Genomic DNA, 57,671 nt, shown 5'->3' with positions numbered 1-57,671 from the left:
ATCCCGGTATCCGTAAGCCCATGCTCCGTATCCGGCGCCATCCTGAAGGTACCGTCCGCCTCTTCAATCCTGGCATTGGGAAATGCCAGCTCGTTGGGAAAGTTCCAGGTCAGGGTCATCATGCGCACTCCCAGCCGGTACAAATCCCGCAGGAACGCTGTTTTTCCCTGGCAGGTCCCGCCCTCCTCCACCGTGAGAAGGGCCGACATCCTGCCCTGCTCCCAGTTTCTGCGGATATCGTCGTAGGTTCTGACGATTCCTATGATATCCTCATGGGCCTCCATCTCCTGATAAAAGGTGTCCAGAAGTTCCATACAGAATTCAAAGGGTCTTCCCTTGGCCTGTTCCAGATTGACATACAGGGCAAAATTCTGCAGTCCGTAATCCCCTGCCTGCATCTTCCTCAAATCCAGCATCAGCCGGTTCTCAAGGATGGACTGCCTGCCTCCCCTCTCATGGTCCTTAAAAATTTCCGCAATGGTATCACAGTGCATATCCACAACCTTCATATCCCTGTCCTCTTTCCTGTTCTCTGGTATTCCCAATTTATTCCCGGATAACCGAAATTATTCTGTCACTCAGTACTATGTTCCAGTCTATACTGATTGCCTGTTTCTGTCAATCGACAGGATTTGCCCCGGAGAGAATTTCTCCTGCACGGCAGATTGCGTCGTCGATGCGGGGCGCTATGTTTTCCCTGCCTATCTCCTTGTCAAATCCTGCCTTCTCCATCACAGAAAGGGGCTGTTCGTTTACATGGGAAAGAATCATGGTGATGCGGGCCTTGCGGCACCTTGCGTTCAGCTTCTTAAGGCTGTTGAGGGCGGTTGCGTCCATGGCGGGAACGCTTCTCATCCGCAGAATCAGCACCTTCTTGTCCGAATCCAGGGGAATCTGTCCAATCTTGTCCGCCGCGCCAAAGAACATGGGACCGTTCACCTCAAACACCATGACCTGCCTGGGCACTGGTTTTAAGTCAATGCGCTCCCCGTCCGTGCTCTCCTCGTAATCCTCTGCATATTTCCATCCGTAAATATCAGACACATCCGCCATGCGCTTCATGAACAGCAGACAGGCCAGGGCCAGTCCCACGCCGATTGCCATGACCAGGTCGAACACAACTGTGAGGAAAAAGGTCAGCACCAGCACTGCCGTGTCGCTTTTGGGCGCTGTCCTCACCACATCCGCAAAGGACCGCCACTCACTCATATTATAAGCTACCATAAACAGGATGGCGGCTATGGCGGGCATGGGAATCAGGGCGGCATACGGCATGAGGAATACCAGGATCAGAAGAAGCACCGCTGCATGGACCATACCTGCCACCGGGCTGCGCCCGCCGTTCTTTATGTTGGCAGCCGTCCTTGCGATGGCGCCTGTGGCCGGAATGCCTCCGAAAAGCGCTGATGCCGCGTTTCCCACTCCCTGGGCCACCAGCTCCATGTTGGAGTTGTGCTTTCCGCCTATCATGCCGTCAGCCACCACACAGGAAAGCAGGGACTCAATGGCAGCCAGCACGGCTATGGTAATGGCGTCCGGCATCACCCTCTGCACCATGCTGAAGCTGATGGACGGCAGGCGGAATGCGGGAAGGCCGGAGGATATGGTATACAAATCCCCTATGGTATTGACCTTCAGATCCAGAGCCTTTACCAGCACCGCTGCCGCCACAACGGCAATTAAAGACGGGGGCACCTTTTTAAAGAATCCGGGCCACAGAATTAGAATGGCCAGTGACACGGCTCCCACCGCCAAGGCCTGAAGATTCAGGGTATTTATGCAGGAGATAACCTGCCCCAGCTTCTCCATGGTTTCCACCGGCGCTTCCATGAAGGTGAGCCCCAGGAAATCCTTAATCTGGCCGATGAAAATAGTCACCGCGATACCGGTTGTAAAGCCGGTTGTAATGGTATAGGGAATGAACCGGATCAGGCTGCCCAGGCGCAGAAAGCCCATGATGACAAGAATGAGGCCGGCCAGGACGGTGGCTGTGGCCAGTCCCTCCATTCCGTTCTTTATGACGATTCCCGCCACAATGGTGGCAAAGGCTGCAGTGGGGCCTGCTATCTGCACCTTGCTGCCGCCTAAGAAGGAAATGACGAACCCGGCTATGATGGCCGTATAAAGTCCCTGTTCCGGTGTGACCCCGGAGGCCAGGGCCAGGGCTATGGACAGGGGCAGGGCTATGATGGCCACAATGATTCCCGATACCACGTCCTTTGTGAATTGTTCCTTTGTGTACTGTTTCATGGACAGAAACAGCTGGGGTATAAGCGTTTTCATCTCAACTTTATCCTTTTCGTGTTTATAAAATGTTAATACTTTTTTACTATAGCGAAAGGATGGCTTCATATCAATTGTTTTCCGCCATGTTTCCAATATAATACAAAAAAACAGCCGCCCGTGTCAGATCCGGCGGTTGTCTGTTCAGGTATAGGGCCTTTCCGGCATGATGTCCGGCCGGCACGTATCACTCGCTTCTCAGGGCGTCTATGGGATTTAAGTTGGCCGCCCGGCTGGCCGGCATATATCCGAACAGCAATCCGATTCCAACGGACACGCTGAAGGATATGATGACGGCCGACAGGGCGGGGGTGGCAGACACGCCCACCGCGGCCCCCGCCACAGTGGCGGCAACACACCCCGCCAGGATTCCGATGACGCCGCCCATGGAACTGGTCACCGCGGCCTCAATGACAAACTGCCGCATGATGGTTCTCTTATCCGCTCCCAGGGACTTCCTTATTCCTATTTCCCTTGTTCTCTCCGTCACAGATACCAGCATGATATTCATGACACTCACACCGGCCACCAGCAGGGAGATTCCTGCTATTCCTCCCAGCATGCCGCTCATCATGGCAATCTGTTCGTTCAGGGAATCCAGCATCTCGCTCATGGCCGTCACACGGTATAAATCCTCATCCTTAAATGTTTCGTACAGGAAATTCTTGATGACTGTGGTGCACTCGTCCGCCTTGCTGGTATCCAGGGCCGTGAAGGTGTAGTTGTTGATGTTGGCGTTTCTGGACATTTTCACGGCTACGCTGTAAGGAATCCACACAAAGTCATCGGTTCCCCCGTCCTCCATGTTATCCTCGTCCTGGGCCTTAGCCACACCTATTATTTTGAAGGCATAGCCGTCTATCTTAAGGGTCTGCTCTATGGCGTTTTGGGCGCTTCCGTAAAGCTCATTGGCCACGTAGGCGCCTATGACGCACACCTTCTGGCGTGAGACAATATCCGAATACGCGATGTTCCTTCCCGTTTCCAGTTCATAAGACTTGATTTCCAGATACTGTTCACTGCGCCCTGCCACTGAGGTGGATGTCATGGAGTCATCCCCGTATTTGATGGTGGAGGACAATGCCACATTGGGGCTCAGTTCTCCGAACAGGTCTGTATGTTCCTCATAAAACGCGTACATCTGGTCCACATCCAGGGAACGGGAGGCCAGGTTGGTCACATTTACATTGATCTGGTTCACCCCCATGCTGGCGAAGCTCTCCACCACGCTGCCCATGTACCCGTTGACCAGGCTAACCAGTATGATGACTGCGGCAACGCCGATAATAATTCCCAGCATGGTCAGAAATGAACGCATCTTGTTGCCCCAAATGCTTTTCAGGGCCAGCTTAAATGATTGCAGCATAGTCTTTTACATCTCCGTCAAAATTAATCTGCCCGTCCTTTATCCTGACCACACGCCTGGCTTCCATGGCAATGGTGTTGTCATGGGTAATCATCACGATGGTGTTTCCCTCCCCGTTGAGCTGTTTGAGAAATCCCAGCACATCCCGGCTGGTCTTGGAATCCAGGGCTCCTGTAGGTTCGTCTGCCAATATCAGCGAGGGACTTCCGGCCAGGGCCCTGGCAATGGATACCCTCTGCTGCTGTCCGCCGGAGAGCTGGTTTGGCATGTTCCTCCATTTTTCCGACAGGCCTACCTTTTCCAGGGAAGCCACGGCCCGTTCCCGGCGCTCTGCATTTCCTACCCCGGCGTACAGAAGGGGCAGTTCCACATTTTCCAGTATGTTAAGCTTGGGCAGCAAATTGTACTGCTGGAAAATGAAACCAATCATTTTATTGCGGATGCGGGCCAGCTGTTTGTCATCCATGACTCCCACATCCTCTCCTCCCAGGAGATATTCGCCGTCCGTGGGCACATCCAGGGCTCCTATGATGTTCATGAGGGTGGATTTGCCGCTTCCCGACTTGCCTACGATGGCCACAAACTCCCCCCTGTCTATCTTCAGGTTGATGTCGTCGTTGGCCCGCACTTCTTCCCCTCCCAGATAGTATATCTTGTGGATATGTCTCAGCTCAATAAGAGCTTCCCTCTGACTGGTATTGTCCATGTGTTCCTGATTCCTCTCTGTCTTACTTCTGGTTCCTTCAGGTCATTCTTTAGCGGTTTTGCCGGCCGCCTTCGGACCCGCCGCGGTTTCCGCCTCCCATGTTTCCGCCTCCTCCTGGAGGACCGCCCATGCCGCCGTCCATCATCATGACGCTGCTGCTGTTTTTGCTGGATTCAGCCACGTAAACCACGTCTCCCTCCGACAGGCCGCTTTTGATTTCCACGAATGTGTCGCTTGTCAGCCCGGTCTCCACCTTCACGGCCCGGAATCCGGCGGGCACCGGTCCCTGCTGCTCCGTCACTGTGTCATCCTTCACATAGACCTGGTTTCCTCTCATCAGGGCGTCCGCCGGGATGGCCAGCACATCATTCGCTTCCTCCAGCGTAATGACTCCGTCCACATTCATGCCGGGCAGCAAATCACCCATATCATCCAGGGTAACGGTCACCGGATAGGTGCTGACCCCGTTGGAGTATGTGCTCTCCAGGCTGACGTTGGTCACTGTTCCTGAGAATGTCTGTCCCTCAAAGGCGTCGGCTGAGACCTCCACCTTCTGTCCCACCTTTACTTTCTTAATATCCAGCTCGTCGATGGACATCTCAAATGTCAGGCTGGACAAATCGTATATGGTGGCCAGAACCGTGGTGCTGGAGCTGTTTTTGGTGATATTGTCTCCCACCTTGAAATTCTTTGTGATGACCTGACCGGAAATCGGCGCCTTTATGGTGTAATTATCGTAGCTGTCCTGGGTGCTGTCCAGCTTGTTCTGGGCTGATTCCACGCTTTCCTCCGCCTTGTCCAGGGCATCCTTATAGCTCTGAACCAGCTTATCCGCTGATTTGTCTGTCATCTTAAAAACAGGGGTTCCTTTTGTAACATAATCTCCTACATTTACCAGCAGGGATTCCACCTCCACACTGGTGGACAGGTCCGCATTCATGGCGGTATCCACCGATGCCTCGAACACTCCGTCCTCACTGCCTATGAATTCCCCGATCTGAACCGTGGCCTTTAAGGATGTGGTCAGGCCGCCGGGGTTGGGCACCTGTATGGTGACTACCCGCACCAGCCGTCCGCCCGTGAGGACGGTTTCCTGGTTTGCCACTGCCTTGACCGTTCCTGCCACCTGCTCTCCTGTATCCGTCAGGGTGACTGCCGCCGGCATGCCGGCTCCTATGACGGCTGCCTCCCCGGACAAAAAGGGAATTCTTATTTCCATAATATCATCGCTGTACACATCGGCCAGCTTGGTATTTCCGCTCACCTTATCCCCGACGCTGATATACAGTTCCTTTATATATCCTGTATCGGTGGCTTTATATGTGTTTCCGCTGTAGTCGCTCAGGGCGTCATTATAGTCTTCCAGGGCGTCCTCATAGGAGGACTGGGACCTGGTCAGGGAATTCACTGAGCTGGTCAGCTGGGACTCCATGCCGGACTTATCAATTTCATAGAGCACCTGGTCCTTCTCCACCTGGTCCCCCTCCTCAAAGCCCGCTGACAATACCTCTCCCTCCACCATGGAGGTGATGCTGTAGGTGTCCTTTGCCTTAAGGGTGCCTGATGAGGACAGCTCCGAGGAAATGTCCCTGCGCTCCGCCGATGCCGTATTATGGGACTGTGCCCGGGCAGCGGCTGCCTTTGCCTTCATCCCCCTCCAGGTCATGGCCACGGCTGCGGCTGCTCCTATAATCAGCAGGAATACCACGGGTTTTACCCATTTCTTCCCTCCGTTTCTGCCTTTTCCTGCCTGTGCCGGGGCGCCGGGTGCTGTTTCCCTCTTATGTTTGCCAGGGAAGGGCATTAAAAAGCGCAGGGCATCTTTCTTTTTTTCTTCCATACCGCACCTCACCCTTAATATTCTATGGCGTCAACTGCCGTATAGCTGCTGCCGCTCTTATTGCATACCATTACCACCTCGTCCCCTACCTCTATGCCGCCATAGATGGAAAACAGGTATTGAAGCTCCGAAGAATTCAGGCTGATGGTGAGATATCCGTCCTCGTCAATTCCATCCTCTCCAAAATCGCCATCCGAATTATCGTCATCAATCTCCAGACGGATGGAAGTGGGCGTCATAACGTCCGTGGATTTATAGTAGATGTTCTTGACCTCGCCCTTTAACAGCACATAGGCGTTGTTGCCCTCCAGATCATCGTCGTCCCATCCCCTGGTGGTGTAAGCCCAGATGGTTTTGGACTTCACATTATAGTAGACAACGGCAAAGCCCGCATCCTGCTGGGATGCCTTCACTGCTTCCAGTGTGCTGGCTGTTCCGTTTAAAAACACATTGGCATTTTCCGAGCCAAAGGGCACGGACTGGATTACGCTGAAGCCCTTGCGCACCAGTATTGGGCCCTTGCGCTCGTCATCCAGAATGGTGATGGGATTGATTTCCCCGTCGGAGTTAAGCTCACAGTCCAGAACAGCTCCATATATCTCGCTGCTGTCCTTTTTCTTTGTCTTTAACAGATTGTAGAATATGTTCATACAGTCTGTCTGGTTCAGCACCTCCTCCGGCTGGCGGTTCACTTCCTCATTCAGCTCCAGATAATTGAACTTTGAAATGCGTGAGGACGCCAGATCCCCGGTAAAGTCCTCATCCGAATAGCCCAACATGGCCAGCGCCGCCTTCACCGCGTCCTTATATGTTATGTACTCCTCAGGTTTAAACAGTCCTCCAAGAAAACCGGTCATCCACCCCTGGGATGCCGCTATGCGGATATAGATGGCATCCGGATGGGTGCTTGGCACATCCGCGAACACGGATACGCTGGATGTGGGCAGGTTTTCCCTGTAACTGGAGGCATTCACCAGCATTCTGGCAAAATCCCCTCTGGTCACCTGTCCTGTGTAATCCGACACATTCAGGATTCCGGTCAGGTTCACCACCTGTCTCCTCATATCAAAGTTTGCGGATAATGTATTGGCCATAACGGTCATAGGCAAAGCCGAGGTCACTGCAGTAACGGCTGCCAGGGAACCGCATACATAACGGCAGGCTGCACATGGTCTTTTCATTGCTTTTGCTCCTCTCAAATCAATGGGTATTATCCTTTATTTTTTTACCTTATCACAGTAATGTGTTCATTTTGTGATAAGCACGCAAAATAAGCGCAAAAAAATGCCTGTGAATACAGGAATGTGTTCCGGATTTTCACAGGCATATTTTTTTCATTTTCCATTACATCAAAGGAGCAATGAGGCGCATGAGACGTCCCAGCTTTTTTCCCATCCAGCTGTAATTTTTACAGTCCTCCATAGTGATAAGACTGCATTTCTTAAGAGTTTCCTCAAAATCATGCTCCACGTCATAGACCACCGAATTGCGGTAAATGTAGGCCGCGCATTCAAAATGCAGGTACAGGCTTCGGAAATCCAGATTAATGGTTCCCACCACAGCCTTTTCGTCGTCGCTGACAAATACCTTGGCATGGACAAAGCCCGGCGTGTATTCGTAGATTTTCACGCCTGCCCTTGTCAGCTCCGGATAAAAGGTTCTGGCCAGCATGTAGGCATATTTTTTGTCCGGAATGTGCGGCATGATAAGCTTAACATCAATCCCGCGCTTGGCGGCATAACTCAGGGCATTGACCATCTCGTCGTCCAGAATCAGATAGGGCGTCATTATATGGACGTAGTTTCTGGCCTGGTTCAGTATATCCAGATATACACGCTCCCCCACCTGCTCCCTGTCCATAGGGCTGTCACCATAGGGCAGGATGAAACCGGAATAGTCCGCGGCCAGGGGATGCTCATAGTCTTTGGGGACCGCGTACTTCCCATAGTCCTCCGGCTGCCTCTCCGTCACATTCCACATTTGCAGAAACATCATGGTAAAGCTCTGTACCGCGTCTCCCTTCAGCATAATGGCCGTATCCTTCCAGTGGCCAAAGCGCACCTTGCGGTTGATATACTCGTCCGCCAGGTTCACACCTCCGGTAAAGGCCGTATGGCCGTCAATGACCACAATCTTCCTGTGGTCCCTGTTATTCTGATAGGTGGACAGGGTGGGCCTGACAGGCGAAAACATCTTACAGCGAATTCCTTTTTTTCCCAACACTCTGGGATAATGGTACGGAAGAAGCATGAGACAGCACATGCCGTCATACATAACCCTGACTTCCACGCCCTCCTTCACCTTCTCCTCCAGCACCTTCAGGATACTGTCCCACATATATCCCCGCTCCACGATAAAATATTCCATGAAAATGAAATGCCGGGCCGCCTTAAGCTCTCTCATGAGAGCCTCAAACTTGTCCTCCCCCAGCGGGAAATATTCCACATGGGTGTTGCCGTAGGCCGGATAACCCGCATGGTCCTTCATGTAATCTATCAGGTGGCTGCTTCTCCTGCTGGCTTCCCTGATTCGCTCCTGTACCTCCTCGTCCTGCTTGAGATAGGGGGCCGTGTCGCCTATGTTTTTCTTCAGACGCCGGGCCAGAAGCTTTGTCTGGAACTGCATCTGCACAAATATGTACAAGAGGACGCCGAACACCGGAATCACCAGGACCGGCACAATCCAGGCCATCTTAAAGCTGGAATTTATGGGTTCATTGAAAATATAAATGATGACAACCGCGCTCAAAAGGATAGATATGGCGTATACAATGTGCATGTACTCTTCCAGCCACCGGAAGGCGCCAAACAGGATTCCCACCTGTATGGCCATGAACAGCACCACAAAGGCCGTCCTTCCAAATATAATCCGAAATAATCCCCTCATTTTCTTCATCCTGTCCCTTGTCTCCTCTCATGTGACGCATCATGCAGCTCAAAAATCCCTGGTGAAAAACCGTCATCCGCCGACCTGATTCACCAGGGTTTATTCTCTGTCTTTATGTGGCTGTTACAGTCTTTGGGGTGCCAGTGAAGATTTTGCTGTCCAAATCCGCAATGGTCACTTTCTCTAAATACGCCTGGCAGCACTGGTTCAGCTCTCCGTAGAGCTCGTCCATGATTCCCGCCATGCCTGACGATATGAGACAGGCCATGTGCGGGTTGCCGCTCTTCCATGAGGCGGCCACAAAGGGGGTATCCAGAGCCTCAGCCACCATGGACAGGTTCACGTCCCTGCTGTCACGGTGGAACAGATAACCGCCGTCCACACCTTCCTTTGTTTTCACAAGATCCGCCTTTTTAAGCTTTGCCATGACCTTCCGTATCCTGGCGGCATTGGTACAGACATTCGCTGCAAGACCTTCGCTGGAAAACACAGCTCCCTTGTGATTCAAAAAAACCAGCGCATGCACCGCAATGGTAAATTCACTTGTCACTTTTTCGATTCCCCTTTCCTACCTGTAACAGCCTGCTGCTGTCTTTCATTAAATCATACCATTTTTTCCTGAAAAATGCACTTATTTTTTAATATCATAATCTTTCATAATCCAAATCATGAATCAAACGGCATAATGACCTCCCCTGCTGCCCCGTAGTCTTGCCGCCGCCGTTTCCCGGCTCTTTGCTTCCCTGGACGGATGACTGGGTCTGAACCTTTACCGTGTATTTTACCACATTGCCATGGGTCTTAAAGAATTCCAGCAGGCTGGTGGTGAAAAGTCCCACCGCGAGGAACGGCAGTACAAATCCCAGGGTATAGACCCCAATCAGACCAAAGGCCAATGCCTTTGTGCTGGCAGACGCTGCCATGAGCAGGACACTGGCAAGAGCCGGTCCCACACAGGGCGTCCAGGGAGCACGGAACGGAGGCGGCAAATATGCTGTTCACAGAATTCAATATGGAAGATGCATTGGAAGTGCGTTATGAGGAAGGAAAAACAGAGACCCGCTAAGCAGGCCCTGATTCATGCCGCATTGAATCATTTGTAAATAATACAAAAGGAGCCGGTCCGCTTACATCAATCTTTATCGTAAGCGGGAGGCTCCTTTTTTCAATCTCTTAATCTTCTAACGCCTGGCGTATATCCTCAATAATGTCACCGGCAGACTCCAGTCCTACGCTGAAACGAACCATGGACGGGTCCACGCCTGCCTCCACCAGCTGTTCGTCCGTGAGCTGACGGTGGGTATGGCTGGCCGGATGAAGTACGGCTGTCCTGGAATCAGCCACATGGGTTTCAATGGAGCACAGTTTCAGCTTATCCATGAACACGGAAGCAGCCTGACGCCCGCCCTTTAAACCAAAGGAAATAACGCCGCAGGTACCCTTCGGCATGTATTTTTGAGCCAGCTCATAATACGTATCCCCTGGAAGTCCCGGATATTTCACCCAGGCCACATCCTCCCTGGACTGAAGGTAGGAGGCCACCTTAAAGGCACTCTCACAGTGTCTCGGCACCCTTAAATGAAGGGTCTCCAGGCCAATATTAATCAGGAACGCATTCTGGGGGGACTGGATGGAGCCTAAATCCCTCATAAGCTGGGCCGTGGCCTTCTGGATATAAGCCAGCTTACCAAACTTCTGGGTATACACAATGCCGTGATATGACTCATCAGGCTCTGTCAGACCCTTAAATTTGTCATGCTGGGCCTCCCAGTCAAAGTTTCCGCTGTCCACGATACATCCGCCTACCGTGGCCGCGTGGCCGTCCATATACTTTGTAGTACTGTGTGTCACAATATCTGCGCCCCACTCAAAGGGACGGCAGTTAATGGGGGTGGCAAAGGTATTATCCACAATCAGAGGAACACCGTGGCCGTGGGCCAGGCGGGCAAACTTCTCAAAATCCAGCACTGTCAGGGCAGGATTGGCAATGCTCTCCGCAAATACCGCTTTGGTATTTGGCCTGAATGCCTTTGCCAGTTCCTCCTCGTCCGCATCCGGATTCACCAGCGTGCACTCCACTCCCATCTTGGGAAAGGTAACGGTAAACAGATTGGTGGAACCGCCGTATATGGTGGAGGAACTGATTACATGATCTCCTGCCTGGCAGATATTCAAAACAGCATAAAAGGTAGCCGCCTGTCCGGAGGAGGTGAGCATGGCCCCCACGCCGCCCTCCAGCTGGCAGATCTTTGATGCCACTGCGTCATTGGTCGGGTTCGCCAGCCTGGTATAAAAATAACCGCTCTCCTCCAGGTCAAAAAGCCGTCCCATCTGCTCACTGGAAGTGTATTTAAAGGTAGTGCTCTGATATATGGGCAGCTGTCTGGGCTCGCCGTTCTTCGGCTCCCATCCTCCCTGTATGCAGATTGTGTCTAATGATTGTTTGCTCATGTTTCCCGTGTCCTCCTTATGGTCAGGTTCTAAATGGTGATGAGATTATATTCCTTGTTGCCAAGGCCCAGCTTCACAGCATGGTCAATACAGGTCTCCCAGTTGGTATCCGGATGTGTATTGATGAAATGGTCATGGCTGTGATGCTCCTGCTCTGACAGAAAGCTTCCGGCAAGCACGGGCTGGCGGTTTACCGCATCCACGCAGGCCATGTCCAGGGCTACCGGGTCAAATGAGGCAAACATACCCACGTTAGGCACAATGGGGGCGTCATTCTCCGAATGGCAGTCACAGTTGGGGGACACGTCCACCACAAGGCTCACATGGAAATTAGGACGATCCTTCAGCACTGCCAGGGTATACTCGGCAATCTTCCGATTCAGGATATCATTGGCCTCGTCGTACATGGAGTCCACCGCATCCACGGGACAGGCACCGATACAGCGGCCGCATCCCACACACTTGTTTGTATCAATAGAGGCTTTCCGTTCAAGAACCGTGATGGCGCCGTGGGCGCAGTTTCTCTGACAGGCGCCGCAACCAACACACTTATCCGTATGTACAAACGGCTTGCCGGCATTGTGCATCTCCATCTTGCCGGCCCTGGAGCCGCTGCCCATGCCCAGGTTCTTAAGGGCACCGCCAAAACCGGTTGCCTCGTGTCCCTTAAAGTGAGTCAGGGAAATGATGATGTCCGCATCCATAATGGCCCGGCCAATCTTTGCCTCCTTCACATACTCTCCGTCAATAGGCACCAGGGCTTCATCCGTTCCCTTAAGGCCATCGGCAATCATGATATGGCATCCCGTGGTAAAGGGATTATAGCCATTCTCGTAAGCAGCGTCCAGATGGTCCAACGCATTTTTCCTCCGCCCCACATAGAGGGTATTGCAGTCGGTCAGGAATACCTTACCGCCTTGGGTCCGGATTAAATCCACCAGGACCTTGGAGTAGTTGGCGCGCAGATAAGCCAGGTTTCCGGGTTCGCCAAAGTGAATCTTGATTGCAGTGTATTTGTTGTTAAAGTCAATATCCATCATGCCGGCCTTTTTTACCAGCCTCTCCAGCTTCTGCAGGAGATTTTCCGTAAGTGTAGTCCTCATGTTGGTGTAGTATACGTTTGATACTGCCATGATGTCCTCCTTCTAATTTTTATCCTGTTTATTATACTTCAAACCCTGCATTTATTCAATCCTGTATGTGCGGACAACGGCACCAAATTTTTTTTCGGGAGATTTTACCGCAGAATTTTTAGTACAGATTTCACCACGGCGTCATAAATCATCCCCACAACAGAAAAAGACCCTGCTGTAAAGCCAGGCCTTCTGTATAATTTTATGGTGCCGTATCATGGAACCGGTTAAATTCCTTTCAGCTTCTTTCGGTAAATCAGATAGGAATACACACTTGGAATCAGGACCATTGCCATAAAAACCAGGAAGAACAGGGATGCCAGATGAAAAAATCCCATAATCAGCATCAGTATGCCCCCTGCTGTCCATACATAGCCGGCCATACGGTGAGTCCTGTTCCAGTTATCCTCATCTGCCAGGGTCCACGGAAGCTTGATTCCCATGGTGTAGTTCTGTCTCCATTTGGGCAGGTAATTGCCTGCCGCCACGAACATCAGTGCAATGGGAATGCTTACCATGCTTCCCACGTTGATATCCATACCGATTCCGGACAGGACAATCACAAACTGGACCATAACCGCCAGAAGGACCACGAACCACCGTGTAATCTCCTTCAATTCCCTGGAACGGCTGATGTTTTCTCGTTTGGGGTCAATCCGGTAAATCACATTTACCATCACTGCCATGAGAAACATAAAGGCAGGTATGCCAAATGCCGCCATGTTACGGCTTGAATAACCATTTACCACATTGTCCGATCCCCAGTGGGTGGGTACCTGTTCCGGCAGGCGGTTATAGAAACATACGGAAACGATAAATGGCACAAAAGCCAGAATCCAGTACAATACATCCCATTTGGAAATCTTCCTGTTATTTTTTTTCATGCTTTTTGTCTTCCTCCATTAATGATTGCAGCCAGGAAAGAACTTCCTGGAATACAGTGGTATTCAGCTCATAATAAATATATTTGCCTGATTTCCGGTCCTCTATAAGCCCCGCCTGCCTGAGTATGTTCAGGTGATGGGAAATGGTTGCTCCCGTTGTGTCAAAATGCTCCACAATCTGTCCCGCGGTCATGCTTCTCCGCTTTAACAGGTTGAGTATCTCGCGGCGGGTGGGGTCGGACAGGGCTTTAAATGTATCACCGAAGGACATGGACGGAATACCTCCTTTCACTTTGCCTGATTTTATGTGCTTTTTATAGTGGACGGTGCAAACCAGCCATGTAAACTAACTGTATGATCCAACTGCGAATCCAGTGCTCCTTTTATTTAGATGTTTATCTAGATATCTAAATGTATTTTCCAAAGCTCCCGGCATATGTCAAGAGGTAGGAATACATGATGCCTTACGGGCAAATATCCCGGGCATATGTCTTTCCTCCCACATAATCCGCAGCCGCCCGGCATCCTGCAGATGCTGCTCTCTCCACACTGCTTCTCCACTGTTTCACCGCTTATTTTTCCATTTCAACCGCCAGCTTCAGATTGGCCTTCTCATATTCATTAAACACGCCTGAGTCAAAGGCATCCGCGGGATACTCGCCTGAATACCAGGTAAATGTACTGAAAAAGTCATTCCAGAAATCATTCTTGAAAATGTATCCGTGGCGGGCATAAATCTCATTGCGGAATACGGCTGTCAGGTCCGGCCTCCAGCTAATCTGCTGCATTTCCTCTATGGAATAATATCTGGCATCGGAATCAAAGACAGGAGCGTCATAGTCACCAGGGACTTCTCCCGCAGGGTATATGCCTGTGCCGCCTTCCTCAACCTCCTTTTTGTAAGCCGATATGATGTAATGCAGAGCCTCTGCCGTGGGGGACTTGGCATTCTCCTTATAGACGCCAAGATAATCCCATATGATTTCATTGGACAGAAACTGATACCCTGAGGATACCTTTTTCAGGGTTACAATGCTTTCCAGATTAAACTGGCTGTATCCGTCTGAAAGACACCGTATCCTGTATATCCCTCCATCCACCTCGCCGCCGGGGCAGAAGAAGCTTCTCATGTTGGTATCACCGTGTTCAGAATAATACCGGTCAAAGGGGGCCAGATATATCCATTCAAGCCCTGACTTCATCCGGTCAAGGGACAGCCCTGTTTTCTCTGTGAGGAACCCATCCATCTGCTCTGTACTCAGCCTCACCAAATCTGTGTAGAGTTCCGGCTGTCCAACGGTTTTCAGGTACATATCCCTTTCCTCCTCCGTCATCGGGGACTGTTCCAATCCCGCGCCGGAATAAAACACTTCATTCAGATTTATATATTCCGGGCTTTGGTAGTCAGACATAAGAAATCCATAGTTGTCGGTCCTGTTCAGATATTCCTCAAAGCCGCGCAGTTCATCTTCCGTCAATTGCCGCTTTGGTTCATTTTCCGCTGGCCGGCCCGCGATATTATCCGGTGTGGTGGAGCTTTCCGGTGCGAAGGAGCTTTCCGGACTGACGTAATCTTCCTGTGTGCCGGAGCTGTCCAATGCGCCGGAGTTACTACCTGTATCTGCGCCGCATGCCGCCAGCCCCAGCATAGCGGACAGGAGCATCACAGCCAGCACGCCTCTGTGCCATCTGGGGGTAATTCGCCGCTTATTAATCAATTTCATAAGACATCGACCTCCTCACTGCCTGATTCTGCACATCAATCCCGTTCATCAGACAAAGCTTCTTTCTCGTTTTGGTCCAGAATTTGGCCTACCTGCCAGAACATTTCCCGGGCGCTGGTATACATTTCATTTTGCGGCACCCTCCTTTTCTTTGAATGATGGGATGTGGATTGTGCTCTGAATGGTGCTTTAAATTATAGGATAGCATATTTTGGGCGGGGGGGACAATGGGGTGGGGTGGAATTTGGGGGGAATTTTGGGGGAATTTTGGGGGGAATTTAATAAAATGGGTGGGCTGCCTGGCCGGAGGCCAGGGACGCTTGGGGGTGGGGGGCTGGGTACAGGAGGGAGCGGGTCCGCCGGGCGGCAGCCCTGGGAACGCCGAGGCGTTCCCAGGGCTGTGGGGCGTTCGCCCCATAAAAATATAGCCGGAAAGCCCCGGGAAAGAGAGCGAGCTCTCTTTCCCGGGGCTTTCCGGCTATATTTTTGCCCGGCTCATTGCTATAACATTTTTTTCATCTCATCCGCTACAAACTGTACCTTGGTTCCTACTATTACCTGTACAGATGTCTTGCTTGGCCTCATGACTCCGGCCACGCCTGCGGATTTTATCTTTTTCTCGTCTACTAATGTGTAATCTTTTATCTCTAATCTCAGTCTTGTAATGCAGTTGTCTAATGATACTACGTTTCCTTTGCCGCCTAATCCTTCTAAGACAATGGCAGCTACCTTGGTGAAATCGTCGTTTGCTAATACGGCTGCCATTTCTGCGTCTAAGTCTTCTTTCTCACGTCCTGGTGTGGGAAGGTCGAATTTGGTGATGACGGCGCGGAATACTACGTAGTAGATAATTGCGAATACAACGCCCTGTACTAACAGCATGAACGGCTGGTTGGCCATTGGCAGCCTGCAGCTGAAAATGAAGTCCGTGACACCCGCGCTGAAGCAGAAGCCTGCGGTCCAGTGGAATGCGGCTGCTACCGCTACGGAGATACCGGTCAGAACGGCGTGTACAAGGTACAGTCCGGGAGCCAGGAACATGAAGGAGAACTCCAGAGGCTCGGTAACGCCGGATACGAAGGATGCCACTGCTCCTGCAATCAGGATACCTGCCGCATACTGCTTCTTCTCCGGCTTTGCTGTCTGGTACATCGCAAATGCTGCAGCCGGAAGGCCGAACATCATTACCGGGAAGAAACCTGCCTGGTACATACCGGTAACACCCTTGATTCCGCCTTCTGCGAAGCCCCAGAATTTGTTGATATCGGCAATTCCTGCAATGTCAAACCAGAATACCGCGTTCAGCGCGTGATGCAGTCCGGTTGGAATCAGAAGACGGTTTGCAAATGCATAGAGACCCGCGCCTACAGGACCCAGTCCCATGATCTGCTCGCCAACCCATACAAGGGCATTGAACAGCATCGGCCATACAAAGTACAGGATGGCGGACTCTGCAACCATAACGAAAGATGTAACGATGGGCACACAGCGCTTTCCTGAGAAGAAAGCAAGTGCGGTTGGCAGCTGTGCGCTGCTGAACCTGTTGTAACAAATGGACGCTGTGATACCGGAAATGATACCGATAAACGCGTTGTCAATCTTGGAGAAAGCCAGAGGAGCTTCCTCTACATTCATCATAGTGGCAACAACTCCGCTGTTAAGTACGGTGGTAACAGTCAGGAATGCAACCAGACCTGCAAGGCCTGCCGCACCGTGCTGGTCCTTTGATAAACCGATTGCCACGCCTACTGCAAACAGCATGGGCAGCTTATCGATTACGGCACTGCCAATCTTCACCAGCGCAAAACCGATTATCTGGACGATACCGGTTACGTCGCCGCCCTGCATGGTGGCAGGACACATGGCGTAGCCAATACCCATCATAATAGCTGCAACCGGCAGAACGGCAACAGGAAGCATGATGGCCTTACCTAGTTTCTGCAAATACTTCATCATAACATAAATCCCCTTTCTTTTTTTAGAGTCTCCTTTCACACTTTTCCTGTAGGAGTACTCTGAATTACATTTTGATAAATAATGTATTTAATCCTGTTCCCAGGCTTAAATCATGGTTACTGTTTTCCGGTTATTTTCCGGACCTGCCTGACAAACCATACCAATGTATCAGGCATCGGCGGCCAGAACAGACTCCACTTCTTTCATGGCAGCATCTTCATCGGGTCCGTCTATACGGAAGGTAACCTCATCTCCTGCCACGGTATTCATGGCCATGATGCTCATGACATCCTTCCCGTCCGCCCTGCGGTCCCCGCAGATGATTTCCACGGAGGAGCTTACATGAAGCATCCTGACCATAAGCATGGCGGCCGGCCTTGCGTGAAGCCCCATTTCATCTTTTAAGATAAAGCTCCGCTCTATCAACTCATCCCCACCTTTGTTCCTTACAGTTTGATGATGGCCGTCTCTCCCGCCTTTACTTCCATTCCGTTCCTACATTCCATCTTCGGGAACTGGGGCGTGTTGCAGATAATAACCGGCGTAGTCACATCGTAACCGGCTTCCTTAATCTTGTCTATTTCAAAGTCCAGAAGAAGATCGCCCTGCTTTACCTTATCCCCCGCAGCCACATGAGCCTCAAAGTACTGCCCCTTAAGCTGTACCGTGTCCAGACCGATGTGGATAATCAGCTCCGCGCCATTGTCTGTCTGCATGCTGATGGCATGCTTTGTATCAAATACCATGGTCACCAGTCCGTCTGCAGGCGCAACCACTCTGCCGTCCGATGGTATGACTGCTGTTCCTTTTCCCAGAATCTCCTGGCTGAAGGTGGGGTCGCTTACCTGGCCCATGGGAATGGCTGTTCCGCTGACCGGCGCTGCGATTATCTTCTCTTCCTTTTCTTCTCCCCCGAATAACTTCTTAAGTGATCCAAACATCCTTACTGCTCTCCTTTCATGTCCCCCAAGGGACCTGCCAAAATAATTATTTAGTCCTGATACGTTTAATATGCAGGGCCAGGTAAGCCACCTCTTCCTCTGTTACCTGGTGCCTGTACTGCAGCTTGATGAGCGCCTGTATTTTTTGGCTGCAGGCATATTCCTCCGGATACAGACGGTCAATGACCTCCTGGAATTCCAGGTTATCCAGATTCATATGCTCCCCGGTAAATACCCGCTGGGCCAGAAAGCGCAGATGAGTGATGAACCTCTCATAGCTGAGGGACTGCTCATCCAGCTCTATACTAAAATACTCCCTGACCACCTCCAATACCTGCTGTATCAGATTGGTGATCTTAATTGTATCACCCATAGGCGCATCATACTCCGCATTGACAATGTGAAGGGCAATGGAAGCTGCCTCGTCCACCGGGAGCTTCACTCCCAGGCCCCTTTCAATCATGGCAATGGCATATTCGCCAATGAGATATTCCGCGTGGTAAAAGCTGCGCACCTCCCTGATTAAAGGATTGGAAAACATCATCTTCTGTTTGTACCGCTCCAGTGCAAAGTTTATATGGTCTGTAAGAGTGATATACACATTTGGGTTAATAGGCCGGTTAAGGACCTCTTTGGCATAACTGATGATTTCTGCTGAAATCTGTACATGCTCCATGGGAAGGTTCACAAGCAGCTCCTTAAACTTATCCATGGTGTTCTGACTCTCCAGGCGGAATATTTTCTCCACCTTCTCCTCGTCAATGGTGCTGCCTTCCTTTGCTTTAAAACCAACGCCTCTTCCCATGACGATGATTTCCCTGCCTTCTTCATCGCAGGTACTTACTACATTATTATTAATTATTTTCGCTATTTTCATAATTGCTCCTGATAAAAACAAAAAAACCAACTTTGTTAAAGAGACCCGTGTACGTATACGCACGGGTACACACTATCCCCTTAACAAACTTGGTTTTGCCTGCCGAACAGTAACAATCCTTATTAATTATTTAATTATAACTTCCAAAGATTTACTTCACTAACAGCATCATAGCAAATCTTAAGATAAAAGTCAACAATATTTTATATAATTTTTATATTTGCCCCCACTCCTGTTGTGAGATTTCCCGACACATCCCTTGTCAGGACTTGATGTACATGTAAATAATACCTGTAACCGCCAGATAAAACCAGGTGGCCGGATTGGAAAACCAGGTGGTGAAAAATGACAGCATCATGTACATGGCAATCTGGGCATAGATCACATGGCCTGCCGGACATGACATCTTCCGCCTGCGTTTTACCAGAAAGTAGCATGCTGCTCCCAAAAGCCCGCCCAGAAGCACCATTCCAAAGATGCCGAAATCATAGTAGGCATCGTAGAACAGGGTAAGGGTGGTCAGCTCCTTCTTGGTCACAAAGAGAGGAAAGCTCACCAGTACCGGGAACAGGAATTTAAGTCCAGTAAGAGCCCACACCGGAAAACACATGCGAAGCCCAAAGCTGTGGGATACCAGCTGCTCCACCAGGCAGTTAAAATTATCGTAGTTGTTGGCAATATACATATAGGGCTGTGTGATGAATATGGGCATATGGCTGTTCTTCATCTCAAAAATGCCGTTCAGGTATTCCACACTGTGGCTGCGCATAACAGTTAAGACCAGATAGGCGGGAATCATGCAGGCCATCAGTACTCCCACACAGACCAGGCTGAAGGTGCCGCTCATGGAAATAAAGGTAAAGGCGGCCATGCCCACTGCCAGAATCAGCTGGAACCTGGACACGCACAGCACCGGCACGGCCAGGGACAGCACCACCATAAGAACTCCCAGCCAGAATCCCTGATCCCTGGTCAGTCCTCTTCCCCTGCGGGATATCATAAGGCTGTACACCACGAACAGACTGGGCACCAGCACACAGGAAACCGTAAAATAGTGGACTCCGCTGACATGAAAATAGGAATAGGCATGGGGTACCCCGTAGGAAAACAGCGGCACAAAGCCCAGCTTCCACGCCTCAAAGAAAAAGGCAAGGAAGGATATGACCACCAGCGCCGCCATGGAGTGAAGGAGGCGCTTTGCCTGCAAGGGGGATTCAGCCGAGGCATAAAAACGGTATACGGACTGCATATCCGCCGCGCTCCAGCCGTCATATATCCTGTGCAGCACCTCAAACACAATCCAGAAGGTGAACACCGCCAGTCCCAGGCAGACCCATGTCTGGGTGCTCCAATCCGTCTGAAGGCGGCTGAGCTTAAAGCAGGAGATTCCCTGCCCTCCCACAAAAAAGAGGCAGAAAAGCCCCCTCAGGTGAATCAGGTTGCCTGTCTCCCTGTAATCCTTTATATACAGCCACAGGGCCGCTGTAATTAAAACCAGCCCAGACAGCATATAAAAATGCTGCCGGGCCAATATGAAGCTTATGATATAACAAACCAGATAAACTGCCATTAATCCGTAACCTTCTCCACAAAATCTCTCATGTATTGTTCTATTTCCGCCGCAGTGGCAAAGCTCATGGCCTTGTCGGCAACTGCCTGAAGTTCCTCTGCACTGTACTGGGTGACCATCTTCCTGGCCTTCAGAATGGCGGACGCGCTCATGCTGAATTCGTTGAGTCCAAATGCCAGAAGCAGCGGAATCATCATTGGGTCGCTTGCCGCTTCGCCGCACATGCCGACCATGATGCCTGCCTCACGGCCGCAGGCGATGATATGCTTAATACTTCTGAGCACAGCCGGGTTAAAGGTGGAATACAGATAGGATACCTTTTTATTGCCCCTGTCTACCGACATGGTGTACTGGGTCAAATCATTGGTGCCGATACTGAAGAAATCCGCTTCCTTTGCAAAGATATCTGCAATCAGGGAAGCGGCGGCTGTCTCCACCATGATGCCCACCTGGATGTCCTTGTTGTATGCAATGCCCTTTTCATCCAGCTCCTTCTTGATTTCCTCCACAAGAGCCTTCGCCTGACGGTACTCTTCAATGCATGTTACTAAAGGAACCATGATACGGATGTTGCCGAATGCGCTTGCCCTTAAAAGCGCCCTCAGCTGAGGCTTATACACATCCTCCCTGCGGTCCAGGCAGAAACGGATTGCCCGGTAGCCCAGGAATGGATTCTCGTCCTTCTCCAGGCCCATGTACGGAATCTCCTTGTCGCCTCCGATATCCAGGGTGCGGATGATGACCGGCTTGCCGTTCATGGCAGCAGCCACCTTCTTATATGCCTCGAACTGTTCTTCCTCTGTAGGCATGGCATTTCTGTCCATAAACAAAAACTCGGTGCGGAACAGTCCGATGCCCTCTCCGTCATACTGGAGCACCTTATCTACGTCCTCGGGCCTTCCGATGTTGGCCACGATTTCCACCTGTACGCCGTCCCTTGTGACAGAAGGCTTGCCGATATACTGCTCCAGCTCCTTCTTTTCCACCAGGAACCGCTTTCTCTTCTCCTCGTAATCAGCCGCCACAGCCTGGTCAGGGTTCACATACACCTCCCCGGTGCTGCCGTCCAGTACCACCTGGTCCCCGTCCTTTACGCCGTCCATAAAGCCTGTGACAGCCACCACAGCCGGAATCTCCAGGGCCCTTGCCAGGATTGCGCTGTGGGAGGTCTTGCCGCCCAGCTCCGTGACAATACCGGTAACCTTGGCCGGATTGATTCCCGCTGTCATGGACGGGGTCAGGTCCTTTGCCACGATGATGCTGCCTTCCGGCAGGGAGGAGATGTCCACGGACTGGATTCCCATAAGCATCTGCTGCATACGGGTCTTGATGTCGCGCATGTCCGTGGCTCTCTGCTGCATCAGTTCGTCTCCCATGGAGGCAAACATATCCGCATACATGTTGCACACATTCTCAATGGCATATTCACTGTTTACGCTGTCATTTCTGATAGAGTTCTCAATCTCCCCTGTCAGCATGGGGTCTGCCAGAAGCATCATATGTCCCTGCATGATTTCCGCTTCCTTCTCGCCCACCCTGGTTGCCAGGTCCTCTGCCAGCTTCTCTGTGGCCTTTATGGTCTCGTCCAGCGCTCCCTTAAAACGCTGCACCTCCTCTTCCACATCGGTAACCGCCTGCATGGCAATCACCAGCCGGATCTCCTCCACAATCACCGCTTTTCCAATTCCAATTCCTGCAGAAGCGCTTGTTCCCTTGTACCTCATCTTGTACCTCCTTATTAAAATTCATTTATACTCACAACCTTTGGTTGCCGTCAATCTACTCGCCTAACCCGGCCTCCACGATACCAACCATGGCTTCCAGTGCTTCCTTCTCATCCGGCCCCTCACAGACGAATTCGATTTCGTCTCCAGATTTCACGCAAGCTCCAAGGACGCTTAATACACTCTTGGCATTGGCCGTGGTGGTGCGCACCTTGAAGGATATTTTTGATTTATAACGCAGTGCCTCCTTGCAGAGGACTCCCGCCGGCCGCAGGTGCAGACCGGACGGATTCTTGATTACAGTTGTTTTGCTTACCATGATACCTCTCTCCTTGCTTTTTGTTACTGACCGGTCTCTGCCTTAGACGCGCTGACAGGTCCTTCTGATGTCTCACTTTCTGTCCCCTCCTGGCCCTCATCCGTGCTGGCCGTTGTACTGTCAGCCGACGGTCCTTTTTCTGTCACTGTCACCTGGATATGGTCGTAGCTCACCAGTTCATAGGCATCGCCCAGCTGGAACTTAATCTCCCCGCTGTTCTCTCCCGGCACCATATCCTCCACATCCATCTCAGCGCCCAGGACGGCAGCCGAAAGCTGGTACAGATCTTCCTTCAGACCTCTTATGACTACGTTCACAGAATCCCTGTCATACTGATATTCATAATCGCTGTGGGCTCCCACCCGCTTAATCTGGCTGGTCTTAAGCTCAAATGTCCTGCTCTCCAAAGCTTCCACCTTGATGACAACCCTCACCTCTTTGGATGACTCGTCCGAAAGGTAAACTCCCTCCGGCAGATACTGGCTGATATCGAGGGTGACTTCCTTATCCCCTGTGGCTCCGTCCATATTCAGCTCAGAGCTAGGAATGGTAATGGAATTAATATTGGCCAAATCGGATTTCAGTCCGTTGACAGCCACAGAAGGACGGCTGCTCTCTATCCCAGTATACCGGTATCCGTCTGCCACCCTGCCCTCCGGCTCAAAGTTCAGCACCAGGCTCTTGCGCTTGAGAATCGGCATTGTATAATCCACGCTGGAGCGGCTGAAGGTGATGCGCTCGTCAGTGGGTATTTCATTTTCATTGGCGTCAAAGCACACTACAGGAGCGCTGTCTGCCAGGTTGGAGTCTGCGCCGTCCACGTTGATCACAATTCCCACAGCGCTGATCTGGCCCACCACAGACATGGGACCGCTGACATTGATATAGTTTGGCGAAACAGAAGGTGTTCCTCTATCGTATCCTTCGGCAGCTTCCCCTATCACCTTGGCCCTGATCTCAAAGGACTTGCGCTGCAAATCCTCTGTCTTGACGCGGATGACCCCCGGCTTTGCCACCGGAGTGTCCAAAAGACGTTTGTTGTTCTTAACCTCTATCTTCACCGGCACTGCGCCCGTGGGTTCATATATATCAGCCAAATCTATATAGGCCCTGAAATCCGAGGCGCTGATGCCCGCCTTATCCAGAGTCCTTACACGGTAGCTGACTGTAACGGTATCCTTATCCGTCAGCAGCTCATATGTCTTGCCGTTGGACGTCAGGATTCCTTCATTGACAATATCCAGCGGCACCTCCTTTGAATCCGAGTCCTCCGGGTTATTGATGTTCACCACTGCCAGCCAAACAAAAAATGCCAGGAAGACAGAAAGTACTTTAAGCCCAAGATTATTAGACAGCTTTTTTTCCATTCTTCAGCCTTCCCTTCCATATTTTCAATCGGTTCAATGAAACAGTCTCCTCTTTCACGTTGGAAAGTACCTTTTTGAGGCTTTCTGCATCTGGTATCCTGGACAACACTCCTCCTTCTGCTACCGATACCCTTCCGGTTTCCTCCGACACCACGATGGTGATACTGTCCGTGGATTCACTTACACCTACAGCCGCCCTGTGGCGCGTGCCCAGGGCCTTGCTGATGCTCATGTTATCGGTCAGCGGCAGATAACAGGTTGCCGCTGTAATGCGGTTGCCCCTGATAACCACTGCGCCGTCGTGAAGAGGTGTGTTGTGTTCAAAAATATTAATCAGCAGCTGGCTGGTCACCAGGCCGTTGATTTCGATTCCCGTCCTCTCTATCTCCTTCAGGGAAGATCCCCGCTCAATCACCATCAGGGCGCCTGTCTTTACTTTGGCCATCTCAAAGGTGGCCCTGACCAGCTCGTTGATGGTCTTGTCGTTAAATCCCTGGTTATCCTTGCCCTCGTCAAAGGAAAAGATATAGGACATGTAATTGCGGCTTCCCAGCTGTTCCAGGGCCTTGCGAAGCTCAGGCTGGAAGATAACCAGAAGGGCCGTCACCGCAATGGTTGTGGTATTCTCCAGAATCCACAATATGGTGGTCAGATGAAGCACGGCGGCAAACAGCACAAACACCAGGATAACCAGAAGTCCCTTTAACAGGTTCCAAGCCCTGGTGTTCTTAATCCACACCAGAAGTTCATAGACCAGAAAGGAAATAATCACGATTTCCAGAATATTTCCCACTGATATCCTTGGCAGCAGCGACAGCCAGGATGTCACTTTTACCAGTATTTCCGCCATACTCTCACCTCCTTATGTTCACTTTTCTTCATTAATAAGAATTTCTCTCCCTTGTGCCGCGTTTATGGGTACTGATTTTCTGTACCTTCACATCCGGGGTGCTCACGGTCATCTTGGGCACCGCCTTCACATAATAATAATAATCATCGTCCTCGAACTGCACATATTCGGTCCGGGTATAATCCACGGACAGGACAAAAAAATTGAACACTGCCGCTATAGCTGCCGATAAAACAAGTCCCAGAATCATCGGTCCCACGGAAACAGATACCCCAAACACAAAATCCCCCACAAATATGGCCAGCAGCTCCGCCACGGATCCTGCCACAATGGCGACCACCCATGCGTAATCCATGGACAGCCTGCGTATAAGATAAACCACGATGATGCCCACCGCGCAGGTGGCAATCATGACCATCATGGTCTGGTTAAAGAGCATGGATTTAAGAATCTGGCTGTATTTCTGTACAATATCCACTGAGCCGTCGCTGGCAGCCAGGATGCCCGCATTCTGCTTCACATATATGAGCAGGTAGTACAGGAACACACCGCAACCAACGGGAATCACGGAAGCCAGACTTCCTCCCAGCCCTACCAGCAAAGGAACCACATAGGGAATCTTAAACAGGAAGGCAAGGGGTGTCAGGACCATCAGATAACTGTCCCCGGGCTTGAATCCGTAGTAGAGTATGGCAATGGTCAGTATCAGCACAATGGCAATCAGGGCCATCTCCAGGGAAACCGCATATACATGGGCAATCATCAGGCAGCCCGCCAGGAACACGATGGCGCCGTAGGGCAGGAATGCGCTGACCAGACAGACCGGAAGGATGACCAAAGGACTTTTAAGCTTTGCCATATATCCGATATTCGTATTAAGGCTTACCACGGTACAGAGCGCAAACAGGAAGCGCACCACCGGCTGTATTCCATAACTGTAGCGGTTGTAAAATCCTTTCAGATGTTCTTTCCATAGCAGAAGACTTGTCATCGAACCCTTCCTCCTCTGTTGTCCTTGGTCCTGTCGGTCCTGTCTTTGTTGTCATACTTCTTGACCAGGTGTCTCAGTCTGGAGGCATACATGGTCTGGGAACGGGACGCGTAGTCGTACCTTCTGGAATATACGCTCCAGGTCACAAACAGGTAAAATGCCAGTCCCCCCACATAAAGGATGCCCCAGTTCTTGCCGCACTTAAGCAATTCTTCTATGCCCATGCCGCCCAACAGCACGTCCAGCTTGTAAAGGATCCACAGAAGAAGCATCAACAGATAGCAGAAGGTATAACCGAAAAAGGAGCGGAACATCTGTCCGCCGACATAATCCTTTTTAAAATAACGGTTGATGGGAAATATCTTCCTGCCCTCATTCTTTTCAAATATGGCCAGCCCAGTCATATATCTGACCTTTTCTTCGTTCAGCATACAGGTACCTCTTAGGCTTTTTCATAACATATCAATTTAGTATACCACAACTTTTTCAGATTTGCGACACTATAAATCAATTTTTATGATTTTGTAAGAAACTGGAATTTGGCTTAAGAAACCGGGACCGGAACCGTGACAGGACCCGGGCGGCGGGAAAAAACAACTTTATTTTCCCACCATCACCATCACGGTCCTTGGACGAATCCTAAATTCATTTCCCCCCAGGGGGCCCGGACAAGGCACATTCTCCCACGTATCTGCCGCCAGCTCCCATTCCATTCCATCCGGAAGGACCGGCAGCTTTACATCAAGAGGTTCCCAATACGCATTGGATGCAATGTACACGGTCCGGGGCCCTTCCCCCTCCTCCTGGCCGGCAAACATGACGCCCACATAGCGCTCATACTCCGCAAAGGAGCCGCACCAGGGCTTCACTCCGTGAAAGCTCACATCCGGGAAGCCGCAGGCCCCGTCACTCACATTGGCGCGTACCAGTCGGTGTGTCTTGCGAAACCGTATCATATATTGGAAGAAACAAAATATATCCTTATACTGCCCCAGCCGCTCCCAATCCAGCCAGGAAATCTCATTGTCCTGGCAATAGGCATTGTTATTGCCGAACTGGGTGTTGCAGAACTCATCTCCCGCCAGAAACATGGGTATTCCCCTGCTGCACATGAGGAGGGCGCAGGCATTGCGCACCATGCGCCGCCTCAGGGCTTCCACCTGAGGATCGTCTGTCTCCCCCTCCGCGCCGCAGTTCCAGCTGTTGTTGTCATTGGCGCCGTCCGTATTGTTCCATCCGTTTGGCTCATTGTGCTTTACATTGTAGGAAAACAGGTCGTAAAGGGTAAAGCCGTCATGGCAGGTAATGAAATTCACGGATGCGTTCTTCCTGTCGTGGTCCGCATATATATCCCTGGAGCCGGCGATTCGCAGGGCCGCCGCCTGTGCCATGCCTTGTTCTCCCTTGATATGGCGGCGCATGTCGTCCCTGTACCTGCCGTTCCACTCTGCCCAACGGTTCCAGGACGGGAAAGTCCCCACCTGATAAAGGCCGTCCGCGTCCCACGCCTCGGCTATGAGCTTGACATCGCCCAGAATGGGGTCAAAGGCAAGACTCTGAAGCAGGGGAGGCTTGCTCATGGGCGCGCCGTCCTCGTTGCGCGCCATGATGGAGGCCAGATCAAAGCGGAACCCGTCAATCCGGTAGGCCGTAACCCAATAACGGAGGCAGTTGAGAATCATCTGCTGGACAATGGGGTGATTGCAGTTTAAGGCATTGCCGCAGCCGCTGAAATTGTAGTAGTATCCCTCCGGAGTCAGCAGATAGTATATATTGTTATCAAATCCTTTAAAAGAAAAGAAGGGCCCGTTTTCATTTCCTTCCGCCGTATGGTTGAATACCACATCCAGGTAGACCTCAATCCCATGCTGGTTGAACACCCGTATCAGGTTCTTAAGTTCATTGCCCTCTCGGTTGTACTCCGTGCTGGCAGTGTAGCTGGTGTTGGGCGCAAAGAAGCTTACGGTGTTGTATCCCCAGTAATTATAAAGCTTCCGGCCATCCACCTCCCGGTAATCCTGCATCTCGTCGAATTCAAATATGGGCATCAGCTCCACCACGTTCACGCCCAGCTCCAGCAGATAGGGAAGCTTTTCCACCAATCCATCAAAGGTTCCGGGATGAAGTACGGCCGAGGAGCCGTGCATGGTAAATCCCCTTACATGAAGTTCATAAATGATTAAATCCTCCATGGGGGTCAGGGGCTGGGCCATATCCGCCCAGTCAAAGTCATCCTTGACCACCCTGGCCTTATAGTGCTGGCATCCCGGCAGCGGGTCCCCCCACCGGCTCTGTCCGGTAACCGCCTTGGCATAGGGGTCCAGCAGATACTTGTTCTTATCAAATATAAGCCCCTTTTCCGGTTCATAGGGGCCGTCCACCCGGTACGCATACTCAAATTCGCCGATGTTCAGCTTGAACACAATCATGGAGTACACATTGCCGATGCGGTAATGCTTTGGAAAGGGAAGAACCGCATAGGGCTCCTCCTCTGTCCGCCTAAACAGGAGCAGCTCAATGGCAGTGGCTCCATGGGAATACACCGTAAAATTGACTCCCCCCGGTATGGCGGTGGCTCCGTTTATCTCATAGAATCCTGGCCTGACCTCATATTCTCCTATGCAGTCCATGGGTACCAGGTGAATGGTGCCGGGCAGGGCCAGGTGATCAATACTGGCCGGTCTTAAGGCTTTCCTGTCCTTCACCGCGCTTTTGTCCCATGTTACATCCGCTGTGCGTCTGGCGGCTTTTTTTCCCTTATCCTCCATACATTCCTCCCATGTGCGCCTTTGTCGGGCTGTTTCAGGCATTGTATTAACAATATACAACATTCCGGGGGATATTACAAGACTCGGAAAAGGCCGCCGGACTCAAACTGATCCGGCGGCCTTTTCCTTCTGTCTGTTTTTAATCTGACAGCATCATCTTATTTATTTCTAATATCTCTCCCACTTTATCTTTTCCATGGGCAGCTCATCCAATTGATGGGCAGGCGCCTCTGCAGCCGGCATTCCAAGGGTAAGGATGGCTTCCAGCTTATATCTCTAAATAAATCCATGGTTTTCTTCCTTTCTGCTGCCGCACCCATATGGTGCCGGCTTACAGTTTCAGATAAGCTTCCAGCACATCCTTCATATCGCAGGCCATACCGTAGTCCGCAGTATTGAAAATGGGCGCGCTCTCATCCTGGTTGATTGCCACAAAGAGCTTGGTATCCTTAATGCCCTCCGTGTGCTGGATGGCGCCGGATACGCCCAGGGAAATGCAGACCTTGGGCCGTATGGTGAATCCGGTCTGTCCAATCTGATGCTCAAACGGTATAAATCCGGTGTCTGCCAGAGGCCTGGTGCCTCCGATTGCAGCTTCCAGCTTTTCGGCAAACGCTTTTAAGAGTGTAAAGTTTTCCCCGCTCTCAGCGCCGCGTCCGCCGACTACCACAACCTCCGCCGCAAGGATACTGTCCGTATCATTCATTGCAGGGGCGCTTGACATCACCTGAATCCCGGATTCAGGAAGGGTGATATCCTTGTAATATGTAACATCTGCCCTTCTGCCCTCCCGGACCTCACAGGGGGTGTACACCCCTGGCCTTACCGTCATCATCTGTGGATATACCCCTTCCTTTGTTACAATGGTGACAAATACGTTTTCTCCAAAAGAAGGTTTATTCTGCTTGATGAAAAAGGTCCCGTCCTCCCTGGTATCCACGGCTAATTCCGTACAGTCCGCAGTCATTCCGCAGCCAAGGCGGGCAGCCACTCTGGAAAAAACAGAGCGTCCCGTGGGAGTAGCCGGAATCAGAACACTGGACGGATCCATACGTTTCAGCATTTCCGCCATTGCCCGGCTTACCGCATCGTCCTGGAACAGGCAGTTTTTGTCTGTCTCCACGGCATATATCTCGTCAAACCCAAGCTGTTCCAGCTGGGCCGCCAGATTCCCGCAGTCCTCAGCCAGGACGGCGGCCTGTATCTTCTCACCGGTGGTCTCTTTGATACAATGAGCCGCGCGGACCAGTTCTGCCACAACGGGTTCTAACTTCCCATCATAATTTTCTGCAAAAACACAAATTCCGTTCGCCATCTATTCCTTTCCTTTCTCGATGTCAATCAGTTCCCTGAGCCTGGCTGCCAGTTCCTCCGGAGTGCCCGCAAGCATCCAAGCTCTCCTGGTGCTCTCAGGCTGAAAAGAATCCGTCACCATTGTGGGAGAGCCCGGAAGGCCAATCTCATCCGCCGCCATCTTAAGGTCCGCATTGGTATATACCTCCAGAGACTTGTTCTTGGCGGCCCTCTTGGAGCGCAGGGTTGCCAGACGCGGTTCATTGCTTCCGAAGCACACGCTCATTAACGCCGGCAGGGCTGCCTTAATCTTCCACTCCATGCCCTGGTACTTTTTCACAGCCGTGATACAGTCCTTGTCACCCTCATCGTATGAGAGCCCCTGTATTTCAGCCACATGGGGGATACCCATGTATTCCGCCACCATGGCTCCCACCTGTCCGGTGGCGCCGTCAGCGGACAATGCGCCGCTTAAAATCAGGTCGAATTTCCCGTATTTCTCAATGCTTTTTGCCAGCACCTTGGCTGTGGCAATGGTATCTCCTCCCGCAAAGCACCGGTCCGTGATGAGACAACTCTCATCACATCCCAGGGCCAGGGCGTCCCTTAATGCCTTCTCCGAGTCAGGGGGGCCCATGGTGAATACGGCCACCTTTGCGCCGGTCTGCTCCTTTAAGACCATGGCGGTCTCTATGGCATTCAGGTCCGCAGGGTTTATCATTCCTTCTGAACCGGAACGAATCAGCGCATGGGTTTCGGGGTCAACGGAAACATCGTTGGAAACAGGAACCTGTTTTATAAGAACCGCTATATCCATCTTTTCTCCTCTCCGCCGCTTTCTTATTTTAACAGACGCTCAAACGCCCAGTCTTCCAATAACGGTGTCTTTTCTCCGCGCATGATGAATTTTGCAAGGTCCCTGCTGGCAGCAGGTGCCTCGATAACGCCGTTCCCGCCGTAACCGGTTGCCAGGATATAGCCCTCCACCGGTGTCTTGCCCAGAATCGGAAGGAAATCCTTTGGCTCCGCGCGGTATGACAGCCAGGATGATACCAGCCCGCTGTCCACGATTCCGGGTACCCTGCACTCTAACTGATCCAACAGGAAGTTGTGTTTTTTCGATAATCTGGTAAAATTTATTGTTGATACATTGTCAGAAATGCAATAAGAGACCGTATGATTTTACTATTTTAATACGGGGAGAGAACAAATGTGTCCTACCATCACAGCCATTACCACCTATGTGCTGCAGCAGCTGGACGTGCGCCGTTTTTGGACAGTCCGCTCCGTCTACAAAAAAACAGTGAATATCCAGGCAGGAGAACTCCTTCTGGCCCTCCAGGCCGCATCCTCGCCCATGTCCCCCATCAGCATGTTAACGGACATGGAGGTACGGGATTTTGAGGCGCTTCCGGTTAAACCGGGACAGCAGGTATCCATTTCCCGCGACCGGATTCATATATCCTCTTTGGAAACCCCGGTGACGTTTCTGTTACGGCCAAAAGAAGTCCAAAGCACCCGTTTAACCTCCCCTCCTGCTCAGTTTCCCTGGGGCAGGCTTCTCTCACAGGTCCGGCAGGCCATCACCGGCTCACAGGCCGGCATATTCCGTCTTCTGTTCTGCGATTTCACGGACCCGCAGGCTGTAAAGACAGGCGGGGAATACAGCCTGATCCTACAGCGGCACAAAATCATATCCGCCAATGCGGTATATGTCTGGAACAGGGCATGTACGGGGGGATGCCTCCCAAAGCCTGGCCGGACTGACAGGACTGGGGATAGGCCTTACGCCCGTAAGTAGGTAATAATCAGTATCTGCAAATTTCCATCCACATTTGATAAGATAAGTTCAAATGATGGAGGTGATACCAATAAATACGAATGACAATGCAGCCTCAAAGGCTGACCTTTGGGCAGACCGGTTCCATGCTTTCCAGGAAAGCGGTTTATCCCGCAAAGAATGGTGTCAGCAGAATGGAATCCCACAGTCTACACTGGGTTACTGGATCCGAAAGCTCCAGTCAGAAGCAGCTGAGACAGAAAGTGCTTCTGATCCGGTGTTTGCAAAGCTCCCTTCGGAACATGAACTCCATTTCAGTACAGCAGGTACAGGAAAACCTCCTGTGATGCTCTGTCTCCCGGAAAATATCCGGATTGAAGTTGCTGCGGACTGTCCAGCCAGACTGTTGACTGCCCTGCTTCAGGCCTTAAAGAACTATGCTTGATTTTTACGGAAGTACTACAGTCTATCTGGCATGTGGCTGCACGGACCTCCGGAAGAGCTGCACTGGTTTAGCGGCCATCATCAAACTGAAATTCCATCTCGATCCGTACTCCCGCTGTATGTTCGCGTTCTGCAATCGCAGGCGCACATTGCTCAAGATCCTTCAGTGGGACGGGTCAGGGTTTTGGATCCTGATGAAACGGCTGGACCGCGATTCCTTCCATTGGCCTGACACACCGGATGAACTGCAGAAAGTTACGCTGAAAGAGATCCATTGGCTGTGCGATGGTTTATCCCTGAACCCCAGCGGCGCATTTGAAGAACGTCACCCGAAGATCGTCATATGAGCCCGGATCCTGTCAATTCGCAAAAAGCCGAAAATCACTTTGTTTTGGGCGGATTTTCCTCCGTCCCGGAATGCAGTTTCCTATAGGAACGGAATGCTTTTTCTGGTATACTTTCTGGTAGAGATTTCAGAAAGTTGAGGCTGTGTTATGGATCCGCTTTTTACAGAGGAACAACTGAACAAGAAAGTGCCTTCGGCACCTCAACTCCCCTAGCCCCTCATTCATGAGGGGAATTAGGGCTTGTTTTTTGCGTCATTTTATTCCATAATAATCTCATGAATGTGATTCAGAAGATGCTCAGAGACTATTACGAAATCATTGAATACGATATAAAACCCAGACCTGTCGTCATGGAAAACATTGATAAGGTCATTAACTGCGGGGATCCTTCTTATGGTGGCGCCATGTATGGCTGTCCCCATTGCGGTAACCTCAAGTTCGTTCCTTTCCGCTGCCACTCCAAGTTTTGCCCCTCCTGCGGCGCTAAGTATTCCAATGACAGGTCTACCGCTATGTCTTTTAAATTAATACAGTGTACCCATCGCCATCTCGTCTTCACCATTGACGAATCCCTCCGCCGCTTTTTCCTCGAAGACCGCACTCTGCTTAACTGCCTTTTCGAGGCTGTTTCTGATGTCATCAAAGAATATTTTTTCTCCCTGAACAAATCCAAAAACTTTGTCCCTGGGTTTATCTGTGTCCTTCATACCTTCGGTCGCCCTCTCGGTTGGAATCCACACATCCACTGTCTCCTTACCGAAGGCGGGTTTTCTGATGATGGTGTCTGGCGCAAGGTCACATATTTCAATTATTCCTACCTCCGTAAATCCTTTCAGACTGTTTTGTTAAATAAACTGGAAAAACGCATCGGTCCCTCTTTTAAAAAGATGAAAGCCGCCGTTTACCATAGGGACAGAAATGGATTCTACGTTTATGCCAAGCCCAATCTTTGCGACCCAAAATCCATTATTAAATATGTCAGCCGTTATCTTGGCCGCCCTGTCATTGCTCTTTCCAGGATTGATTCCTACGATGGGGAGATGGTGACTTTCCATTACAATAAGCATGAAGACAACTCTTTTGTAAAAAAGACTCTTCCCGCCATTGATTTCATTAAGCTGCTCATTCTGCATATACCTGAAAAAAACTTCAAGATGACCCGGTACTATGGGCTTTATGCCAGACACCGGGAGATTGACAATCAGCTCCATAAAGCAGTCCCAAAATCCAAACACAGGATTCTCCTCGATTTCAACACCTGGCGTAAGCTTTTCCTTCTTACCATGGGGTACGACCCCCTGCAATGCCCAAACTGCAGACATGAAATGGTCTTTCTAGAGCTGTACCATAAACATGAACGGGTTCCTCTGGATGAATTATACAAAAGGACAAGGATAAGGCATGGCCTTTATCCCCGGTCCCGCTCTGCTTGACTTTCTCTCCCATCTGCTTCATACTACATTTATTACAGATGGGAGGCAGTTGCAAATGAATCAAAGATATGTGGATGAACTCAGACAAAAATACATCAAAAATCCTCCAGAAGGAATGACACCCAAACTGGTCAGAAATATGACCGATTCTGATTTATTGGATATGCATTACTTTTTAACTGAAGATGACGACCTCGACGATGATGGATGGGAAGAAGGGTTCTATATCGACCTGTTCTAAATCACCGTCTGTTTTCTATACCCTCCTTTGGCAGAATCATTAGTTTACATAACTTTATTTCAGCAAGGACTTTGGTAAGTAGGTAAGCCCCTTACAGGGCTTACCCCTCTCAGAACCGGACATGCAGCTTTCCCGCATCCGGCTCCCTGCAAAGCTAATACATCTACAGTTATCCGTATATACTGACATAAATACGTGGCCGCACAAGCGGGAACTGTCTCATTAGTTCCTTATATCCTTCCTTCGTATAGCTCCTTCTCTGACTTCTTCTGTTCAGCCAGTAGAATAACCTAAACCATACCACATTATTGAATGAGTTCAGGCTTCTTGAATTGTCAGTAATTCCGTAATAATGATAATAACCAGTCAGTACTTCATTTAGTTTCTTTACTATCCTGTTTATCTCCAGAAACCTCATGTCTCTTATCATGGCGTTTATTTCCCTGCTTTTCTTTGCAAGCTTTTTCTTACTGGTTTTCCTCTTTACTCTGAACTTTCCCGTCCTGCCATGCGAACAGTAATGCGTGAATCCCAGGAATGTGAACGTCTCCGGCCTCCCTTTTCCCCGGTCTTTCCGGTTACTTTCTGCGAATCGGCCAAATTCAATCAACCTTGTCTTGCTTTCCTCCAATTCTAGTCCAAAGTACTTCATTCTGCGCTTTAAGTGTTCATAAAATATTTCTGCATCTGATTTATATTGGAAGCATCCCACAAAATCATCCGCATAGACTACCAGCCCCGCATATCCTCTCATCACTGGCTGTACTTTCTCCCTGAACCACCATATCAGCACATAGTGCATATATATATTGGCTATGACCGGGGAGCAGTCCGAGCCTTGGCCTGCCCCTTCTTCTGTCTCCTCATATCTGAAATCTCTCATGATTCCCGCTTTCAGCATCCGTCTTACCAGTCTGATAATGGTCGGGTCTTTTATCCGCGATTCTATGAACTTTACTATCCATTCATGGTCTAAATGGTCGAAAAACCCTTTAATGTCTGCGTCCAGCACCCAATTCGTCTTTTCCCTTTCCAGCATCCCATTCAGTCTCCTTAATGCCATGTGGCAGTTCCTTCCTGGGCGGAATCCCATCATTTCTTCGTAGAAATGGGGCTCGAACACTGCTTCCAGTATTCGCCTTAGCGCTTCCTGTACTAACTTATCCTCATAGCAGGATATACTGAGCGGGCGGGTCTTTCCATTTTCTTTTGGTATTTCCACCCGTTTTGCCGGTTTGGGCTTGTATGCCTTCTTCTTCATTTTCCTGATTAATTCATCTAAGTTTTCTTCCAAATTTACTTCGTAGTCCTCTTTGGTAATTCCATCAATTCCTACCGCTTTCTTTCCATCCATCTCCTTGTGGCATTCTTTCAGTAACTCTTTATTAATCAGATGCCCTATGGACGTAAATACCATTTCCGGATGTTCGCTTGACAACTGTGATATTCTCGCCAATTTCGTTTCCATAATTTCTCCTGTCTCTGCGTACAGATTATGTTTCCTCTTTGATATGACTTTGCATGGCTGACCTGCGAGGACAGGTCTCTCTCGACTTCCACCGCTTTTTTTTGCTGTGTACTATTCGGCCATCCGACTTCTGCCGGCCATTTACGGTTCTCCTTTCTACCGTTGTTCCGTATACCGGGCTTACGCAACCTGCCCGGAGCCTGGCAGACCTCCCCAGTTGACTTAAAATCCTTGATTACATGACCAGCCTTAAAACCCCGGGGAAGCAGCTGCATTCTCGCTCTTAACGACTACAGCTGTGTTGCTTTCAGTGTATAGGAGCACTTCTGCCTTCCCAATTTCATTTTAATATCGAAGCTATATACGGCTATGCCCTGCAATCCCGCTGTCTACGCTTAGCAGGCAACATCGCTGCTGTCCACCCAAGACTCGCTTGATGCGGTATAGCTTGTACCTTACACCGTGGGACTCTCACCCACTAAATTTCAAGCCCTTAGCTGGGCGCACCCTATAATACAAAAAAGCAGGAAACCGTTTTGTGATTTCCTGCTCGGTGGGGCGGTGGGTATTCAGTTGTTAATGCGTTCTACTGCGTAACATACAATCAAAACCGTATATACGGACAAGACGGGCGTGGTGGTTATTCAATAGCTGCCGTGTCCCGTCTTTTTTGCTACCTGATATACTTTCTATTTTTCGTCCGCACGAAGAAGCTCAAATATCTTTTCTATCCATTCTTGCATGATTTCATTCTGTTCGGGTAAATAGCCCATGATGATATATTCCATGTAAGTCATAGCAGTACCCATAATTGCATATCGAGTAGAACTACTTTTCTGTTCTTGGTAAGTGTCCGCAAACTCCAAAGCTCTTTTGTTTGTGGTTTTCCATACTCTTATACGATTTTCTTCTGGCAGCTCATGTTCCCTCAATATTTGCAAAATATTAGCCGCTTTTTGCTTATCGCCGTTCATATTCAGAATGGCAATTTGCATACAGCGAAGCGATTTTATATAACTCCATAGTGTATAGTCACCATTAAATTCCACATGGTTATAGATACTGCATACTTCATAGCATAAATCGTTAAGGAAAGAATCGAAGGTGGTGCAAACGAAAAAGCAGCTTTGATATTTCGATAACTGCCCTTTCGTTTGCATCAGTTTCGATTTTTCCTGGTTGAACAAAGGCGCGTCCGGGTAGCCGTTATATATGGACTTTCAATTTCCCCAGCCTTTTAGCGAAGTATACTGCATATGGATGCATGGCAGCCAGATTCGGCGTCCGGTGTCATGTTTATGGCATCAGAAATAAGCCTCCAAAGGAAGCTTAAAAAATATTCAGTTGCCTTTTTTAACATAGAAGATGCGGTTCTGGCATTGTACAAGGCTGCCCTGCCGGTAAAGGAATGATCCTTCCGCCGCAGGAAGAACACCTGCAGATATCCTTATTGTAAAGCAGCCGGATCATGGCAGGGGCATCCAGATCTTTCAGCCTTGCGATATACTTTCTACAGCCGAGGAGATTCCGGCACAAGGTGATCTTCTTATTCTTGTTCCGGGATGACAGCAGGCCATAGTGGCGTATCCGGACAAAACGCTTCGGCGGGACATGCATCAGAAATCTGCGGATAAACTCCTCACCGAAAACCGTAATCTCCTCCCACTGGCCCTGGTTTTTATAATCTTTTGCAGTAAATGTGACCATAGAATCCGTCATGCATTTGATACGATAATTGCTGATGGCAATCCGGTGTGTGTACCTTCCAAGGTACCTGATGACGGATTCCGCGCCATGGAACGGCTTCTTACAGTAGGGTATCCATTCTTTTTTGTAACAGGTATCCAATAATTCCTGTAAGGCATAATGGTTCCTGTAAGGCTCTGCCGTACCGTGGAATTCGAGTTTTCCATCTTTCCATAGCTGTTTCAGTTCAGCAAGATATTTTCCGCGGAACAGCCGGGAGACCACCCTGACCGGAAGGAAGAAGTCCTCCCCGCTGCCTTTCCAGTGATTTCCTGCATCCAGCCCGCCTCCCAGAACAATGGCATGGATATGGGGATGGAAGTTCATGGCGCTCCCCCAGGTATGCAGAATGCAGATATAGCCGATGTCAGCGCCAAGGTATTTCGGGTCAGCCGCAAGTTCACGCAGGGTATCGGACGCGGCATGGTAAAGCGCTGTATATAAAAGTTTCTGATTGCTGTAGATAACAGGGTTCAGATTTTCCGGCACAGTGAATACCATATGGAAGTATGGCGCGTCCAGCAGATCCTCCCTGCGCGCGTCAACCCATTTTTCTTTCGGGAATTCCTGACACATAGGGCAGCATCTGTCACGGCAGGAATTATAGTGGATGGAAATACAGCCGCAATCCTCACAGACGCTCACATTTACGCCAAAAGCACCGGTCTTGCAGTTCATGATGTGGTAAGCCGCCTTTCTCTGGGCAGGGGAAACATCATGGGAAGATGCATAGGAAGGATAAAAACGGTTAAAAACATCCTGGATTGTGCAGTCAGTGTTCATTCCTCACCGCCTTGCGGACCATCGAACGGGCTGCGGATGCCGAGGAGGGTCTTGTTGCTTACATGGAGGTAGACATCGGTAGAGCGGGGATCCACATGCCCGAGAAGGGACTGGATATATTTGATATCGGTCCCGCTTTCAAACAGGTGGCTGGCAAAACTGTGTCGGCACGCATGGGAAGAGACACGGCGGGTAATACCGGCAAGCCTGGCGCTTTTTTTAAAGAACTGGTTCACACTGGTTATATCCAGGTATCCACCAGTCCAGGAGCTTGGGAAAAGTATCCCCCTGGGCCGGCCGCATTTGTACCAATACTCGGTAAGAAGGTCAAGATTCTTCCGGGAGAGGATGGTATACCTGTCGATCCTGCCTTTGGTTTCACGGACATGGATGGTCATGTTGGTACGGGAAATGTCATCGTAATGGAGATGGACAGCCTCTGAGACGCGTAATCTGGAAGAGTACATCGTCGCAATGATAGCTTTATGCTTCAGGTTTTGGGTGGCCTCAATGATCGCGTTTATCTCATTACGGCTCAGGACGGCGGGAAGGTTCCGTTCCCTTTTCATGGCAGGAACTATGTCATCATCCCAAAGGATCCAGAGCACTTTTTTGTAGAAGAACTTAATTGCTGACCGATAGTGGTTGTGAGTTTCGGGAGACCTGCCTTCCAAACGTTTGGCAGAGAGGAAACTTTCCGCATCGTCAAGTGTAAGCTCAGAGGCGGTTTTCCCAATACAGCGGAGAAAGTAATTGACATTGGCACAGTACAAGTTTATGGTACTTTCCCGCAGGTTCCGTTTTTCCGCTTCATAGCGGATAGATTCAAAAATATCATCGTACATAATAAAACCTCCTGAAATAAGCAGCGTTGATCGTGGCAGCTGCCTGTCAGGAGGGGCATTGGCATCATAATTCCGCTTGCGGAAGACACCAAAAAATGCTATTGTATTCATAGGCAGTGGAGGTTTCCGTATTTGGTTGTTTTGTGTGGTAACTTAACAATACCGTATTGCGGAAGATTTTTCCACTGCTTTTTATTTAGAGGAACGTAAAAACTGCGCCACAGCCTTGGCAGGCCATCGCGTAGCGATTTTGTTCAATCGGAGTTTGTTGTTGAGGAGATATTGAGAATGAAAACTGATCCACAATGATTTCGCCGTTGATCGAAACGAGGTTGCCGCTTGGGAAACACACCGCAAGGCAGGCTTTAAGGAACTGGGTGTGGAGGACGGTTTCCTCCAGATGATGATTACGAAAGAGGATTATCTGAGGGATAATCCGTGAAAGGTGACGCTCAATGCTAAAACTTGTTCGCTTTGATCTGCGCAATCCTGCTGAGTGGGATGAATTCTACAATCTGTTTTCTGCGTATTTGGAAGAAGTATGCGATGATGATGAATACCAGGAAAATATCGCTGATTTACATGACGAAACACTGAATAGTCAAATGATCGAGCAAACACAGCAAGAGCATAACCCATACTTTGTCATGCGTATTGTGCTGAGTGAAGAATGTGTGGGTCTAATCAGCTATTCCTATAATGAAAAGTGCTTTCTTGGGTTCATAAACAACTTCTATGTCTGCCCCGAACAGAGAAGCACAGGCATAGGCTCTACTGTTTACCGCATGGTAGAAACCCACCTGTCGGAGCTTGGTGCAAAGCAAGTTGACCTAATCCCTGTAGGGAAAGCACAGCCATTCTATGTTCGCAATGGATTTGTTCAAACACGCACGACTATCGATGGTGAGCAAGTTTTCGGAAAGAAAATAAAGGAGTAAACCAGAGGTCTTCTGCATATTGCGGCGGCCAACGGCCGCTGGTGCGGAGCTAAACGGTCGGTAATGCTACGCGAATTGCAATATGAGAAAAGCAGTATTCGGGGAGATCTGTTGACAAACGAAAAAGCGGTTTCGGATATTCTAAAGTTCATTGGTAAAACCTTTTAGGTAAGATTAACAAATTCCCGTTTGCGCTAACATAGCATAGCGGTCATGCTCCCACGGCATGACCGCTTTTCTATAACGATTATTCGTCCTCGTCTACTTCATCCTGCGCTTCCTCATTGGCTATATTTCTTGCGGGCGGCTGTGCGCTTGGCTGCACTGTCAATCCGTCCAGTATGCGGCGGCTGTGTTCGGTGGCTACGGTCTTTTCGAGGAAGATTTGAAACTGCTCGTCTGTCAGGGATATGCTTTCGGGCAGCATACTTTCAAAAAGCCCCATGCGCTTGCAAAGGCGTTTCGTCCTGTCCTTGCGTTCCTGCTGTTTCTTCTCCTGGATCAGCTTCTTTCTCTGGTTTTCAAGCTGCGTCATTTGTAATTCGATGGCGGCGATTTTCTCCGCTTTGGTCTTTGCCATGTGTTTTTCTCCTTTCTGATTTTGGGTGGATAGGAAGGGATGGGAAGGGAATGGAGACAAAAAGCTGTCGGTTATTTACTCTGCCTGTTCAGAGCGAATGACCTTTAACAGCTTGTCTTGAAAGGTGTCCTTGCTGTCGTGGTCGAAATAAAGCTCGGTGACAAAGGTTTTCTCTCCGTTCTTCTTTGTCAGAATGCCGTCCGGCTTTCGGGGCGGGGTCTGTTCCTTTTCGGTCTGTACTTCGGTTTTATCTGTCATTGAATGCCTCCTTTTGTATTGATAGAAAAAAGAGATTTCCTGTGGTTAGGAAACCTCTTTTTGATGTTGGGTATTCAGTTTTGGGTTGTGGCTTGCAGTTTCTTCCTTGCCCTGTACTCCCTCGCTTTCATTCGCTCATATTCGCGGCACCTTTCAAGGTTTTTCGCGCGGTATTGCTTGTAGTACGCACGGAAGTAGGCTCGCATTTTCTCTCGCCTGGCTGCCTCGATTTCTTCCCTTATGCGTTGGCAATCCTGCTCCGTAAGCTCTAACTGTTCGGTCAGTTCGTTTTCAAATCTGCCGATATAGTTGAAATAGACTTCCACACGATGGACAGCGTATCTTGCTCCCTTTACATCACGCTCATGCACAAGGATTTTGCTGATAAACTCGTTTAGGATGGCGGGGGTAAGGGTGGAAAAAGCGGCATAGCGTTCCGCCAGCTTCACAAACTTCTGTGCCCGTCCGTCTGCATTTTCAAAAGCGGATAGCTGCTCTTTGATTTCTGCAAGCTCCGCTTTCAGCGTGTAGTATTCTTCGGAATACTTCTGCGACATCTGCTCATAGCGGTCTTGCTCAATCCTGCCGAGGGCAATATCCTCATAGAGCTTATTCAGTACCTTGTCGATCTGTTCAAGCCTTGACGTGATCTGCGGTATGCGCTTTTGCTGTTTCTTCACCTTGTCCGTCTGCTGCATGGAAAGGCTCTTTTTGACCAATGCCTCAAAGTCCGCCTTGTTGCTGATAGAGTAATCCGCGATTTTCCGCAGCACGTCCGCGACGGTCTGCATGAGTAAATCGGCGTCGATGTTGTGCGGGGAATGGCACTTTGGATTCCTGCCTTTGCCTTTGCGGTATTCGCTGCAAAATGCAATGTGCCGCTTGCCGCCGTTCCTGTAATCAATGCGGATGTGCATTTTCGCTCCGCAATCCTTACAGAAAAGCAAGCCCGACAAGGGGTGGATTTCTCCGTCCCCGTTTGGCCTTTTGACAGGCGCGTTTTCCAATATGCGCTGCACGTTTTCAAATATCTGCCACTGGCTTTTGTCTACATAGTGGTTTCGTTTATCCCTGTAATGCTTCGCGGTCTTGAAGTTCACCACATCGCCGCAATACTCCTGCCTTGTGAGAATGCGGGTCAAGGTCGCCTTGTTCCAGTTGTAGCGGTTTTCCTCGTTCAGATTTCGGCTTTTCGATGTTCCTCTGTTGTGCTCTTTCAAATAAAAGGTGGGCGTAAAAACTTCCTCGTTTTTCAGATATACGGCGATCTGATTTCGGTTTTTGCCCTCCATGAAAAGGCTGAAAATCAAGCGGACAACGGCGGCGGCTTCCTCGTCGATAATCCAAAAATCCTTGTTGTCGGGGTCTTTCATATAGCCGTAAGGGGCTTCGGTAGCGATTGGCTTTCCGCTTGCACCTTTGGTCTTGATACCCGTTTTTACTTTCTTGCTGATGTCCTTTGCGTACCACTCCGACATGATATTGATAAACGGCGCAAACTCCAATGTGTCGGGCTTCTCGCTGTCTATGCCGTTGTTGACGGCGATAAAGCGCACCCTGTTTCTGCGGAAGATTTCCATAGCGTTTCCAACCTGGAGATAATCACGTCCCCAGCGGGTCATGTCTTTCATAACGACAATACCGATTTTGCCGCTTTCCACATCGTCCATCATCTGCACATAGGCAGAGCGGTCAAAGAACCTACCGCTTTCGTCGTCGTCGATGTAGTGTCGGATATTCGGCAGCTTTTCCTGTCTTGCGTACCTCTCTAAAAAAGCCTTTTGGTTGACTATGCTGTTGCTCTCGCCGCCGTCCCTGTCCTCGTCACCAACTGAAAGGCGAGAGTATAGCGCGGTGATCTTGTTATACTGCGTCATGGCGTTATCCTCCTTTGCGTCCATATATGCGTCCTTACAGTTGATAGTATGCACCCCACCTCGCAGAGCCGTACTCCATGCCATGCCGGAATTTCTTGGCATTCTTGGCTTTGAAATACACCACAAGCCGGAGTGCAATGCCACACCCTATCCCTATCAGCAAATCTTTTGGGTGGAAACTTGGTAACGGGTTGGAAAATAAGTCCTCCATCCCCGCCATGACCTCCATCGCCTTTGCGGAAGCGTCCTGCCCCGGCGATACCCGCCACAGCCACGCAATTTTGTCGCAGAAATACCCGGCAAGCACATAAGGGAGATTCATAAGGAAAAGTTTCTTTTTGTCAACATTCCCTGTCTTTGCCTTGAGCTTTTCCGGGATTGACTTTAGGTCTTTGGCAATGCCCTCTACGATTTTACTCATAATGACTGCCCCCTGTCCTTCTGGTGTTCCCTTGCCCTCTCCCGATTTTTGTCTTTCCCCAACTGCTCCCGGAACTGCGCCAGCTTCTCCTTTACGGAGATGCGGTTATGCTTTTTCTCATTAACTTTTACAAACTCCTTAAATGCCTGCGTTATCACGTCGGCATCCCTGCCCTTGAATAATACGATGTGCTTCGGCGGCTTCTCCGTCTTGTCCTTCTTCACAGCGAACTGCACGTTGTACTTCTTTGCCACTCTCTCAAAGGACTTGATGTTGTTATCCGTCACCTCAATGCTCGAAGCGCCCATACCCTGACCGACCAGCTCTTTCACTGATATTTTCCCATGCGGCATCTGCTTTCCCTGTTTCCGGTGTTCCAGATACATCTTCATAGCCTTTTTCAGCACGACGGCAGTCAGCCGGGAAGATTTAAACACAAGGGCAATGGTTTTCTGTGTCACTTCCTCCTGCATGGTTTTCCTCCTTCTTTTTTTATTGCTGTACGCCCGTCAGGGTGGGACGTACAGCCTGTGGATTAAATATTTCATAAGCTCTCCTTTCCCACTTCTGGACAAAAAGTCCAAAAGCTGTATTTATCCTATAAGCACCCGGAACGGATACAGGATTCGTATTCTTCCAGTCTTGCGCCTGCGTCCTCCCCGTATGACAGCTTTATGTCACAGAAGTCATGCAGTGTGCCGGATAACAGGAAATCCTTATAAAACCTTGCAAAATCGCTGCAAAACTTTTCTATGATGCGTGTAAAATCATCATTCTCACGATATTCATAGTAAATCCGCTTCCCGCCAGTGCTGCCAAGCATATCCGTAAGCTGGTAACTAAGCTCTCCGGTCTGCTTGACGGAAATCTGCATCAGGTTATAGTCATTCCGCAGCTTAAAATAGGAGCTGTGGAACTTTGACGATACTGTAATGTTGGGATTCTCCCCCAACTCCGCACAGACCGCCGCCAGCCTTTTCAATAGCTCCGCTGTTGCTTTTTTCTGGAACTCTCTTTTTTTCATTACATCCTCCATTCTGCTTCTGGACAAAAAGTCCAAAAGTTATATAAACACAAAAAGGGCAGCTACAAACCGCTGTTTACGGTCTATAACTGCCCTCACGCTGTTTCTGGTATTTAATTATCTGTACCGGATCACCGGACACTGCTTTGTCTTTTTCCCTGCTTTCCTCCGTTCCAGAGCGAAAACCATATCCCCGGTACGCTCAAAATATCCTATATCCTTTTTCCAACTCATGCCGCATTTACAATGCTGCAAGCCGATAAACTGCTGTTTCATCTTCCTTCCGCAGTTCGGGCATACTTTTTTGCTCCTGCCCTTCTGCTTTGCTTTCCCTGTTTCCGGTATCATTCAGACCATCTCCTGTATTTTTAGGCTAATGCCATTTTACCAGATTTATCGCCGGAATTGTAGATTATCTACAATTTAACCGAAAGCGTCTTTGCACAGGGCAATGAAATATCTCTTTTTCTCCAGTATTTCCTCTTGCCTGTCTTTGGAAAGCGTCTGGAATATCTCGTCATAGTCAAGCTCCGCAAGCGGCGTACCCAACACTGGCGTTAAGACTTCATGTTCATACCATATCCGCCAGAGTTCCTCAAACAGTTCCTCGCTGTCCGAAAATGCCATTGCCGAATCAAATCCTTCTCCCTCACTGAACCATTGCAGACGGACAAAGCCGAACCTCCCGGCATCCGCCACCATTACATCGGTCAGCTCATACAGCTCCGCAAACGCTTCCGCCACCTTCCGGCATTTTGCCCGCTGTTCTTCCGTAATAAATTTTTCTGCCATAGCGCACCTCCTATTTTACTTCTGGACAAAAAGTCCAAAAGCTATCTATCCTCTTTTAAACAGTAGATTGTACAGAGGTCAGCGTATAACACGCCTTCCCCGCATTTTATTGTGTCAAATAAAAGGCATTGGAACAATACGTCACGCACATCTTCCAGACTGGCGATGCCCTGTTCCTTCTCCGAAAAGCCTGCTCCGGGAATATCCATATCCGCCGATGCCGCCCGCCTTGCCGAGATACAGTGCGTGTAAAGTCCGAGGATATATTTATCTGACATAGGGAAAGCGAAGGTTTCCTGCCCGTCATATGTTACCCTGTATTTTTCCTGTTCCCCTTCCGGCAGTTCAAAGATACACCGCACCGTTTCCAGATAAGTATGCCCGTCAAAATCCGGCTTTATTTTCTTCCCATACCTGCGTATTGCGGAAAATATGCTGTTCCGGTCAAGAAAAGAACGGGTACGCTGAAAAGCCGGCTTCCTGCCCTTAATGTCCATGTAAACATTATTCCCTGTCCCCTTCCCGGCAAACCTGCCATAATCGCCTGTCCGCAGCAGATAGGACAATACCTCCAGCAGCTTTTCCCTTGACGCAATCTCCTGATAAGGGGAATCTCCAAACTCTATTCTTATAAACCTCAATGGGCAGCTCCCCTTTGCGATTTCCCGTTCCATTGCCCGGTCAATATCCCTCATGGACTCCATTTATCCATCTCCTTCCGCTTTGCGCTCAAACATCCCCTTTTCCTCCCAGCCGCCGCCATACATATCATGCTGAACCAACTGCTGGTAATAATGGTTTATGGTGTTCGGGGCATTGTAGAGGGCAGTCACCATGTACGCCCTGATGTTGGTTATCCTTGTTGTGGTTTCCTTCATGCATCCGATGACATATTCCAAATGGGAGCTGTCCAGCTTTAAAAACTTAGACTTTACAAGCTCATACGGGTAATCTTCCCCGTTGACCTTTACCGTCTTACGCTTCACGCACACAATCTCGCACATTACCTCATACAGTTCCTCATACAGACCTTTTTCACTCCAATCGCCATATTTCATATGATGCTCATACTCAATATTTTTCTTAATGATTTCCATGTAGGCGCTGGCTTCATCCATCACATCAATCATAGCATTATCCGGCTTGCCCGTTTTTTGTTTTTCTGTTCCACTATCTGATTGATTGATAGGATTGGTATAACTCAGATCGGTATAATTAGTATTGTTATAATTAGGGTTCGATTCCCGAACTTCCGCAAGTTCGGTTTCCGAACTTCTGCGGAACTGTCAGCATTATCCGGCTTTTCCGGCTCTCCGCCCGGTTCTTTCCCGGTATCCAGTGTCGCAAAATTCTTCACATAGATAATGTCCGGCTTGCCTAGCCCCTGTCTTTTCTTCTCAATCAGACCGATGCCTTTTTTGCTGTCAAGCTCCGCTATCACCTTTGCGCATTTCTCCCTTGCGCATCCCAAATCCTCCATTATGTTATCAAGGGTGTAATGGATATACACCCGGTTTTCTTCGTCAAGCCAGCCATTCTTGATTGACAATGCCAGCCTGTCAAGCATCAGACCATAAAGGAGCTTTGCATCGCTGGACAACTCTTTAAACCTTGCGTCTTTTATCAGCAGCCTCGGCACTCTGTAAAAAGAGAACTGTTCCGCTTCGATGCCATAATAATAGTCGAATTTTATTGCGCCATCCACGCCGATGCACCTCCCCTCTATTGTCTTTTCATTCCATTTCTGGCACTCCATTCATCCAGAAGCTGAATGATGATGCCCTCTATTTCCTCACTGCTGCAGTCCTCCGCAAAATATTCGCTGATTTTATCCGCTTTCAGTGTTACTTTCCGTTCCTTCGGCTTTTCTTCTGTCAGTATCAGGCGCACCATTGCAAGGGTAAGCTCCCCTGTCTTACCATATTCCTTGATTTTTGCTGACTGCGCCATGCTGACGTTACAGCCTTTTTCCTCTATGACTGCCTGTACCCACTGCTGCGCTTCCTCTGCCAGAAAGGAAATGTCAACGCCCTGTGAGAAACCGAGTTTTTTACCGTCCACCATAGCAAGGAGTTCATCAGACAGGCGGGAGAGCCAGATATAACGCTGAACCTTTTTTGCGTTCTCCCCGGCAGCTTCCCCGACCTCATCCAGTGTATTTCTGCCTGACTTTTTCCCCTGATGCTTCATGGCTTCATATTTCATCTTGTAGGCTCTCGCCTTTTCACTCGGTAAAATATCTTCCCTCTGGATATTAGAATCCACCATGATAATCGTAGCTTCATCATCGGTGTAGTTGCGGACAACCACAGGCATCTCTGTCTTTCCGGCAAGCTCCGAGCCACGCCTGCGGCGGTGTCCGGCTATGATTTCATAGCCGCCGCCCGCCCTCGGTCTTGCAATCCCCGGCACAAGCACCCCGTACTGGCGGATACTCTCGGTTGTTTCCTCCATCTTCTCATCGTCCTCTACCCGGAACGGGTGGTCTTTGAACGCATAAAGCTCTGCCAGCGGCGCATTGATAATCTGCTCTGCCCCGTTTTCCTGCGTGGCATTTCCGCCAAACAAGTCATCAAAACTCTCCATCCTGATTTTTACTGCGCTTCCCGCTTTTGTGTTACTGCCCATCTGCAAGCACCTCCTTTGTCAAGGAATCATAGGCTGACGCCACTTTCCCCTCTGGATCATGCTTGTAGATGCTGACGCCCTCCGCTGAAATCTCCGCCGCCCGGACGGAAATAGGAATGACATTGGCAAATATCCTTACCCGGCTTCCATAGGCTTCCTTCAGCATGGAGCTGATGTCCTTTGCGTAGTTCGTCCGGCTGTCCACCATTGTAAGCAGAATCCCCTCAATCTCTAATTTCGGGTTAATCTGCCGCTTTACCTTGCCCACCGTCTTAATAAGCTGCTGCAAGCCCTTGACGGGCAGGTATGCCGCCTGTACGGGTATCAAAATGCTGTCAGCGCAGGCAAAGGCGTTTATGGTAATCATGCCGAGGGAAGGCATACAGTCAATCAAAATGTAATCGTAATTCTCCCTGACAATCTCTATGTATGACCGCAGCACCGTTTCCCGGCTCATCACATTCACAAGGGAAACCTCCAGCCCGGAAAGCTCAATGTTCCCCGGCATTAAGTCTATCCCTTCCTCATGGTGGAGAATGCCTTCCCCCGGCTCTACTTCCTCGTCATTGATTAAATCCCCCATAATGGTTGCAAGCGTGACTTCCAGGCTGTCCGGCTCCGTAAAGCCTAAGCTGGCTGTCAAACTGCCCTGTGCGTCCGCATCAATCAGAAGCACTTTCTTTCCCTGTTTTGCAAGTCCTATGCCTAAGTTGCTTGTGGTGGTAGTCTTTCCCACTCCGCCTTTCTGGTTTGCGATTGCGATTATTTTACACATGATAATTCTCCCTTTCTTCTACTGGTTTTCTTTTACGTTGCTTTTCCTGACTTCCACATAAGTCCGGTAATATTTCTTTGTCCCTTTGTTTGGGAACATATCGGAAAACTCCGTCACTTCGATTTTCGGGTTCCTCTGTAAAATCTTCCCGAACCACTTAATATCGTTCTTCGTTCCCATAAGCCTGACCTTTAACATCAATCCCGTCCTCCAAGCATGGCGTACAGATTATGGTTATATGTTGCGTATTCCGGGTAACGAATCTGTACCGCCTGCCAAAAATAGGGCGCATAGGCACAGCAGAACAGTTCTTCCACTGTGTACCGTCTGCACTCGTCCACCTGTTCCTCCGCATCATCATAGTCAAGGACACTCGGCGTACCGTTACAGTAAAGGTTAAACGCCATCCTGACCACTCTCACGCTTCCGCTGGTCTGCCAGCCTTCATGCAGGCACTCCGTTTTCACGCAGCCTGTCTTAAAATCATAGATACTGTAAATGTTCCTTCTTGTGTCATCGCTGATGCCAAGACAATATACAAGTGCTTTGTGGTATACGTCCTGACACCTGACCTCTTTCAATTTGTCATAGTAGAATTTTTCATGTGCATTGCTGATAAAAATAATCGCTTTCTCTGCTCCTAACGCTGTACTACTCATGTTCATTTCCTCCATTTCTTATTTTGTTTTGACCATAACAAAAGGACACTTCCCTAAAATTTTCTTTTAGAAAAATGTCCTTATCGTACAAAATATTGAATTGGATTTATGAGTACAACTATTCATTAACGCTCATTATTCTTTGTTATGCGTTGTAAAATTGTTGTAAATTTGTTGTAGTTTACAAGTTCAAGTACCGCAAACCCTTGATTTTACTGGTTTTCTTTGCCAAGCGTTTTCATTGTCGGGAATACCCAAGAAGAAGAGGTATTGTTCCCTATTATGAAGTATTACCACGTATTTGCTAACTCTCTGCAACGTATTATCATGTATTATTCAGTACCATGCAAGCAAAATTCGTAGTAACTAAGTAGTAAATCAATGATTTTGTAGTTGTAATTCACACATTCAATTTTAAGGACTCTTCCCTAAAATATATCAAGATTGTGTGATAAATTTTCAATTGCTTCTTTTTTCTTTGCGTCTGTGACCTCCGCATAAATATCCATCGTTGTTTCGATGTTAGCGTGTCCCATGACAGCCTGAATGACTTTTATGTTTGTTTCCTTTTCGCAGAACCTCGTACAAAAGGTATGCCGTAAATGGTGGCAGGAAAAATGTGGGATAATAACAGGCTGCCGTCTCTCCTTTTTGGCATTGACTACTTCCTCAGCATTATAGTTCTCCAAGATCCTCTTAATCGTCCGATTAACAGTCTGTGGATTATGAATATTACCGAAGCGGTTACAAAAAATGAAGCCTGTCATACCATCAATCACGGTACTGTTGAAACCATTTTCTTTCTGCACCTCATATTCCTCTTTGAATGCATTGTAAACCGCATCCATCATCGGAACAGTCCGGATACCCGCTTCTGTCTTTGGAAGTGACACCGCAAATTCTGACTTGCGTGTTTTACTGCCCTCTCTGGCATAATAGGTCACGCTATGATTGATATTGATAAGACGGTTTTCAAAGTCCAAATCTTCCCACCTTAAACCAATCACTTCTCCAATTCTGCATCCGGTTCCCAATAAAACTGTGAATAATGGATGCCAATGATAAAAGATTGGATTGTTTGCGGTATAATTCATAAAAGCCCTCTGCTGCTCTACCGTCAAAGCGTGTCTAATGCCTTTGTTCTTCCCTGCTTTTCTTTTGATTTCTGCCATGACACCATCAGAAGGATTTGTGCGGATTATTCCGTCACGCACTGCCAACTGAAATGTAGGGTGAAGCACCGTATGAATCGTATCGACTGTATTTGCCTGCAAGTCTTTCTCATTCAACAGATAGTAATAAAAATACATTACATCGGAATACTTTATCTCTCCGATTTTTCTCTGTCCAAATCCGTCCCTTACAAAATGGTCATACATATAATTGTAATTGGAACGTGTTGTCTTGCGTAAGTCATACTTCGTTGACATATACCTGTCAAATACAAAATTCAAAGTCGCACTACCAGCTACATAAACATCTAATCCATCAAGCTGATTTTTTATCAAATCTGCTTCTTTTTGTCTTAGTGTCTGCAAATCTTTGGCATATACAAATCTGCGTTTCTTGAACGGATCAGTGTAAGTATATACATATGTATTATCCGTTCTCTGGGATTCCCCCTTCCGTAATGCTCTGCCTTTGTTGTCTTTTCTTGCTTTTGCCATCTCTACTCCTTTCTTCAAGGAAAGAGATTTTGCACCTCTGCATCCGGTGTCCTAAGTAATAAATCAACACCTGTATGCAATAATTGAGTTATGGTCATTCCGTGACTGTCCGCATATTCCTTTAGCTTTTGCAGCTCGCTATCTGTTACCCTTACACTTAATGTATTCAGCTTTGGGGCATCAGATTTTGGTCTACCCATTTTAGCCATCTGTATGCACCTCCAATCACTTCTATATACCATTATACTTTTCGTATACGAAAAGTCAAGTGTTTTCTACTGCAAAATCTCTTGAATAAAAATCATCACACATACATTCTAAAAGTTTCCAAATATTCCTCAAAAATATCGCAGTTTACAAGCACCAGCTTGTCTACCTTATAGATTGCCTTTGCATCCTTTGCCATCTGCTCAAACTTGCTCTGGCACATACTATACATTTCTGCTCCCTCTTTGTAGCGAACAAACCTCTTTCCATTTTTCATTCGCTCCACAACTATCACCTCTTTCCTAATAAAATAGGCAGCAATTTATCTGCCCATGACAAACAGGAACCCATGCTCCTATCTCTCATCAGCAGATAATAAAAAATCCATACAGGTGGCAGTTCATTACTCTGCCCACATCGGTATCGCACCGTCATCCAAATTGACCGGATTTCTCCGGAAGTATCATTATCAAAAATATGTATCTTTGCCCCGTGCAACTGCTACACATTTTGCCAGACATTCCTCGCTACTTACCTTAACTTCAATACCAAGTTTCAGTATTCCTTCGTATGAACCTTCTCTATAAAAGAAAGCAGGTATCTCTTGGCGTGTCCGCATAGTGGCTCCACATATTCCACACGTCCTGTACGCATTTGTATATGAAATTGTCAAGGTACATTCACAGGCTTCTGCCTGCATTTGGGATAAAATCAACTCTGGACTTATCAGTCCAAAAAGCACATAAGCACACTTCCGTCTGCTATAAACGGTGTTGTAAAAATTATGTGCTTTAGCGGAATGACAAGATTAGAGTTCCAGCTTATTCGGTCCATACTTGCAGATAACCTGAAATAAAACTTTCTTATGTATCCCCTCTGCCAGTTCATACATTTCCTGTAAAACTTTCAGTTCAAGAGGAGTCAGCGTATTCATATACGGCTTATAATTCTCTCCAACAAAAATTCCACCATCGCCTCCCTGTTTCGTATAGATTGGAAAACCAAGAGATAAAGCCTGAATATCATTTTGTATTGTGCGAACCGTAACATGAAATTCGTCTGCCAGTTCTTTCGCCGTAATGCGACGTCTGACAAGCAGAATATTTATTATTTCAGCTCTGCGATCTGCCGTATTCATGCTTTACCTCCTTTCTGTAAATTCTCCAATCTCATTGTAAAAAACGAACCGGAAAAAACCTTTCATATTAAAGCAGGCTTTTTTCCGCAACCACTTTTGATACAATCAACTAAACTTATCCCAAAATAAATACTCTTTTCTCTCCTGCTTTCTCTTATTGACTTTGCAGCTTCTGGTTGCTAAAATCTTTTATGGATAAAATCACAAATTCATAAAAAGACACACAAACTGCTATGGAACTTCACAGGCATCTGATGCCTGCTGTGAACCGTGGCAGTTTTTTTATTACCTATGCCGTTCTCCGAAGCCGGACAGCCGGACGCTGTCCATAAATGGGCGGTATCGCCCGTATGAGTTTTGGACAGGCTGCCTATGCAGCCTAAAACTCGCAAATTCCCTGCGGGCAATTTGCCAAAGATAGCAAGCACTGCCTGTGTTCCCTCACAGGCACCATTTCCCCAAATTTCTTCCAAGTAGAAACTTGAGAAAATTGGCTTGCATGGGGCATATCCCCCTGACCCCCTTTGCACTCAAAAACTCAGTAATAACTCCACGGGAATTTCTGAATTTTTACGTTCAAAAAGCACACTGCCGGATACGGCATATTACAAAATCTTCTTCATAAATAAGGAAGGGAAAGGACAAAGCAATGGCAAAAAGAGAAAGACAAAATGAATTGAAAATATATCTTAGCGATGATGAACAGTACATCCTAGAACAGAAGTGGAAAGCCTCCAATATGAAAAGCAAATCCGTCTTTATCCGACATCTGATTTTGTACGGATATGTCTATGATGTAAACTATGAACACCTACGGGAATACAACACAATCCTCTCTCGCATCGGGAACAATTTAAACCAGATTGCCAAGCGTATGAACGCCACGGGCAACGTCTATGAAGCCGATGTAAAAGAGGTAAAGGAGCTGATGAAACAGGTATGGCAATCACAAAAATCCATGCTATCCAAGCAACCGTCAATAAAGCAGTAGATTACATCTGCAACCCTGCAAAGACAGATGAAAGCATTCTCATTTCTTCCTTTGGATGCAGTCCGGAAACTGCTGCTTTTGATTTCAAGTTTGCCCTGTCAAAAACCAATCAGGCAGACCCAAACAAAGCCTTTCATCTAATACAGGCATTTATGCCCGGAGAAGTATCTTATAAGGAAGCTCATCAAATCGGTATAGAGCTTGCCGACAAACTACTGGAAGGAAAATACTCTTACATTGTGGCTACCCACATTGACAAAGGACACGTTCATAACCACATCATTTTCTGTGCTGCAGATAACATCAATCATGAGAAATACCATGACTGTAAAAAGACCTACTATCACATCCGGCATCTGAATGATGAGCTGTGTTCCGAGCATCAGTTATCCGTCCTGCCACCCACTGACCAGCGTGGAAAAACATACAAGGAATGGCTCTCCAACAAAAACAATTCCTCATGGAAAACCAAGCTCAAAAATGACATTGACGAAGCTATCCAAACTGCTGAAACTTATGAGAACTTTCTTGACCTTATCCATGCCAAAGGATATGAGATAAAAGGCGAAACCTTTGATGAAAAATCTTTAAAATATATTTCCTTCCGACCACTTGACCGTGAGCATTTTATCCGTGGCAGAGCCAACTCTTTAGGTGTGGAATACACCAAAGAACGAATTAAGGAACGGATCGAAGCAAAGGCATTGGTACAGCCTAAAAAGCGTATTCCATTTCCTACAAAAAAGAAGCAGCTTGTCAAAGATTTTTCTTCCCAAAAGCTCATTGACACCTCAGAAGAAAAGTTTGAACAAAGTCCCGGTCTTAAAGCTTGGGCGGACATCCAAAACCTAAAGATTGCTGCCAGCAGTTACAGTGAAACAGGCTCCATTGCCGAGCTGGAAAAACAGCTTGCAGCTAAATCGGTTCTTGCCAAAACTGCACGAAACAGTCTTGTTGAAACCGAGCATCAATTAAAGGATTTAGGGCAGATATTAAAATATGTTGAGCAATATCAGACGAATCATATCTATCATGTCCGTTATCGAAAATCTAAAAATCCTGATGCTTACCTGCGAAGTCACGAAACAGAACTTCTGCTCCATGACGGTGCAGAAAATATGCTAAAACGTCTTGGAATCAACCCTAAAACGCTTGATATTGAAAAGCTCCGTAACGAATACAATTCTTTGTATTCCAAGAAAGAAACCTTACAGAAAACCTATAAATCTGCGGAGAAAGAAATCCATGCTCTCAACAGAAAATTAGATAATCTGAATCAATATCTTAACCGTAGTTCGTCAGTTCAGCAGACTAATGACAGGAAACCGGAAAAGGACCAAACTACTCTCTGATTTTGCCCATCAAAAAAGGTGTATCGCATTGAAGTTTTTCACTTCGTTACGATACACCTTAACGTGTGTAGTAAGCTCTTGCTGCTTTTTATACTGATATTCTTTTTTCCTCGTATTTTCCACCTTCGTTTTATCATGTACTGTACTCCATATTCACTCTGTATTCTAACGCAATTCACTCCTGCCGATGTGTAATGTAAACTACTATCGAGGTGAATTACAATGCAGGATATAAAACAAAATCTTGCCAATGCAGTACGTGAATACCGAACAGAACTCGGTCTTTCACAGGAAAAGCTGGCAGAAATTCTTAATCTTGATCAACGTACCATACTGAACATAGAGGCTGGACGTGGTAACCCAAAATTTGAGAAGCTGTATCCATTGATTACATATTTGAAGATACCAGCTGACAAGATTTTCTACCCGGATTGCAACGACCAGAAGCCAAATCTACAGAAGCTCCTTACCTTATTAAATGATTGCACGGAACAGGAAGCTAATGATTTATTACCTATGGTTCGCTATTTGCTTGAATTACTGCGAAAACAAGATAATCCTACTTATTGATAAACCCAATAGTAGCTGTGCGAAACTATTGGGTTTCTTATTTCCAATTTTTTGTACTTATTATCTCCTTTCAATAATCTTACTTATGTAATATTTTAATTATTACATAAGTAAGATTTAAAATCAACCTATTTATTTGAATTGACAGTATGAATACTAACATTTATAATAATTTTATTACATTCGTAAGATTTAAGGAGGGATATTAGATGGGCGATTTACCACAGATTTCCGAAGCAGAATTTGAAGTCATGAAAATCGTATGGAAACATGCTCCAATCAGTACCAACGAAATCACAGACAGACTACTACAGACCACAAATTGGAGTCCTAAAACGATACAGACACTCATTAAGCGTCTTGTTACCAAAGGTGTACTCACTTATGAAAAACAGAGTCGTGTTTTCGTTTACACCCCAGTAGTAAAAGAAAGTGAATATATTAGTCAGGAAAGTAATTCCTTCCTGAATCGCTATTATGATGGGGATATCACTGCTATGTTGTCTGCCTACATTGAAAATGACAAATTATCCGAAACAGAGATAGAAACGCTTCGCTCTCTTCTTTCCAAGAGAGGGAAAAAAGGAGGCGATTAACATGGCTAATTTCATGATACGCTTTTTATTATGCAATGTATTTATCAGCGGTATCGTTGGAATTCTTTTGATAGCCAAATGGGTATTTAGAAACAACTTGTCCAGCCGGATGCAGTATAATCTGTGGTTGCTGTTACTCGGACTTTTAGCAGTGCCTTTTATCCCCTTCCGTCTAGTTAGTTTTCCACAAATTTTCTCATGGCTCAGTAGCGTAAGAAACTCTTCCGCTTCTCATGCCGATGTTGGTGCAAATAATGTTATGGATACCGGTTTATCTGGTACCACAAATTGGATGAATGACTTTGCCCTTTCTGTAAATAAAGACACGCCATCAGTTACCGGATACATTTTATTAGGTATATGGATTGTGGGAATGCTTGCGATGATGATATTGGTAATCAAATCTTCTCTTCGTTTACGCACAATAAAGAAATCTGCGCTCCCCCTTCAGAACTCAGAGGTTCGCAGACTGTATAACAAATGCTTGAATGAGATGAAAATAACAAGGAATATTCCTGTGTACAGTACCGCTTTTTTGAAATCACCTATTATCGTAGGATTTTTGAAGCCATGTATTTATCTTCCAATTCATTTAATCTCAGATTATCACGAATCTGATATGAGATATATGCTATTACATGAACTGCAACACTACAGACATAAGGATGCCATTGCCAATTATCTTATGAACTTTGCCGGAGTGCTTTATTGGTTTAACCCCTTTGTCTGGTTTGCGCTAAGAGAAATGCGTAATGACAGAGAAGTTGCCTGTGACACTTCTGTTCTAAAAATGCTTGAAGAGGACGATTATGAGGATTACGGAAATACGCTGATCAACTTTATAGAAAAGGTCTCCTTTTCTCCTTTTCCATTTGCCGCCAACCTTAGCGGAAACATGAAACAAATAAAGCGTCGCATTATCAACATCGCTTCTTATGAGAAACCAACGTTTTACAAGAAGTTAAAAGGCATGACTGCTTTTATACTGACCACAGTTCTAATAATGGGACTTACACCTTTTATTTCTACATATGCAGCGGACGAAAGTCACTACCAATGGAAATCTTCCTCAGAAAATATTTCATATGTAGATTTTTCTAAATACTTTGGAAAATACGAAGGAAGCTTTGTTTTATACGATCTGGGAAATGATGCCTGGAGCATACATGATATAGAACATGCTACGCTACGAGTTGCGCCGGATTCCACTTACAAGATATATGATGCTTTATTTGGATTGGAAGAAGGTGTCATTACACCAGAAGATTCCTTTATTGCATGGAATGGAGAAAGCTATCCGTTTGAAGCATGGAACGCTGATCAGACCTTACAGTCTGCGATGACATCCTCTGTTAACTGGTATTTCCAATCAATAGACGAACAACTTGCATCCACTAACATTTACAACTATATTCAGCAAATCGGATATGGAAATGAAAATGTGAGTGGCGATCTCTCCACTTATTGGCTGGAATCCTCCTTAAAGATTTCCCCAGTGGAGCAAGTTGAACTTTTGATGAAACTGCAAAACAATAGCTTAGGTTTTTCTTCTGAAAATATCAATGCTGTAAAAGACTCCATCTGCCTTTCCTCTTCCAATACTGGAAAATTCTACGGAAAAACAGGAACCGGACGTGTAGGTGGACAAGATGTGAATGGCTGGTTTATCGGCTATATCGAAATCGTAAATAATACATACTTTTTTGCTACTAATATTGGAGCCGATAACAACGCTACCGGAAGTAATGCTGCTGAAATAACCATGTCTATATTATCTGACATGAATATCTGGACACAATAAAGTATCTCCTGTACAGCTAACTTTCTATTATCATGGAAAAAATTGGGTAAAGGCCAATACCACTGAACCTTTACCCAATTTATAATAATACTACTAATTTTGAGTTACCCCTCTATATTTCCATGTGTCTCCACCATCTTCTGATTCAAATACAATTCCATCGTTCTCCACTTTATCTGTTGTAACCATTATTATCAATGTTGTAGCACCTATTTGAGGCATATTTAAATAATCATAATCCTCTACTGTAAATCCATATTCTTTTGCAGATTCTGGTAATTCAGTAACCGTACTCATTGGCAATTTTATCTCACCAAATGATCTTCCTCCATCTTTTGTAATATATAGTGTAGAATCAGACTGAGATGCACCTGCAAGTCC

59 protein-coding genes and 5 pseudogenes (2 of these 64 cut by a window edge) are annotated in these 57,671 nt (G+C 48.1%); 11 read left to right on the top strand and 53 right to left on the bottom strand.

The window, feature by feature from the left end; translation table 11 throughout:
* The 30 genes and pseudogenes from LA360_RS02085 to LA360_RS01945 form a co-directional block, all read right to left on the bottom strand.
* On the bottom strand, positions 1-509 hold the 5' portion of the coding sequence (locus LA360_RS02085; RefSeq protein ID WP_022202490.1) for a dipeptidase. The gene continues 487 nt to the left of window position 1, outside the view; 509 of the gene's 996 nt are visible here — the first part of the coding sequence; it begins with the start codon at positions 507-509; the stop codon falls past the left edge of the window.
* A 109-nt stretch (positions 510-618) separates the two neighbouring features.
* Positions 619-2,283, bottom strand: coding sequence for a SulP family inorganic anion transporter (locus LA360_RS02080; protein WP_022202491.1), 1,665 nt, complete (start codon positions 2,281-2,283; stop codon positions 619-621).
* A gap of 187 nt (positions 2,284-2,470) precedes the next feature.
* Positions 2,471-3,649, bottom strand: a complete 1,179-nt coding sequence (locus tag LA360_RS02075; protein ID WP_057572574.1) for an ABC transporter permease — start codon at positions 3,647-3,649, stop codon at positions 2,471-2,473.
* On the bottom strand, positions 3,633-4,355 hold the full coding sequence (locus LA360_RS02070; protein ID WP_022202493.1) for an ABC transporter ATP-binding protein: 723 nt from the start codon (positions 4,353-4,355) through the stop codon (positions 3,633-3,635). Before LA360_RS02070 ends, LA360_RS02075 begins: the two co-directional genes overlap by 17 nt.
* Before the next feature lie 49 nt (positions 4,356-4,404).
* Positions 4,405-6,195: an efflux RND transporter periplasmic adaptor subunit gene (locus LA360_RS02065; RefSeq protein WP_022202494.1), complete on the bottom strand. Its 1,791-nt coding sequence runs from the start codon at positions 6,193-6,195 to the stop codon at positions 4,405-4,407.
* A 14-nt stretch (positions 6,196-6,209) separates the two neighbouring features.
* Entirely contained in the window at positions 6,210-7,376 is a 1,167-nt protein-coding gene (locus LA360_RS02060; protein ID WP_022202495.1) for an S-layer homology domain-containing protein, read from the bottom strand.
* 163 nt (positions 7,377-7,539) lie between these two features.
* Positions 7,540-9,090, bottom strand: a complete 1,551-nt coding sequence (cls, locus tag LA360_RS02055) for a cardiolipin synthase (protein WP_022202496.1) — start codon at positions 9,088-9,090, stop codon at positions 7,540-7,542.
* A gap of 103 nt (positions 9,091-9,193) precedes the next feature.
* Complete coding sequence (locus LA360_RS02050; protein WP_002583456.1) at positions 9,194-9,631, bottom strand: RrF2 family transcriptional regulator; 438 nt, start codon at positions 9,629-9,631, stop codon at positions 9,194-9,196.
* A gap of 214 nt (positions 9,632-9,845) precedes the next feature.
* Positions 9,846-10,058: pseudogene (locus LA360_RS31040) on the bottom strand (cytochrome C biogenesis protein); the annotation flags it as partial.
* A gap of 196 nt (positions 10,059-10,254) precedes the next feature.
* Entirely contained in the window at positions 10,255-11,532 is a 1,278-nt protein-coding gene (locus LA360_RS02040; RefSeq protein ID WP_022202265.1) for an O-acetylhomoserine aminocarboxypropyltransferase/cysteine synthase family protein, read from the bottom strand.
* Positions 11,533-11,561: 29 nt separating this feature from the next.
* Entirely contained in the window at positions 11,562-12,665 is a 1,104-nt protein-coding gene (locus LA360_RS02035; protein WP_022202264.1) for a DUF362 domain-containing protein, read from the bottom strand.
* 227 nt (positions 12,666-12,892) lie between these two features.
* Positions 12,893-13,549: an SdpI family protein gene (locus tag LA360_RS02030; protein WP_022202263.1), complete on the bottom strand. Its 657-nt coding sequence runs from the start codon at positions 13,547-13,549 to the stop codon at positions 12,893-12,895.
* Positions 13,536-13,820 carry an autorepressor SdpR family transcription factor gene (locus LA360_RS02025; protein ID WP_022202262.1) on the bottom strand — a complete coding sequence of 95 codons (285 nt, stop codon included), beginning with the start codon at positions 13,818-13,820 and terminating at the stop codon, positions 13,536-13,538. The genes LA360_RS02030 and LA360_RS02025 overlap by 14 nt, the downstream gene beginning before the upstream one ends.
* 301 nt (positions 13,821-14,121) lie before the next feature.
* Positions 14,122-15,273, bottom strand: a complete 1,152-nt coding sequence (locus LA360_RS02020; protein ID WP_022202261.1) for a YARHG domain-containing protein — start codon at positions 15,271-15,273, stop codon at positions 14,122-14,124.
* A gap of 501 nt (positions 15,274-15,774) precedes the next feature.
* Positions 15,775-17,229: an N-acetylglucosamine-specific PTS transporter subunit IIBC gene (gene nagE / locus LA360_RS02015; protein ID WP_022202923.1), complete on the bottom strand. Its 1,455-nt coding sequence runs from the start codon at positions 17,227-17,229 to the stop codon at positions 15,775-15,777.
* 168 nt (positions 17,230-17,397) lie between these two features.
* The gene (locus LA360_RS02010) at positions 17,398-17,655 is read right to left on the bottom strand and encodes an HPr family phosphocarrier protein (RefSeq protein ID WP_022202922.1); all 258 of its coding nucleotides are present in this window, start codon (positions 17,653-17,655) and stop codon (positions 17,398-17,400) included.
* A gap of 20 nt (positions 17,656-17,675) precedes the next feature.
* A complete protein-coding gene (locus LA360_RS02005) occupies positions 17,676-18,170 on the bottom strand; it encodes a PTS sugar transporter subunit IIA (RefSeq protein ID WP_002583465.1) in 495 nt (164 codons plus the stop codon).
* A 46-nt stretch (positions 18,171-18,216) separates the two neighbouring features.
* Positions 18,217-19,047 (bottom strand): BglG family transcription antiterminator LicT, encoded by an 831-nt coding sequence (licT, locus tag LA360_RS02000; protein WP_022202921.1) that lies wholly within the window; start codon positions 19,045-19,047, stop codon positions 18,217-18,219.
* Positions 19,048-19,309: 262 nt separating this feature from the next.
* Complete coding sequence (locus LA360_RS01995; protein WP_022202920.1) at positions 19,310-20,617, bottom strand: O-antigen polymerase; 1,308 nt, start codon at positions 20,615-20,617, stop codon at positions 19,310-19,312.
* Complete coding sequence (gene ptsP, locus LA360_RS01990; protein ID WP_022202919.1) at positions 20,617-22,341, bottom strand: phosphoenolpyruvate--protein phosphotransferase; 1,725 nt, start codon at positions 22,339-22,341, stop codon at positions 20,617-20,619. Before ptsP ends, LA360_RS01995 begins: the two co-directional genes overlap by 1 nt.
* 55 nt (positions 22,342-22,396) lie before the next feature.
* Positions 22,397-22,660: an HPr family phosphocarrier protein gene (locus tag LA360_RS01985; protein WP_002583469.1), complete on the bottom strand. Its 264-nt coding sequence runs from the start codon at positions 22,658-22,660 to the stop codon at positions 22,397-22,399.
* Between the two features lie 23 nt (positions 22,661-22,683).
* A complete protein-coding gene (locus LA360_RS01980) occupies positions 22,684-24,027 on the bottom strand; it encodes a CdaR family protein (RefSeq protein ID WP_022202918.1) in 1,344 nt (447 codons plus the stop codon).
* Positions 24,008-24,877: a diadenylate cyclase CdaA gene (cdaA, locus tag LA360_RS01975; protein WP_002583471.1), complete on the bottom strand. Its 870-nt coding sequence runs from the start codon at positions 24,875-24,877 to the stop codon at positions 24,008-24,010. The genes LA360_RS01980 and cdaA overlap by 20 nt, the downstream gene beginning before the upstream one ends.
* 31 nt (positions 24,878-24,908) lie before the next feature.
* Positions 24,909-25,868 (bottom strand): hypothetical protein, encoded by a 960-nt coding sequence (locus LA360_RS01970; protein WP_022202917.1) that lies wholly within the window; start codon positions 25,866-25,868, stop codon positions 24,909-24,911.
* Positions 25,865-26,299 carry a hypothetical protein gene (locus tag LA360_RS01965; protein WP_022202916.1) on the bottom strand — a complete coding sequence of 145 codons (435 nt, stop codon included), beginning with the start codon at positions 26,297-26,299 and terminating at the stop codon, positions 25,865-25,867. The genes LA360_RS01970 and LA360_RS01965 overlap by 4 nt, the downstream gene beginning before the upstream one ends.
* A 168-nt stretch (positions 26,300-26,467) precedes the next feature.
* Entirely contained in the window at positions 26,468-28,636 is a 2,169-nt protein-coding gene (gene glgX / locus LA360_RS01960) for a glycogen debranching protein GlgX (RefSeq protein ID WP_057572924.1), read from the bottom strand.
* Positions 28,637-28,804: 168 nt separating this feature from the next.
* Positions 28,805-28,909: pseudogene (locus tag LA360_RS31035) on the bottom strand (nitroreductase family protein); the annotation flags it as partial.
* Between the two features lie 58 nt (positions 28,910-28,967).
* Positions 28,968-29,951, bottom strand: a complete 984-nt coding sequence (locus LA360_RS01955; protein ID WP_057572923.1) for an electron transfer flavoprotein subunit alpha/FixB family protein — start codon at positions 29,949-29,951, stop codon at positions 28,968-28,970.
* Positions 29,952-30,746, bottom strand: coding sequence for an electron transfer flavoprotein subunit beta/FixA family protein (locus LA360_RS01950; protein WP_057572922.1), 795 nt, complete (start codon positions 30,744-30,746; stop codon positions 29,952-29,954).
* A gap of 23 nt (positions 30,747-30,769) precedes the next feature.
* Positions 30,770-31,039 (bottom strand): annotated as a pseudogene (locus LA360_RS01945) (FAD-dependent oxidoreductase); the annotation flags it as partial.
* A 100-nt stretch (positions 31,040-31,139) separates the two neighbouring features.
* On the opposite strand from LA360_RS01945, the gene LA360_RS01940 reads away from it, so the two are divergent.
* From LA360_RS01940 to LA360_RS01910, 5 genes are all read left to right on the top strand, one after another.
* A complete protein-coding gene (locus LA360_RS01940; protein WP_057572920.1) occupies positions 31,140-31,730 on the top strand; it encodes a hypothetical protein in 591 nt (196 codons plus the stop codon).
* Positions 31,731-31,782: 52 nt separating this feature from the next.
* Positions 31,783-32,154, top strand: a complete 372-nt coding sequence (gene tnpA / locus LA360_RS01935) for an IS66 family insertion sequence element accessory protein TnpA (RefSeq protein WP_112483060.1) — start codon at positions 31,783-31,785, stop codon at positions 32,152-32,154.
* Positions 32,147-32,500 (top strand): IS66 family insertion sequence element accessory protein TnpB, encoded by a 354-nt coding sequence (gene tnpB, locus LA360_RS01930; RefSeq protein ID WP_112483062.1) that lies wholly within the window; start codon positions 32,147-32,149, stop codon positions 32,498-32,500. Before tnpA ends, tnpB begins: the two co-directional genes overlap by 8 nt.
* Before the next feature lie 329 nt (positions 32,501-32,829).
* On the top strand, positions 32,830-33,933 hold the full coding sequence (locus LA360_RS31025) for an IS91 family transposase (RefSeq protein ID WP_442345930.1): 1,104 nt from the start codon (positions 32,830-32,832) through the stop codon (positions 33,931-33,933).
* A gap of 55 nt (positions 33,934-33,988) precedes the next feature.
* Positions 33,989-34,174: a hypothetical protein gene (locus tag LA360_RS01910; RefSeq protein ID WP_009295925.1), complete on the top strand. Its 186-nt coding sequence runs from the start codon at positions 33,989-33,991 to the stop codon at positions 34,172-34,174.
* A 169-nt stretch (positions 34,175-34,343) separates the two neighbouring features.
* Here the strand turns inward: LA360_RS01910 and ltrA are convergent, their stop codons facing one another.
* The 4 genes from ltrA to LA360_RS01890 all read right to left on the bottom strand — a co-directional run bounded on the left by ltrA (position 34,344) and on the right by LA360_RS01890 (position 39,016).
* Complete coding sequence (gene ltrA, locus LA360_RS01905; RefSeq protein ID WP_057572962.1) at positions 34,344-35,642, bottom strand: group II intron reverse transcriptase/maturase; 1,299 nt, start codon at positions 35,640-35,642, stop codon at positions 34,344-34,346.
* A gap of 689 nt (positions 35,643-36,331) precedes the next feature.
* Positions 36,332-36,802 (bottom strand): DUF6707 family protein, encoded by a 471-nt coding sequence (locus LA360_RS01900; protein ID WP_057573282.1) that lies wholly within the window; start codon positions 36,800-36,802, stop codon positions 36,332-36,334.
* 193 nt (positions 36,803-36,995) lie between these two features.
* A complete protein-coding gene (locus LA360_RS01895) occupies positions 36,996-38,171 on the bottom strand; it encodes an IS91 family transposase (RefSeq protein ID WP_112483064.1) in 1,176 nt (391 codons plus the stop codon).
* Entirely contained in the window at positions 38,168-39,016 is an 849-nt protein-coding gene (locus LA360_RS01890; protein ID WP_112483066.1) for a tyrosine-type recombinase/integrase, read from the bottom strand. The genes LA360_RS01895 and LA360_RS01890 overlap by 4 nt, the downstream gene beginning before the upstream one ends.
* 455 nt (positions 39,017-39,471) lie before the next feature.
* On the opposite strand from LA360_RS01890, the gene LA360_RS01885 reads away from it, so the two are divergent.
* Positions 39,472-39,954 (top strand): GNAT family N-acetyltransferase, encoded by a 483-nt coding sequence (locus LA360_RS01885; protein WP_057572526.1) that lies wholly within the window; start codon positions 39,472-39,474, stop codon positions 39,952-39,954.
* 247 nt (positions 39,955-40,201) lie between these two features.
* On the opposite strand, the gene LA360_RS01880 is transcribed toward LA360_RS01885, so the two are convergent.
* The 18 genes and pseudogenes from LA360_RS01880 to LA360_RS01795 all read right to left on the bottom strand — a co-directional run bounded on the left by LA360_RS01880 (position 40,202) and on the right by LA360_RS01795 (position 51,980).
* Positions 40,202-40,534: a DUF3847 domain-containing protein gene (locus LA360_RS01880; protein ID WP_057572527.1), complete on the bottom strand. Its 333-nt coding sequence runs from the start codon at positions 40,532-40,534 to the stop codon at positions 40,202-40,204.
* Positions 40,535-40,609: 75 nt separating this feature from the next.
* The gene (locus LA360_RS01875) at positions 40,610-40,792 is read right to left on the bottom strand and encodes a transposase (protein WP_057572528.1); all 183 of its coding nucleotides are present in this window, start codon (positions 40,790-40,792) and stop codon (positions 40,610-40,612) included.
* Between the two features lie 74 nt (positions 40,793-40,866).
* Complete coding sequence (locus LA360_RS01870; protein ID WP_081031232.1) at positions 40,867-42,669, bottom strand: DUF4368 domain-containing protein; 1,803 nt, start codon at positions 42,667-42,669, stop codon at positions 40,867-40,869.
* A gap of 52 nt (positions 42,670-42,721) precedes the next feature.
* A pseudogene (locus LA360_RS01865) lies at positions 42,722-43,090 on the bottom strand (VirD4-like conjugal transfer protein, CD1115 family); the annotation flags it as partial.
* On the bottom strand, positions 43,087-43,563 hold the full coding sequence (locus tag LA360_RS01860) for a PcfB family protein (protein ID WP_057572531.1): 477 nt from the start codon (positions 43,561-43,563) through the stop codon (positions 43,087-43,089). The pseudogene LA360_RS01865 and the gene LA360_RS01860, both read right to left, overlap by 4 nt.
* Positions 43,564-43,688: 125 nt before the next feature.
* A complete protein-coding gene (locus LA360_RS01855) occupies positions 43,689-44,114 on the bottom strand; it encodes a hypothetical protein (RefSeq protein ID WP_057572532.1) in 426 nt (141 codons plus the stop codon).
* Between the two features lie 117 nt (positions 44,115-44,231).
* Positions 44,232-44,462 carry a hypothetical protein gene (locus LA360_RS01850; RefSeq protein WP_057572533.1) on the bottom strand — a complete coding sequence of 77 codons (231 nt, stop codon included), beginning with the start codon at positions 44,460-44,462 and terminating at the stop codon, positions 44,232-44,234.
* Positions 44,463-44,537: 75 nt separating this feature from the next.
* Complete coding sequence (locus LA360_RS01845) at positions 44,538-44,906, bottom strand: hypothetical protein (RefSeq protein ID WP_057572534.1); 369 nt, start codon at positions 44,904-44,906, stop codon at positions 44,538-44,540.
* A 41-nt stretch (positions 44,907-44,947) separates the two neighbouring features.
* Positions 44,948-45,610: a hypothetical protein gene (locus tag LA360_RS01840; protein WP_057572535.1), complete on the bottom strand. Its 663-nt coding sequence runs from the start codon at positions 45,608-45,610 to the stop codon at positions 44,948-44,950.
* A pseudogene (locus LA360_RS32090) lies at positions 45,611-46,611 on the bottom strand (DUF6017 domain-containing protein).
* A gap of 17 nt (positions 46,612-46,628) precedes the next feature.
* Positions 46,629-47,534, bottom strand: a complete 906-nt coding sequence (locus tag LA360_RS01830) for a ParB/RepB/Spo0J family partition protein (RefSeq protein ID WP_057572536.1) — start codon at positions 47,532-47,534, stop codon at positions 46,629-46,631.
* The gene (locus tag LA360_RS01825) at positions 47,524-48,309 is read right to left on the bottom strand and encodes a ParA family protein (protein ID WP_089775452.1); all 786 of its coding nucleotides are present in this window, start codon (positions 48,307-48,309) and stop codon (positions 47,524-47,526) included. The genes LA360_RS01830 and LA360_RS01825 overlap by 11 nt, the downstream gene beginning before the upstream one ends.
* Before the next feature lie 18 nt (positions 48,310-48,327).
* Positions 48,328-48,507, bottom strand: coding sequence for a hypothetical protein (locus LA360_RS01820; protein WP_004066881.1), 180 nt, complete (start codon positions 48,505-48,507; stop codon positions 48,328-48,330).
* Positions 48,507-48,968 (bottom strand): DUF6075 family protein, encoded by a 462-nt coding sequence (locus tag LA360_RS01815; protein WP_057572538.1) that lies wholly within the window; start codon positions 48,966-48,968, stop codon positions 48,507-48,509. Before LA360_RS01815 ends, LA360_RS01820 begins: the two co-directional genes overlap by 1 nt.
* 428 nt (positions 48,969-49,396) lie before the next feature.
* Positions 49,397-50,635, bottom strand: coding sequence for a tyrosine-type recombinase/integrase (locus tag LA360_RS01810; RefSeq protein WP_112483068.1), 1,239 nt, complete (start codon positions 50,633-50,635; stop codon positions 49,397-49,399).
* A 14-nt stretch (positions 50,636-50,649) separates the two neighbouring features.
* The gene (locus tag LA360_RS01805) at positions 50,650-50,844 is read right to left on the bottom strand and encodes a CopG family transcriptional regulator (protein WP_066548902.1); all 195 of its coding nucleotides are present in this window, start codon (positions 50,842-50,844) and stop codon (positions 50,650-50,652) included.
* Positions 50,845-50,939: 95 nt separating this feature from the next.
* Positions 50,940-51,119 (bottom strand): DUF6462 family protein, encoded by a 180-nt coding sequence (locus LA360_RS01800; protein ID WP_112483070.1) that lies wholly within the window; start codon positions 51,117-51,119, stop codon positions 50,940-50,942.
* A gap of 531 nt (positions 51,120-51,650) precedes the next feature.
* Complete coding sequence (locus LA360_RS01795; RefSeq protein ID WP_112483072.1) at positions 51,651-51,980, bottom strand: helix-turn-helix transcriptional regulator; 330 nt, start codon at positions 51,978-51,980, stop codon at positions 51,651-51,653.
* A 649-nt stretch (positions 51,981-52,629) separates the two neighbouring features.
* Between LA360_RS01795 and LA360_RS01790 the strand changes: the two genes are divergently transcribed.
* From LA360_RS01790 to LA360_RS01770, 5 genes are all read left to right on the top strand, one after another.
* Positions 52,630-52,971: a MobC family plasmid mobilization relaxosome protein gene (locus LA360_RS01790; RefSeq protein ID WP_112483074.1), complete on the top strand. Its 342-nt coding sequence runs from the start codon at positions 52,630-52,632 to the stop codon at positions 52,969-52,971.
* The gene (locus LA360_RS01785) at positions 52,920-54,323 is read left to right on the top strand and encodes a relaxase/mobilization nuclease domain-containing protein (protein WP_112483076.1); all 1,404 of its coding nucleotides are present in this window, start codon (positions 52,920-52,922) and stop codon (positions 54,321-54,323) included. Before LA360_RS01790 ends, LA360_RS01785 begins: the two co-directional genes overlap by 52 nt.
* Before the next feature lie 222 nt (positions 54,324-54,545).
* Positions 54,546-54,893, top strand: a complete 348-nt coding sequence (locus tag LA360_RS01780) for a helix-turn-helix transcriptional regulator (protein WP_112483078.1) — start codon at positions 54,546-54,548, stop codon at positions 54,891-54,893.
* 209 nt (positions 54,894-55,102) lie between these two features.
* On the top strand, positions 55,103-55,489 hold the full coding sequence (locus LA360_RS01775) for a BlaI/MecI/CopY family transcriptional regulator (protein ID WP_112483080.1): 387 nt from the start codon (positions 55,103-55,105) through the stop codon (positions 55,487-55,489).
* A gap of 1 nt (position 55,490) precedes the next feature.
* Positions 55,491-57,290, top strand: coding sequence for a BlaR1 family beta-lactam sensor/signal transducer (locus tag LA360_RS01770; RefSeq protein ID WP_225537266.1), 1,800 nt, complete (start codon positions 55,491-55,493; stop codon positions 57,288-57,290).
* 93 nt (positions 57,291-57,383) lie between these two features.
* Here LA360_RS01770 and LA360_RS01765 read toward each other — a convergent pair whose 3' ends face one another.
* On the bottom strand, positions 57,384-57,671 hold the 3' portion of the coding sequence (locus LA360_RS01765; protein ID WP_330411419.1) for a WD40/YVTN/BNR-like repeat-containing protein. Its footprint extends 771 nt past the window's final position; the window shows 288 of its 1,059 coding nt (coding positions 772-1,059); the start codon falls outside the window, past its right edge; it ends in the stop codon at positions 57,384-57,386.

It is taken from the genome of Enterocloster clostridioformis (genome assembly GCF_020297485.1).
GTDB lineage: Bacteria > Bacillota > Clostridia > Lachnospirales > Lachnospiraceae > Enterocloster > Enterocloster clostridioformis.
The sequence above is the reverse complement of the archived record's forward strand: the minus strand, read 5'-3'. Positions and strand labels throughout refer to the sequence as shown.

Bases quoted from the DNA above. Each gene is read 5' to 3' on its own strand.
- LA360_RS02080 (WP_022202491.1), bottom strand. From the start codon at position 2,283: ATGAAAACGCTTATACCCCAGCTGTTTCTGTCCATGAAACAGTACACA.
- LA360_RS02075 (WP_057572574.1), bottom strand. From the start codon at position 3,649: ATGCTGCAATCATTTAAGCTGGCCCTGAAAAGCATTTGGGGCAACAAG.
- LA360_RS02070 (WP_022202493.1), bottom strand. From the start codon at position 4,355: ATGGACAATACCAGTCAGAGGGAAGCTCTTATTGAGCTGAGACATATC.
- LA360_RS02065 (WP_022202494.1), bottom strand. From the start codon at position 6,195: ATGGAAGAAAAAAAGAAAGATGCCCTGCGCTTTTTAATGCCCTTCCCT.
- LA360_RS02060 (WP_022202495.1), bottom strand. From the start codon at position 7,376: ATGAAAAGACCATGTGCAGCCTGCCGTTATGTATGCGGTTCCCTGGCA.
- cls (WP_022202496.1), bottom strand. From the start codon at position 9,090: ATGAAGAAAATGAGGGGATTATTTCGGATTATATTTGGAAGGACGGCC.
- LA360_RS02040 (WP_022202265.1), bottom strand. From the start codon at position 11,532: ATGAGCAAACAATCATTAGACACAATCTGCATACAGGGAGGATGGGAG.
- LA360_RS02035 (WP_022202264.1), bottom strand. From the start codon at position 12,665: ATGGCAGTATCAAACGTATACTACACCAACATGAGGACTACACTTACG.
- LA360_RS02030 (WP_022202263.1), bottom strand. From the start codon at position 13,549: ATGAAAAAAAATAACAGGAAGATTTCCAAATGGGATGTATTGTACTGG.
- LA360_RS02025 (WP_022202262.1), bottom strand. From the start codon at position 13,820: ATGTCCTTCGGTGATACATTTAAAGCCCTGTCCGACCCCACCCGCCGC.
- LA360_RS02020 (WP_022202261.1), bottom strand. From the start codon at position 15,273: ATGAAATTGATTAATAAGCGGCGAATTACCCCCAGATGGCACAGAGGC.
- nagE (WP_022202923.1), bottom strand. From the start codon at position 17,229: ATGATGAAGTATTTGCAGAAACTAGGTAAGGCCATCATGCTTCCTGTT.
- LA360_RS02005 (WP_002583465.1), bottom strand. From the start codon at position 18,170: ATGTTTGGATCACTTAAGAAGTTATTCGGGGGAGAAGAAAAGGAAGAG.
- licT (WP_022202921.1), bottom strand. From the start codon at position 19,047: ATGAAAATAGCGAAAATAATTAATAATAATGTAGTAAGTACCTGCGAT.
- LA360_RS01995 (WP_022202920.1), bottom strand. From the start codon at position 20,617: ATGGCAGTTTATCTGGTTTGTTATATCATAAGCTTCATATTGGCCCGG.
- ptsP (WP_022202919.1), bottom strand. From the start codon at position 22,341: ATGAGGTACAAGGGAACAAGCGCTTCTGCAGGAATTGGAATTGGAAAA.
- LA360_RS01985 (WP_002583469.1), bottom strand. From the start codon at position 22,660: ATGGTAAGCAAAACAACTGTAATCAAGAATCCGTCCGGTCTGCACCTG.
- LA360_RS01980 (WP_022202918.1), bottom strand. From the start codon at position 24,027: ATGGAAAAAAAGCTGTCTAATAATCTTGGGCTTAAAGTACTTTCTGTC.
- cdaA (WP_002583471.1), bottom strand. From the start codon at position 24,877: ATGGCGGAAATACTGGTAAAAGTGACATCCTGGCTGTCGCTGCTGCCA.
- LA360_RS01970 (WP_022202917.1), bottom strand. From the start codon at position 25,868: ATGACAAGTCTTCTGCTATGGAAAGAACATCTGAAAGGATTTTACAAC.
- LA360_RS01965 (WP_022202916.1), bottom strand. From the start codon at position 26,299: ATGCTGAACGAAGAAAAGGTCAGATATATGACTGGGCTGGCCATATTT.
- glgX (WP_057572924.1), bottom strand. From the start codon at position 28,636: ATGGAGGATAAGGGAAAAAAAGCCGCCAGACGCACAGCGGATGTAACA.
- LA360_RS01955 (WP_057572923.1), bottom strand. From the start codon at position 29,951: ATGGCGAACGGAATTTGTGTTTTTGCAGAAAATTATGATGGGAAGTTA.
- LA360_RS01950 (WP_057572922.1), bottom strand. From the start codon at position 30,746: ATGGATATAGCGGTTCTTATAAAACAGGTTCCTGTTTCCAACGATGTT.
- LA360_RS01940 (WP_057572920.1), top strand. From the start codon at position 31,140: ATGTGTCCTACCATCACAGCCATTACCACCTATGTGCTGCAGCAGCTG.
- tnpA (WP_112483060.1), top strand. From the start codon at position 31,783: ATGATGGAGGTGATACCAATAAATACGAATGACAATGCAGCCTCAAAG.
- tnpB (WP_112483062.1), top strand. From the start codon at position 32,147: ATGCTTGATTTTTACGGAAGTACTACAGTCTATCTGGCATGTGGCTGC.
- LA360_RS01910 (WP_009295925.1), top strand. From the start codon at position 33,989: ATGAATCAAAGATATGTGGATGAACTCAGACAAAAATACATCAAAAAT.
- ltrA (WP_057572962.1), bottom strand. From the start codon at position 35,642: ATGGAAACGAAATTGGCGAGAATATCACAGTTGTCAAGCGAACATCCG.
- LA360_RS01900 (WP_057573282.1), bottom strand. From the start codon at position 36,802: ATGCAAACGAAAGGGCAGTTATCGAAATATCAAAGCTGCTTTTTCGTT.
- LA360_RS01895 (WP_112483064.1), bottom strand. From the start codon at position 38,171: ATGAACACTGACTGCACAATCCAGGATGTTTTTAACCGTTTTTATCCT.
- LA360_RS01890 (WP_112483066.1), bottom strand. From the start codon at position 39,016: ATGTACGATGATATTTTTGAATCTATCCGCTATGAAGCGGAAAAACGG.
- LA360_RS01885 (WP_057572526.1), top strand. From the start codon at position 39,472: ATGCTAAAACTTGTTCGCTTTGATCTGCGCAATCCTGCTGAGTGGGAT.
- LA360_RS01880 (WP_057572527.1), bottom strand. From the start codon at position 40,534: ATGGCAAAGACCAAAGCGGAGAAAATCGCCGCCATCGAATTACAAATG.
- LA360_RS01875 (WP_057572528.1), bottom strand. From the start codon at position 40,792: ATGACAGATAAAACCGAAGTACAGACCGAAAAGGAACAGACCCCGCCC.
- LA360_RS01870 (WP_081031232.1), bottom strand. From the start codon at position 42,669: ATGACGCAGTATAACAAGATCACCGCGCTATACTCTCGCCTTTCAGTT.
- LA360_RS01860 (WP_057572531.1), bottom strand. From the start codon at position 43,563: ATGCAGGAGGAAGTGACACAGAAAACCATTGCCCTTGTGTTTAAATCT.
- LA360_RS01855 (WP_057572532.1), bottom strand. From the start codon at position 44,114: ATGAAAAAAAGAGAGTTCCAGAAAAAAGCAACAGCGGAGCTATTGAAA.
- LA360_RS01850 (WP_057572533.1), bottom strand. From the start codon at position 44,462: ATGATACCGGAAACAGGGAAAGCAAAGCAGAAGGGCAGGAGCAAAAAA.
- LA360_RS01845 (WP_057572534.1), bottom strand. From the start codon at position 44,906: ATGGCAGAAAAATTTATTACGGAAGAACAGCGGGCAAAATGCCGGAAG.
- LA360_RS01840 (WP_057572535.1), bottom strand. From the start codon at position 45,610: ATGGAGTCCATGAGGGATATTGACCGGGCAATGGAACGGGAAATCGCA.
- LA360_RS01830 (WP_057572536.1), bottom strand. From the start codon at position 47,534: ATGGGCAGTAACACAAAAGCGGGAAGCGCAGTAAAAATCAGGATGGAG.
- LA360_RS01825 (WP_089775452.1), bottom strand. From the start codon at position 48,309: ATGTGTAAAATAATCGCAATCGCAAACCAGAAAGGCGGAGTGGGAAAG.
- LA360_RS01820 (WP_004066881.1), bottom strand. From the start codon at position 48,507: ATGTTAAAGGTCAGGCTTATGGGAACGAAGAACGATATTAAGTGGTTC.
- LA360_RS01815 (WP_057572538.1), bottom strand. From the start codon at position 48,968: ATGAGTAGTACAGCGTTAGGAGCAGAGAAAGCGATTATTTTTATCAGC.
- LA360_RS01810 (WP_112483068.1), bottom strand. From the start codon at position 50,635: ATGGCAAAAGCAAGAAAAGACAACAAAGGCAGAGCATTACGGAAGGGG.
- LA360_RS01805 (WP_066548902.1), bottom strand. From the start codon at position 50,844: ATGGCTAAAATGGGTAGACCAAAATCTGATGCCCCAAAGCTGAATACA.
- LA360_RS01800 (WP_112483070.1), bottom strand. From the start codon at position 51,119: ATGAAAAATGGAAAGAGGTTTGTTCGCTACAAAGAGGGAGCAGAAATG.
- LA360_RS01795 (WP_112483072.1), bottom strand. From the start codon at position 51,980: ATGAATACGGCAGATCGCAGAGCTGAAATAATAAATATTCTGCTTGTC.
- LA360_RS01790 (WP_112483074.1), top strand. From the start codon at position 52,630: ATGGCAAAAAGAGAAAGACAAAATGAATTGAAAATATATCTTAGCGAT.
- LA360_RS01785 (WP_112483076.1), top strand. From the start codon at position 52,920: ATGGCAATCACAAAAATCCATGCTATCCAAGCAACCGTCAATAAAGCA.
- LA360_RS01780 (WP_112483078.1), top strand. From the start codon at position 54,546: ATGCAGGATATAAAACAAAATCTTGCCAATGCAGTACGTGAATACCGA.
- LA360_RS01775 (WP_112483080.1), top strand. From the start codon at position 55,103: ATGGGCGATTTACCACAGATTTCCGAAGCAGAATTTGAAGTCATGAAA.
- LA360_RS01770 (WP_225537266.1), top strand. From the start codon at position 55,491: ATGGCTAATTTCATGATACGCTTTTTATTATGCAATGTATTTATCAGC.